The sequence below is a fragment of the Pantoea stewartii subsp. stewartii genome (assembly GCF_008801695.1).
In the GTDB taxonomy this organism is placed as follows: Bacteria; Pseudomonadota; Gammaproteobacteria; order Enterobacterales; family Enterobacteriaceae; genus Pantoea; species Pantoea stewartii.
The window spans coordinates 1-46,094 of sequence record NZ_VZPF01000037.1 but is presented as its reverse complement, the minus strand read 5'-3'; the positions used below and the strand labels follow the sequence as shown (position 1 = coordinate 46,094).

Annotated in this window: 43 protein-coding genes and 3 pseudogenes; 18 read left to right on the top strand and 28 right to left on the bottom strand. The window is 54.1% G+C overall.

The annotated features are described in order from the left end of the window. Positions 1 to 97: transposase domain-containing protein (locus F7Q90_RS12820; RefSeq protein WP_151160719.1), on the top strand; the 97-nt coding region annotated here is incomplete at its 5' end. Positions 98 to 310: 213 nt separating this feature from the next. Here the strand turns inward: F7Q90_RS12820 and F7Q90_RS12815 are convergent. The 4 genes from F7Q90_RS12815 to F7Q90_RS12800 form a co-directional block, all read right to left on the bottom strand. Beyond that, positions 311 to 790 carry a type III secretion system chaperone family protein gene (locus tag F7Q90_RS12815; RefSeq protein ID WP_033737663.1) on the bottom strand — a complete coding sequence of 160 codons (480 nt, stop codon included), beginning with the start codon at positions 788 to 790 and terminating at the stop codon, positions 311 to 313. Positions 791 to 876: 86 nt separating this feature from the next. Then, positions 877 to 1,779, bottom strand: a complete 903-nt coding sequence (gene rimK, locus F7Q90_RS12810; RefSeq protein ID WP_082999201.1) for a 30S ribosomal protein S6--L-glutamate ligase — start codon at positions 1,777 to 1,779, stop codon at positions 877 to 879. Between the two features lie 22 nt (positions 1,780 to 1,801). Continuing rightward, positions 1,802 to 2,524 carry an oxygen-insensitive NADPH nitroreductase gene (gene nfsA, locus F7Q90_RS12805; RefSeq protein WP_082999200.1) on the bottom strand — a complete coding sequence of 241 codons (723 nt, stop codon included), beginning with the start codon at positions 2,522 to 2,524 and terminating at the stop codon, positions 1,802 to 1,804. 16 nt (positions 2,525 to 2,540) lie between these two features. After that, a complete protein-coding gene (locus F7Q90_RS12800; RefSeq protein WP_082999199.1) occupies positions 2,541 to 2,795 on the bottom strand; it encodes a DUF1418 family protein in 255 nt (84 codons plus the stop codon). Positions 2,796 to 3,031: 236 nt separating this feature from the next. Here F7Q90_RS12800 and F7Q90_RS12795 point away from each other — a divergent pair, with 236 nt between their 5' ends. Next, positions 3,032 to 3,295, top strand: a complete 264-nt coding sequence (locus F7Q90_RS12795; RefSeq protein ID WP_033737667.1) for a GrxA family glutaredoxin — start codon at positions 3,032 to 3,034, stop codon at positions 3,293 to 3,295. 105 nt (positions 3,296 to 3,400) lie between these two features. Here F7Q90_RS12795 and ybjM read toward each other — a convergent pair whose 3' ends face one another. Continuing rightward, positions 3,401 to 3,766, bottom strand: coding sequence for an inner membrane protein YbjM (gene ybjM / locus F7Q90_RS12790; RefSeq protein ID WP_082999198.1), 366 nt, complete (start codon positions 3,764 to 3,766; stop codon positions 3,401 to 3,403). Positions 3,767 to 4,020: 254 nt separating this feature from the next. On the opposite strand from ybjM, the gene F7Q90_RS12785 reads away from it, so the two are divergent. Beyond that, positions 4,021 to 5,709 carry an aspartate:alanine antiporter gene (locus tag F7Q90_RS12785; protein WP_082999267.1) on the top strand — a complete coding sequence of 563 codons (1,689 nt, stop codon included), beginning with the start codon at positions 4,021 to 4,023 and terminating at the stop codon, positions 5,707 to 5,709. Between the two features lie 367 nt (positions 5,710 to 6,076). Next, positions 6,077 to 6,682: an undecaprenyl-diphosphate phosphatase gene (gene ybjG, locus F7Q90_RS12780; protein ID WP_033737669.1), complete on the top strand. Its 606-nt coding sequence runs from the start codon at positions 6,077 to 6,079 to the stop codon at positions 6,680 to 6,682. Between the two features lie 91 nt (positions 6,683 to 6,773). Here the strand turns inward: ybjG and F7Q90_RS12775 are convergent, their stop codons facing one another. Next, positions 6,774 to 7,976 carry a serine hydrolase gene (locus F7Q90_RS12775; protein WP_082999197.1) on the bottom strand — a complete coding sequence of 401 codons (1,203 nt, stop codon included), beginning with the start codon at positions 7,974 to 7,976 and terminating at the stop codon, positions 6,774 to 6,776. A gap of 273 nt (positions 7,977 to 8,249) precedes the next feature. On the opposite strand from F7Q90_RS12775, the gene F7Q90_RS12770 reads away from it, so the two are divergent. Then, positions 8,250 to 8,906 carry an HAD family hydrolase gene (locus F7Q90_RS12770; RefSeq protein WP_039341391.1) on the top strand — a complete coding sequence of 219 codons (657 nt, stop codon included), beginning with the start codon at positions 8,250 to 8,252 and terminating at the stop codon, positions 8,904 to 8,906. A gap of 1 nt (position 8,907) precedes the next feature. Here the strand turns inward: F7Q90_RS12770 and F7Q90_RS12765 are convergent, their stop codons facing one another. Both F7Q90_RS12765 and F7Q90_RS12760 read right to left on the bottom strand, forming a co-directional pair. After that, a complete protein-coding gene (locus F7Q90_RS12765; protein WP_058707616.1) occupies positions 8,908 to 10,044 on the bottom strand; it encodes a PQQ-dependent sugar dehydrogenase in 1,137 nt (378 codons plus the stop codon). Between the two features lie 159 nt (positions 10,045 to 10,203). Further along, positions 10,204 to 10,839 (bottom strand): carbonic anhydrase, encoded by a 636-nt coding sequence (locus tag F7Q90_RS12760; protein WP_033737671.1) that lies wholly within the window; start codon positions 10,837 to 10,839, stop codon positions 10,204 to 10,206. Positions 10,840 to 11,214: 375 nt separating this feature from the next. On the opposite strand from F7Q90_RS12760, the gene rimO reads away from it, so the two are divergent. After that, positions 11,215 to 12,543 carry a 30S ribosomal protein S12 methylthiotransferase RimO gene (gene rimO, locus F7Q90_RS12755; protein ID WP_039341398.1) on the top strand — a complete coding sequence of 443 codons (1,329 nt, stop codon included), beginning with the start codon at positions 11,215 to 11,217 and terminating at the stop codon, positions 12,541 to 12,543. Here the strand turns inward: rimO and F7Q90_RS12750 are convergent. The 6 genes from F7Q90_RS12750 to F7Q90_RS12725 all read right to left on the bottom strand — a co-directional run bounded on the left by F7Q90_RS12750 (position 12,540) and on the right by F7Q90_RS12725 (position 19,328). Further along, positions 12,540 to 12,989 (bottom strand): DUF4385 domain-containing protein, encoded by a 450-nt coding sequence (locus F7Q90_RS12750; RefSeq protein ID WP_033737673.1) that lies wholly within the window; start codon positions 12,987 to 12,989, stop codon positions 12,540 to 12,542. The two genes, rimO and F7Q90_RS12750, sit on opposite strands and share 4 nt — an antisense overlap. Next, positions 12,986 to 13,891 carry a glutathione ABC transporter permease GsiD gene (gene gsiD / locus F7Q90_RS12745; protein WP_039341402.1) on the bottom strand — a complete coding sequence of 302 codons (906 nt, stop codon included), beginning with the start codon at positions 13,889 to 13,891 and terminating at the stop codon, positions 12,986 to 12,988. Before gsiD ends, F7Q90_RS12750 begins: the two co-directional genes overlap by 4 nt. Beyond that, positions 13,891 to 14,817, bottom strand: a complete 927-nt coding sequence (gene gsiC / locus F7Q90_RS12740) for a glutathione ABC transporter permease GsiC (protein ID WP_082999196.1) — start codon at positions 14,815 to 14,817, stop codon at positions 13,891 to 13,893. The genes gsiD and gsiC overlap by 1 nt, the downstream gene beginning before the upstream one ends. 109 nt (positions 14,818 to 14,926) lie before the next feature. Then, complete coding sequence (gene gsiB, locus F7Q90_RS12735; RefSeq protein ID WP_082999195.1) at positions 14,927 to 16,462, bottom strand: glutathione ABC transporter substrate-binding protein GsiB; 1,536 nt, start codon at positions 16,460 to 16,462, stop codon at positions 14,927 to 14,929. Positions 16,463 to 16,516: 54 nt separating this feature from the next. Further along, positions 16,517 to 18,406 (bottom strand): dipeptide ABC transporter ATP-binding protein, encoded by a 1,890-nt coding sequence (locus F7Q90_RS12730; RefSeq protein WP_082999194.1) that lies wholly within the window; start codon positions 18,404 to 18,406, stop codon positions 16,517 to 16,519. After that, complete coding sequence (locus F7Q90_RS12725; protein ID WP_082999193.1) at positions 18,369 to 19,328, bottom strand: isoaspartyl peptidase/L-asparaginase family protein; 960 nt, start codon at positions 19,326 to 19,328, stop codon at positions 18,369 to 18,371. Before F7Q90_RS12725 ends, F7Q90_RS12730 begins: the two co-directional genes overlap by 38 nt. 218 nt (positions 19,329 to 19,546) lie before the next feature. Between F7Q90_RS12725 and moeA the strand changes: the two genes are divergently transcribed. Further along, the gene (moeA, locus tag F7Q90_RS12720; protein ID WP_082999192.1) at positions 19,547 to 20,782 is read left to right on the top strand and encodes a molybdopterin molybdotransferase MoeA; all 1,236 of its coding nucleotides are present in this window, start codon (positions 19,547 to 19,549) and stop codon (positions 20,780 to 20,782) included. Next, positions 20,783 to 21,550 (top strand): molybdopterin-synthase adenylyltransferase MoeB, encoded by a 768-nt coding sequence (moeB, locus tag F7Q90_RS12715; protein WP_082999191.1) that lies wholly within the window; start codon positions 20,783 to 20,785, stop codon positions 21,548 to 21,550. It abuts the gene before it with no gap. Positions 21,551 to 21,643: 93 nt separating this feature from the next. Here moeB and F7Q90_RS12710 read toward each other — a convergent pair whose 3' ends face one another. From F7Q90_RS12710 to mntR, 7 genes are all read right to left on the bottom strand, one after another. Continuing rightward, entirely contained in the window at positions 21,644 to 23,236 is a 1,593-nt protein-coding gene (locus F7Q90_RS12710) for an ABC-F family ATPase (protein WP_082999190.1), read from the bottom strand. A gap of 321 nt (positions 23,237 to 23,557) precedes the next feature. Further along, the gene (locus F7Q90_RS12705; protein ID WP_014606234.1) at positions 23,558 to 23,959 is read right to left on the bottom strand and encodes an H-NS family histone-like protein; all 402 of its coding nucleotides are present in this window, start codon (positions 23,957 to 23,959) and stop codon (positions 23,558 to 23,560) included. A 1,066-nt stretch (positions 23,960 to 25,025) separates the two neighbouring features. Next, positions 25,026 to 26,555, bottom strand: a complete 1,530-nt coding sequence (locus tag F7Q90_RS12700; protein WP_058707620.1) for an efflux transporter outer membrane subunit — start codon at positions 26,553 to 26,555, stop codon at positions 25,026 to 25,028. A 1-nt stretch (position 26,556) separates the two neighbouring features. Next, the gene (locus F7Q90_RS12695) at positions 26,557 to 28,125 is read right to left on the bottom strand and encodes a DHA2 family efflux MFS transporter permease subunit (protein WP_082999189.1); all 1,569 of its coding nucleotides are present in this window, start codon (positions 28,123 to 28,125) and stop codon (positions 26,557 to 26,559) included. After that, a complete protein-coding gene (locus F7Q90_RS12690; RefSeq protein WP_033737680.1) occupies positions 28,122 to 29,270 on the bottom strand; it encodes an HlyD family secretion protein in 1,149 nt (382 codons plus the stop codon). Before F7Q90_RS12690 ends, F7Q90_RS12695 begins: the two co-directional genes overlap by 4 nt. 143 nt (positions 29,271 to 29,413) lie before the next feature. Further along, entirely contained in the window at positions 29,414 to 30,523 is a 1,110-nt protein-coding gene (locus F7Q90_RS12685; RefSeq protein WP_054634256.1) for an SLC13 family permease, read from the bottom strand. Positions 30,524 to 30,547: 24 nt separating this feature from the next. Then, positions 30,548 to 31,006 carry a manganese-binding transcriptional regulator MntR gene (gene mntR / locus F7Q90_RS12680; protein WP_033737682.1) on the bottom strand — a complete coding sequence of 153 codons (459 nt, stop codon included), beginning with the start codon at positions 31,004 to 31,006 and terminating at the stop codon, positions 30,548 to 30,550. 212 nt (positions 31,007 to 31,218) lie between these two features. Here mntR and F7Q90_RS12675 point away from each other — a divergent pair, with 212 nt between their 5' ends. Then, positions 31,219 to 31,404, top strand: coding sequence for a hypothetical protein (locus F7Q90_RS12675; RefSeq protein ID WP_082999188.1), 186 nt, complete (start codon positions 31,219 to 31,221; stop codon positions 31,402 to 31,404). Between the two features lie 396 nt (positions 31,405 to 31,800). Here the strand turns inward: F7Q90_RS12675 and ompX are convergent, their stop codons facing one another. After that, complete coding sequence (ompX, locus tag F7Q90_RS12670) at positions 31,801 to 32,313, bottom strand: outer membrane protein OmpX (RefSeq protein WP_033737684.1); 513 nt, start codon at positions 32,311 to 32,313, stop codon at positions 31,801 to 31,803. 369 nt (positions 32,314 to 32,682) lie between these two features. Between ompX and rhtA the strand changes: the two genes are divergently transcribed. From rhtA to glnQ, 5 genes are all read left to right on the top strand, one after another. Then, a complete protein-coding gene (gene rhtA / locus F7Q90_RS12665; protein ID WP_082999187.1) occupies positions 32,683 to 33,594 on the top strand; it encodes a threonine/homoserine exporter RhtA in 912 nt (303 codons plus the stop codon). Positions 33,595 to 33,915: 321 nt separating this feature from the next. Then, positions 33,916 to 34,419: a DNA starvation/stationary phase protection protein Dps gene (gene dps, locus F7Q90_RS12660; protein WP_033737686.1), complete on the top strand. Its 504-nt coding sequence runs from the start codon at positions 33,916 to 33,918 to the stop codon at positions 34,417 to 34,419. A 331-nt stretch (positions 34,420 to 34,750) separates the two neighbouring features. Next, positions 34,751 to 35,497, top strand: coding sequence for a glutamine ABC transporter substrate-binding protein GlnH (gene glnH / locus F7Q90_RS12655; RefSeq protein WP_082999186.1), 747 nt, complete (start codon positions 34,751 to 34,753; stop codon positions 35,495 to 35,497). Positions 35,498 to 35,576: 79 nt separating this feature from the next. Continuing rightward, a complete protein-coding gene (gene glnP / locus F7Q90_RS12650; protein WP_082999185.1) occupies positions 35,577 to 36,236 on the top strand; it encodes a glutamine ABC transporter permease GlnP in 660 nt (219 codons plus the stop codon). Then, on the top strand, positions 36,233 to 36,955 hold the full coding sequence (gene glnQ / locus F7Q90_RS12645) for a glutamine ABC transporter ATP-binding protein GlnQ (RefSeq protein ID WP_082999184.1): 723 nt from the start codon (positions 36,233 to 36,235) through the stop codon (positions 36,953 to 36,955). The genes glnP and glnQ overlap by 4 nt, the downstream gene beginning before the upstream one ends. A gap of 80 nt (positions 36,956 to 37,035) precedes the next feature. Here glnQ and rlmF read toward each other — a convergent pair whose 3' ends face one another. Both rlmF and F7Q90_RS12635 read right to left on the bottom strand, forming a co-directional pair. Further along, positions 37,036 to 37,959 (bottom strand): 23S rRNA (adenine(1618)-N(6))-methyltransferase RlmF, encoded by a 924-nt coding sequence (gene rlmF / locus F7Q90_RS12640; RefSeq protein WP_167387057.1) that lies wholly within the window; start codon positions 37,957 to 37,959, stop codon positions 37,036 to 37,038. A gap of 206 nt (positions 37,960 to 38,165) precedes the next feature. Continuing rightward, complete coding sequence (locus F7Q90_RS12635; RefSeq protein ID WP_151161013.1) at positions 38,166 to 39,272, bottom strand: SDR family oxidoreductase; 1,107 nt, start codon at positions 39,270 to 39,272, stop codon at positions 38,166 to 38,168. A 325-nt stretch (positions 39,273 to 39,597) separates the two neighbouring features. Between F7Q90_RS12635 and F7Q90_RS12630 the strand changes: the two genes are divergently transcribed. Beyond that, positions 39,598 to 40,227, top strand: a complete 630-nt coding sequence (locus F7Q90_RS12630; RefSeq protein ID WP_375096534.1) for a flavin reductase family protein — start codon at positions 39,598 to 39,600, stop codon at positions 40,225 to 40,227. A 191-nt stretch (positions 40,228 to 40,418) separates the two neighbouring features. Here F7Q90_RS12630 and hutG read toward each other — a convergent pair whose 3' ends face one another. Then, positions 40,419 to 41,207, bottom strand: a complete 789-nt coding sequence (gene hutG / locus F7Q90_RS12625) for an N-formylglutamate deformylase (protein WP_082999181.1) — start codon at positions 41,205 to 41,207, stop codon at positions 40,419 to 40,421. Then, positions 41,204 to 42,421 carry an imidazolonepropionase gene (gene hutI, locus F7Q90_RS12620; protein WP_054634266.1) on the bottom strand — a complete coding sequence of 406 codons (1,218 nt, stop codon included), beginning with the start codon at positions 42,419 to 42,421 and terminating at the stop codon, positions 41,204 to 41,206. Before hutI ends, hutG begins: the two co-directional genes overlap by 4 nt. 78 nt (positions 42,422 to 42,499) lie before the next feature. Between hutI and F7Q90_RS12615 the strand changes: the two are divergent. Together F7Q90_RS12615 and F7Q90_RS12610 are read left to right on the top strand one after the other, a co-directional pair. Beyond that, positions 42,500 to 43,855: pseudogene (locus tag F7Q90_RS12615) on the top strand (formimidoylglutamate deiminase). Then, positions 43,852 to 44,397 carry a HutD/Ves family protein gene (locus F7Q90_RS12610; RefSeq protein WP_082999180.1) on the top strand — a complete coding sequence of 182 codons (546 nt, stop codon included), beginning with the start codon at positions 43,852 to 43,854 and terminating at the stop codon, positions 44,395 to 44,397. The pseudogene F7Q90_RS12615 and the gene F7Q90_RS12610 overlap by 4 nt, the downstream one beginning before the upstream one ends. On the opposite strand, the gene hutC is transcribed toward F7Q90_RS12610, so the two are convergent. After that, on the bottom strand, positions 44,381 to 45,136 hold the full coding sequence (hutC, locus tag F7Q90_RS12605) for a histidine utilization repressor (RefSeq protein WP_082999178.1): 756 nt from the start codon (positions 45,134 to 45,136) through the stop codon (positions 44,381 to 44,383). The two genes, F7Q90_RS12610 and hutC, sit on opposite strands and share 17 nt — an antisense overlap. A gap of 303 nt (positions 45,137 to 45,439) precedes the next feature. On the opposite strand from hutC, the pseudogene F7Q90_RS12600 reads away from it, so the two are divergent. Further along, positions 45,440 to 45,925 (top strand): annotated as a pseudogene (locus F7Q90_RS12600) (aromatic amino acid lyase); the annotation flags it as partial. A gap of 20 nt (positions 45,926 to 45,945) precedes the next feature. Here the strand turns inward: F7Q90_RS12600 and F7Q90_RS12595 are convergent. After that, positions 45,946 to 46,094: pseudogene (locus F7Q90_RS12595) on the bottom strand (IS630 family transposase); the annotation flags it as partial.

The window sequence follows — 46,094 nt, the reverse complement described above, 5'->3', positions numbered from 1 at the left end:
GACGTGGTTGCGTTACGTCATCGGTCATATACAGGACTGGCCGGTGAACCGGGTCCGCGATCTGCTGCCATGGAAGGTCGAGCTTCCCTCTGCCTGAACGTCAATACGGTCTGAATGCGACGCTTACGCTTAATGCAGAATAAAACATTATGGTTACAAAATAATCTACCTCCTTCACAATTGATAACATTGAGAATATTTGACGCTGAAGGGAAAAAACGATTGCATGACGTGTGCGGCAGGAAAGCCTGTGCCAGTGACAGGCATAAAAAAGCCGTCCTGGCAGACGGCTTAATCACGGCGGTGAGGATCAGTGAAGAACGGAATGCATGCTGCTGGTGGCAACATGCTCTTCATCTTCACCCATCATCAGCAGGTTGTTGGCGAAGGCTTCCATGATGACCATGGAAATTTCTTCTTCGCTCTGCTTCATGAAATGCGAAAACTGGCCGAAGGTTAATCCGGCTGTGATCATCATCGACTGGCACACAATCAGCTTCGGCAGATTGTCATCCTGAATATCGATAAACGCTTTCACCGTTAACGAACTGGCGTTAATTTGCGACAGGTCACCCACCAGCGGAATTAACGCCGTCGGCTTCACTTCCGCCAGTGCTGAAAACAGAATGACGTTGTCTACCAGGTCGATTTTAGCGTCAAACACCCCGTCGAAGTTTTGCATATGCGGCAAATGCAGCGCCTGACAAGCATCACATTCAAACCAAGTGATATTTTGCTGATCCAGCCAACGACGCAGCAGGTCGATATCCGGAACGACAAGAGAATCCATTGTAAAATCCCATGGGGTGATAAATAAGCGACTTAGCTTACGGAAAAATGTGGTGAGTTTCCACGAAAACCACTGAAAAGCGCGGGTCAACCTGCGGTTTTAGGACGGTGCCCGGGGGTAGCGTACCGCTCAATATGATCGATCATCATACCTGCAATGTTAAGACCACTTGTAGTTTCAATACCTTCCAGACCGGGCGAGGCATTCACTTCCATCACCAGTGGACCGCGATTTGAACGCAGAATATCTACACCCGCGACATCCAGCCCCAACACCGCCGCCGCTTTAACGGCCATCAGACGTTCCTGCTCACTGATGTCAACGATGCGGGCTTTGCCGCCCCGGTGCAAATTCGAACGAAAATCGCCCTCTTTTGCCTGACGCTCAATAGCCGCCACGACCCGGTCGCCAATCACCAGACAGCGTACATCGCATCCGCGCGCTTCCTGAATAAACTCCTGCACCAAAATATGCGCATTCAGTCCACGAAACGCATCGATGACACTTTCAGCCGCCTGGCGGGTTTCCGCCAGAACCACGCCGATGCCCTGCGTGCCCTCGACGAGCTTTACCACCAGCGGCGCACCGCCCACCATGGCGATCAGGTCCTGTGTATCATCGGGCGACGAGGCGAACCCGGTCACCGGCATGTCGATGCCATCACGGGCGAGCAGTTGCAGGGAACGCAGTTTGTCCCGGGCACGCGTGACCGCAGCGGACTCATTGAGTGGATAGCTGCCGCACATCTCAAACTGGCGCAGCACCGCCGTGCCATAGAAGGTGATTCCGGTACCGATACGGGGAATCACGGCATCGAAGTGACCCAGCAACTCGCCACGATAATGGATACCGGGCGAGGCAGAATTGATGTTTATGTAGCAGGAAAGAGAATCAATGATTTGTACAAAATGACCACGCTGTTCGGCGACTTCACGTAAACGGCGGCAGGAATAGAGCGATCCATCGCGCGACAGAATAGCAATTTTCATCAATTAAAATCCTTGGGTTGTATTAGCGTGTTGCCCAGCCCTGCTGATGCAGGTAGTCCAGCATAAACGGGCGCGTTTCTTTAATAATCAGGCGCTGAATCAACTGACTCCAGGTTTCGCTGCGCTGGTTGCTGTCGCGTTGTTCGTAATAGAGCGCCGTCCGGTTATCGTAATCAGCCAGCACGGCCGGATCCACTGGTTGATAGCGATTTTCATGCACTAACATGGCCTGGGGAATACGCGGCTTCACATCCGGCACCGATTCGGGATAGCCCAGACAAAAACCAAACAGCGGCAGGACAAATTTTGGCAGCCCCAGCAGTTCTGTTACCTGAGCGATATTGTTACGGATGCCACCAATAAAAACGCCGCCCAGCCCCAGCGACTCTGCTGCAACCATGGCATTTTGCGCCATCAGCGCCGTATCGACACAGCCCAGCAGCAGTTGTTCTGCGCGGCCCAGCTGCGCATCAGGACAAATTTGCAGATGACGATTAAAGTCAGCACAAAATACCCAAAACTCAGCGGCTTCCCCTACCCATGTCTGTCCGCCTGTTAATGTCACCAGCTGCTCACGCATGGCCGGATCGGTGATACGGATGATGGATGAGCACTGCAAAAAGCTGGACGTGGACGCCGATTGCGCCGCAGCAATAATCGCTTCGCGCTGTTCAGCGCTTACCGGCTGGTCAGTGAACGCGCGAATTGAACGGTGGCTGCACAGTAAATCGATTGTCGGTGTCATAAAGTCTCCAGCTGATTTATCTTTTTTTGTCGGAAAGGTTGAACAACTGCGGCGCAAGCGCTTTCGCACTGCGCCACATCAGGAGCCAGGCGGCAGGCAACATTAGCAGAATGCCGATGATAAACAGCGCGGTAGCCAGCCCGGGTGTAGCCAGGCGGCCCGGCAGGCCAGGGAACCTGTGATTCACAACCAGCAATGCACTGGCAATCAGTAACCCACCCAGCGCTTCCATCACCAGCAGTGCTTTCGGCAATTTAGCGACGTTTTGCATGCGTTTCTCCTGCCTCAAGGCCAATCGCCCCCCAATTATGGTTAACATCCGCAAATTTGCACATCAGAGGTGTCGGGATTGTTCCGCTCTGCCGACGTGCGACGGATTCATCGGGGACGGGCATTAGACTAACAGGTAATTCCTGCTTTCTTTAAGCGCAACGAGCGGGCATCATAAGCGGCTTTTCTGACGTGATTCCGTGTCACTCACACGACGTCCCTTGCAAGGAGTTTTCGATGATTGCTGTTATTTTTGGTCGTCCCGGCTGCCCGTACTGCGTTCGCGCAAAAGAACTGGCTGATAAACTGCAAGCTGAGCGTGATGATTTCAACTATCAATACGTAGATATTCAGGCGGAAGGCATTACTAAAGCGGATTTAGAGGCCAGTGCGGGGAAACCGGTCAGCACCGTGCCGCAAATTTTCCTGGATGAGCAGCATATTGGTGGTTATACCGAGTTTGCCGCATGGACGAAAGAGAATCTGGGCTTCGTGGCCTGATTTCGCTCACCCGGTCAGCGCGCTGACCTCACGGGTGAGTTCTTCGTTGCCTGTATCAGATACCGTTCGCAGAGTGCCGGGTCTCTGATGCAGGCCGTTCCGGCCTTACTGTCTGATTGCCACAATCAGCTTCATCAGTCTGACCAGCAATGCGCCGCATCCTGCCCAGAACATCCCGCTCAGGCTCCAGCCCATAATATAGTCCCAGCGTGCCGGCACAGCGAAAATACCGTGCAGCAACAGCGCCGCCAGCAAGGTGCCAACAGAGGCCATGATCAACGTACTTTTCAGCGGTGCCGAGTGCTGCATAAACGCCATCAATCCACCCGGCAGTAAAAAAAGCAATAATGCAGGCTGACTGTGCAACGCATGTTTATCCAGGGCACAAAAATCCTGGGCAAAAATAAACACCAGACAATAAAGCAGACCTCCTGACAGACAGGTCGCCCAAAAATAATAACGCTGCGGCATAACTCCCCACTCATTTAAAACACGCCAAAACATCGCTTTTGACCTTGATGAGCCTGGTGGAAATAAAAATAAACAGTCGTTTTGTGTAAGAATGAAAGTCGCCAATGGCTGAGAAAGTATTTTCTGATTAGAATATTACCCGCGTTATCCGCTCAGTCATTATGGATGACGTAACGGCACGCTTACGGTCTGGACAAGATAGCGAAAAACAGACCACTCTTCAATACGTTACACGTAAACAAGAAGTTAAAATGTTGAATGTTAACATCGCAGAATTGTTAAGAAGTAATGACATTTTGTTATTATTTTTCGTACTGGCGTTGGGACTTTGCTTAGGAAAATTACGTTTTGGCTCCGTCCAGCTCGGAAATTCCATTGGCGTATTAGTCGTTTCGTTATTATTAGGCCAGCAACACTTCTCGATGAATACCGATGCCCTGAGCCTGGGCTTTATGCTGTTTATTTTTTGTGTCGGCATTGAAGCCGGCCCTAACTTTTTCTCAATTTTCTTTCGGGACGGGAAAAATTATTTCATGCTGGCCATCGTCATGGTCGCCAGTGCTCTGCTGCTGGCGCTGGGCTTTGGCAAGCTTTTCGGCTGGGACATCGGTCTCACCGCCGGTGTTCTGGCGGGTTCGATGACGTCGACGCCAGTCCTGGTGGGCGCGGGCGATACGCTGCGTCAGAGCATTAGCGACCCCAGGCAGTTAGGCATCATGCAGGATCAACTCAGTCTGGGCTATGCGGTTACCTATCTGGTGGGGCTGGTCAGCCTGATTTTCGGTGCACGTTATCTGCCACGTCTGCAGCATCAGGATCTGTCCACCTGTGCTCAACAGATTGCGCGTGAGCGCGGTCTTGATGCCGACAGTCAGCGTAAGGTTTTTCTGCCCGTTATTCGCGCCTATCGCGTGGGCCCGGAGCTGGTGGAATGGAGCGGCGGTAAAAATCTGCGCGAGCTGGGCATCTATCGCCAGACGGGCTGCTATATCGAACGTATCCGACGCAACGGTATTCTCGCCAGCCCCGATGGCGATGCTGTGCTCCAGCTGGGCGATGACATTTCGCTGGTGGGCTACCCGGATGCGCACGCGCGCCTGGATCCCAGTTTCCGCAACGGGAAAGAAGTCTTTGATCGCGATTTGCTCGACATGCGAATCGTGACCGAGGAGATTGTGGTGAAAAATCACAATGCCGTGAACAAGCGGCTGAGCAAACTCAACCTGACCGATCACGGCTGCTTTTTAAACCGCGTCATTCGCAGTCAGATAGAAATGCCTATTGACGACAATATTATGCTGAACCAAGGCGATGTGTTGCAGGTCAGCGGGGAAGCCCGCCGGGTGAAAAGCGTCGCCGATCGCATCGGCTTTATTGCTATTCACAGCCAGATGACCGACTTACTGGCTTTCTGCGCCTTTTTTATCATCGGCCTGATGACAGGACTGATCACGTTCCAGTTCAGCAACTTCAGTTTTGGCATCGGTAACGCGGCCGGGCTGTTATTTGCCGGTATCATGCTGGGCTTCCTGCGGGCTAACCATCCTACCTTTGGCTATATTCCACAGGGTGCGCTGACGATGGTCAAAGAGTTTGGTCTGATGGTGTTTATGGCAGGGGTTGGCCTGAGTGCAGGCAGTGGAATCGATCACGGTATTTCCAGTAACGGGGCGCTGATGCTGTTGTGCGGCCTGCTGGTCAGCCTGCTGCCGGTGGTGATTTGCTACCTGTTTGGTGCCTATATACTGCGCATGAACCGTGCACTGCTGTTTGGGGCGATTATGGGTGCCCGCACCTGCGCGCCAGCCATGGAAATTATCAGTGATACCGCGCGCAGCAATATTCCGGCTTTAGGCTATGCCGGCACCTATGCTATTGCCAACGTCCTGCTGACGCTGGCCGGCACGCTAATCGTCATTATCTGGCCGTTATTGCCCTTATAAAATTTTTTTACTGACGTCCAGAACTTTTTATTTTGATCACAGTCTGAATAAGTGCCACTGCTTTTCTTTGAAATCCCCAAATTGTGGAGCCCGCTGGTCTTTTTCCCGGCGGGTTTTTTTATGCCTGCTTTTCTCCCGTCCTATTTAACACAAAAAAGTCATAAAAGTTAAACCGCGTTGCAACCTCTGTGCAGATTAAGAACCTTGTGATGGACTCGCCGGGCATCTGGATTCAGGATAGCTGACTTAATTTGTTAGCAATGTGTGCTGGCAGATGCGACAGACTCCATCCGGTTTGACCTGCTTGTCAGGCTTTTTTTGGATCGAGAAAATCTGAACATCAGTAAAACGAGGAACCGTTCACGTAATGGAAGAATTAAACCGTACCCTGTTCACGGCGATTAACGCGACGCCCGACTCACCTCACTGGTTACTGCAGCTTGCCACGTTTATTGCCAGAGACGTCATTGCCATCGTGCCACTTTTGATTGTGGCGTTGTGGTTATGGGGCCCGCGCGATCAGGTTGCGTCACAGCGTGTGCTGGTGCTGAAAACCGGCATCGCGCTGCTTTACGCACTGGCGATATCCTGGTGCGTTGGTCAACTGTTACCGCATCCGCGGCCTTTCGCCATTGGTTTCGGTTATCAGTTTCTTCATCACGCACCTGACGACTCGTATCCGAGCGATCATGGCACCACCATTTTTACTTTTGCGCTGGCCTTTCTCTTCTGGCACCGCCTCTGGTCAGGCGTCATCCTGATGGTCGTAGGTACCGCAATCGCCTGGTCACGTATTTATTTGGGCGTGCACTGGCCAATGGATATGCTGGGCGGCTTGCTGGTAGGTATGCTGGGTTGTCTGGCGTCGCATCTTGCCTGGCAGCTTTATGGTGAACGCCTGTTGAATGTTCTTAACCCCGCTTACCGACTGCTGTTTGCGCTACCGATTCGTAAAGGCTGGACGCAGAGTTAATCTTTTGCTGATGTCGGCGTAAACGTACGTGGATTTCAGGGCCGAACGGGCCGCCTGCCGTAAAAAAGGGACGCCATCGCGTCCCTGATTGTTAGCTGAACCACTTCCCGAACCAGCCGTTGAACTTCATCATCACAAAATCGATCATCCGGCTGAAGAAGCCGCCCTCCGGCACATCCTGCAGCACGACCAGTGGCCGTTGTTCAATGGTTTTGCCATCCAGTTGGAAATTAATGGTGCCGACGACCTGATTTTTCTTCAGCGGCGCTTCTAACTGGGGCGATGACAGCGTATAGCTGGCTTTCAGGTTTTTCATCTGACCTTTTGGAATGGTCAGCGCGGCATCCTTCGCCACGCCCAGACTGACCTGACTCTGATCACCAAACCAGACGCGCTGCTGGGCGAACGGGGCATCCGCTTTTACTGGCGTAACCGTTTCGAAGAAGCGGAAACCCCACGTCAGCAGCTTTTCGCTTTCGCGGAAGCGAATGGCATCGCTGGCGGTGCCCAGCACCACCGAAATCAGTCGCATATCGCCCTCGGTTGCCGAGGCGACCAGATTATTACCTGCGCCTGACGTATGGCCCGTCTTGATGCCGTCAACGTTAAGGTTTGTGCTCCAGAGCAGACGGTTGCGGTTCATCTGGCGAATATGATTGAAGGTGAACTCTTTCTCTTTATTCAGTGCGTACTCTTCCGGCACGTCGCGGATCAACGCCTGACCAAGCAGCGCCATATCCCGTGCGGTACTGTACTGCCCTTCCGCATCCAGACCGTGTACCGTCATGAAATGTGTATTGGTCAGCCCCAGCGCTTTAACGTAGTTATTCATCAGCCCGATAAACGCGTCCTGACTGCCTGCCACATAGTCGGCCAGCGCGATACAGGCATCATTGCCTGACTGGATCACAATGCCTTTATTCAGCTCATGCACCGGAATACGATCGCCCGGTTTAAGAAACATCAGCGACGATCCGCGCAGTTTGGGGTTGCCGGTCGCCCAGGCATCCTGTCCTACGGTCACCATGTCATCAGGCTTAATTTTGCCGGCTTTAATTGCCTGCCCAACCACATAGCTGGTCATCATTTTCGTCAGGCTGGCTGGATCAAGCCGCTGGTCAGCATTGGACTCGGTCAGGACCTTGCCGCTGGCATAGTCGATTAAGATCCAGGCTTTGGCATCAATTTGAGGGGCATCCGGTGCCTGTACTGCCAATACAGTCATCGGTGCAATCAGTAGCAAAGAGGTGGCAGCGACGCGCCGCAGGTGAGATGAGAAGCTAGTTTTTGTCATGAGCTTGACCGGATTGTCCTTGTTAAAACGGAAAGTCAAAGGCGTGAAACCCTCTGTCAGAACGCTACCCGCTGGCGTGACTGAAAAAAACCGCTTAATCGTAAAGTTTTATAGATTTTAGTAGATTAACCCTGGCATGACCGCCGCGCGCGTGCCATTTTCCGGCAACAGTGTCGTCCATAAAAATGCGTTAAATTCCGAAATTTTCATCAGAAAGTTAAGGCCGTCACAAAACTGGGTTAACCTGACGCTATTCACTCGAGGAGAACCCGTATGGACCTGGCACTGTTTGATCTGGATGAAACGCTGATTAGTGAAGACAGCACCGGCCTGTGGCTGCGCTGGCTGGTTTCACAAGGCTTTGCGTCCAGTGAGCTGATTGAGGAAGAGCAGGCGCTTATGCGTCAGTATTACGCCGGGACGCTGTCCATTGAAGACTATATGCATAAAACGCTGTCCCCGTTAAGCGGCATGGCGACCCTGACGGTTGAGGGCTGGATCCGCCGCTTTATTCATCGCGACATTATGCCGCGCGTCTATCCTGAAGCCCGGGAACGTCTCAAATGGCATCAGTCACGTGGCGACAGAATCATTGTTATCTCCGCCAGCGGTGAACATCTGGTGACGCCGATTGCCCGCCAGTTAGGGGCCTGCGGTGCCCTCGCCATCGGTGTGGAAGTGGTGGATGAGCGCTACAGCGGCAACACCTACGGAACGATGACCTTTCAGCAGGGCAAAGTGACGCGGGTGGAAGAATGGAAAGCCCAGCGGCCGGATGAACACTACTCACATACCTGGGCTTACAGTGATTCTCTGAACGACCTGCCGATGCTGGTGCAGGCCGATTATGCTCACGTGATTAACCCTGCGGAACCGTTACGCCAGGAAGCCGAAAAACGCGGCTGGCCGGTTTACCACTGGGCGCGTTAAGTTAACCGCGGGAGGCGCTGGCGTCCTGCGCCAGCCCTACCTTCAGGAGCTTGCCGTTAGCTTCATCCGTCAACACATACAGATACCCATCCGGCCCCTGGCGAACATCGCGAATGCGTTCGTTTCGCTCACCCAGCAAGCGTTGCGCCTCAACGACTTTTTCACCGTTGACACGCAGTCGAATCAGTTGCTTCTCTTTCAGCGCCCCGATAAAGAGTGAATTTTTCCATTGGGGGAAACGGGCACTGTTATAAAAGGCCATGCCGCTTAGCGCTGGTGAAACTTTCCAGTAAAATACCGGCTGTTCCGTGCCCGCCACGTGCGTGCCTTTCGATTCAGGAACCTTGCTGCCGTTGTAATCAATGCCGTAGGTCGCCAGCGGCCAACCATAATTTTTCCCTTTTTCGATCACGTTGACCTCATCGCCACCGCGTGGGCCGTGCTCGCTTTCCCACATGACCTGTGTCCAGGGATTAAGCGCCAGGCCTTGTGGGTTACGTAAACCGTAGGCCCAGATTTCAGGCCGGGCACCCTGCCTGCCCACGAAAGGATTATCCCTGGGAACGCTACCGTCGCCGTTCAGGCGCAGCAGTTTTCCCTGGAGCTTGTCGAGATCCTGGGCGGCGCTGCTGACAAAATTATCCCCGAAGGCAATCCACACAAACCCCTGACGGTCAAAGGCCAGCCGGGTTCCAATATTGTTGCCGCTTGAGAGCCGGGGCGTTTGGCTGATGACTTCATGAAAATCGGTCAGCTGGCGATGATCGTCGCTGAGTGTGCCATAACCCACGACGGCCCCCGCCTTGCCGTCGCTGTCCGCTTTGGTATAGCTGAGCCACACCCGACGGCTCTGGGCAAAATCCGGGGCCAGCACCACATCCAGCAGGCCGCTCTGTCGCTGCGCCCACACCGCGGGCACGCCCTTAATCGGCTCAGATAAACCGGTATCAGGTCGCCAGCTACGCAACTGGCCGGCACGTTCGGTGATGAGTAACGTCTGGTTATCCGGTAAAAAGGCCACCGACCAGGGATGGTCCAGCTTATCCTGAAGCACCTTCACCGTCAGATCATCCGCCCATAACGGGCTGGAAACGAGTAACGCGCCATTCAGTAACAGTAGGGTGGAAACACGGGTCATAGCATTCTCCAGACAGAGGCAGTGTGTTTAAGCGTAGTCAGCCTGTCCGGCATGATGTTGAGGATTTACAAAAGATTAAACAGCGTGGACGTGATAAAGACGGGATGAAAAAACAGGCGGTAAGGGGCCCGCGACCTGAACGGCGCGGGCAAACGGAACTTACTCGAAAAAGGTCTCGGGATTATCCGCCAGTGAGATGAACTCTTTACCGCCCGGCGTGAGCGCCAGAATGGTGCCCGACTCAATGTCGTAAACCCAGCCATGCAGACGCAGCTTGCCCTGACGTAACCCTACCGACACCGAAGGATGGGTTTTCATGTTGTTTAGCTGCGCAATCACGTTCTCCTGCACCATAGCGTTGAGCTTTTTCTCGGGTGATTCATAGTCACGCTGCTCCACCACCGCTTTGGCCGCATCGGCAAAGCGCAGCCAGTGCTCGACGGCTGGCATGCTGTCCATGCAGGCACAGGACGAAATCGCGTTCATCGCACCGCAGTTAGAGTGACCACAGATGATGATGTCAGAAACGCCCAGCACCATCACCGCATACTCAATGGTGGCTGACACGCCACCCGGCTCCGGCCCAAAAGACGGCACAATGTTGCCCGCATTACGGATAACGAATAGCTGCCCGGGTTCCTGCTGCGTGACCAGCTCCGGCACCAGACGGCTGTCTGAGCAAGAGATAAACAGGGCTTTCGGGTTCTGATTTGAGGCCAGACTTTTAAACAGCGCCTCTCTTTCAGGAAAGACAGTCTGCTGAAAACTCAGAAACCCGTTAATGATCTCTTTCATTATTTTGCTCTCACATTATCCACGTCATTGTCTGAAAGGCCAGGCTCTCAGCACTTGTTAAGTGAATCATTATTAATGAAAACAAGCAAATATCAACCAACAATATGACCGTCAAATGGCGTTATCACCTGCGTTGATAAGAAAATTAACGAATTAATTTTTAGCTATTTATTAGAAATCCTTTTGCAAAACGGCGGGTTACTGCGGTTTTCTTCCTTTCCGATCATCGGCTTAAACGCCTGTCACTCTCGGGAACCCTTTACGGTTTTTTGCGTGACTTTACACTGTTATGCCTGAGGTCAGATAACGCTACAATTTTCATCGCAACACAGGTAAAATCGCGCGCCATTGCTGTGCTGAACCGGAAACCACCTTATGTCCACTACTACTACACTGCCGCCGCGCGTGGGATTTGTCTCGCTTGGCTGCCCCAAAAACCTTGTCGACTCTGAGCGCATTCTGACGGAACTGCGCACCGAGGGCTATGAGGTGGTCCCACGCTATGACGATGCGGAAATCGTTATCGTCAACACCTGCGGATTCATCGACAGCGCCGTCCAGGAATCGCTGGAAGCGATCGGTGAAGCCCTGAACGAAAACGGCAAGGTGATTGTGACCGGCTGCCTGGGGGCGAAAGTCGACCAGATTCGCGAAGTGCACCCGAAGGTACTGGAAATCACCGGTCCGCACAGCTATGAACAAGTGCTGTCGCACGTGCACCGCTACGTGCCGAAGCCCCAACATAATCCGTTCCTGAGTCTGGTGCCGCAACAGGGCGTGAAGCTGACGCCGCGTCATTACGCTTACCTGAAAATTTCTGAAGGCTGCAACCATCGCTGCACCTTCTGTATCATCCCGTCTATGCGCGGCGATCTCGACAGTCGTGCCATTGGCGAAGTGCTGGACGAAGCAAAACGGCTGGTTGAAGCGGGCGTGAAAGAGTTGCTGGTCATTTCGCAGGATACCTCGGCTTACGGCGTGGACGTGAAACACCGCACAGGGTTCTGGAACGGCGCGCCGGTGAAAACCAGCATGGTGAGCCTGTGCGAGCAGTTAGCGAAACTCGGCGTGTGGGTTCGCCTGCATTATGTTTATCCTTATCCTCACGTGGACGACGTGATTCCACTGATGGCAGAAGGCAAGATTCTGCCGTATCTGGATATCCCGCTTCAGCACGCCAGCCCACGCATTCTGAAGCTGATGAAGCGTCCGGGTGCCGTGGAACGCACGCTGGAGCGCATTAAGCGCTGGCGTGAGATCTGCCCGACGCTGACGCTGCGCTCAACGTTTATTGTAGGCTTCCCCGGCGAAACCGAAGAAGACTTCCAGATGCTGCTCGACTTTATTAAAGAAGCGCGTCTGGATCGTGTGGGTTGCTTCCAGTACAGCCCGGTTGAAGGCGCAACGGCAAACCAGTTACCCGATCCGGTCGATGACGCAGTGAAACAGGAACGTTATGACCGCTTTATGCAGTTGCAGCAGCAGATCTCTGCCGAGCGCCTGCAGGAAAAAATCGGCCGTGAAATTATGGTCATCATTGATGAAGTCGATGAAGAAGGCGCGATTGGTCGCAGCATGGCTGACGCGCCAGAGATCGATGGTGCCGTTTATCTGAATGGCGAGAGCAACGTTAAGCCGGGCGATGTTCTGCGTGTCAAAGTGGAACATGCTGACGAATACGATTTGTGGGCGAGCCGCGTCTAACCATACTTCTGCTGGTGCGCTTTTTTGCGCGCCAGATAGTCGTCATCTGCCCGTAGCTTATCCCAGTACGCTTTGAAAATGGCCGCCGCAGCGGCCTTTTCTTCGTCCCTGCCCCGGGGCAACTCCTTGCCCTCCGCATCGTATTTCCGTCCGCCCTTATGGTTGCTGTAGCGGCGCGCACGGGTGTAGCCCATTTGAATAAATTTGCGCGCCATGTCCATGCCCACAAAGTCATCCTGCTGACGATAGGCTTCGAACAGCCGCATGATTTCTTCTGCCGAGGCTTTCGCAACCTCAACGGTACGAAAACGCCAGTGCGGCAGGATTTCGCCTTTATAGGGCTGGACCATCAGCACGCCCTGCTCACCGCGCCCGACCTGATAACGTTCAGGATGTTTGCGGAAGTCGATAGTGCTGAAGTCTTGTTCATAGTCAAAAGGTTTCATGTCTTCAGTTTAGGATCAAGTGCGTCACGTAGCCCGTCGCCAAGCAAATTAAAGGCTAAAACCGTGAAAAAAATAGCCAGTGCCGGAAAAATCGCCACGTGCGGCGCGATAACCATATCCGCGCGCGCTTCGTTGAGCATCGCGCCCCACTCTGGCGTCGGTGGCTGCGCGCCCAGCCCCAGAAATGACAGGCTTGCGGCGGTGATAATCGAGGTCCCGATGCGCATGGTGAAGTACACCACAATAGAGGATACCGTGCCGGGCAGCAGGTGACGTATCATGATCGTCCAGTCTGACGCTCCGATACTGCGGGCTGATTCGATGTAGGTTTGCCGTTTCAGTACCAGCGTATTGCCGCGCACCAGGCGGGCAAAGGCGGGAATACTGAATATCGCCACGGCGATAATGACGTTACTGATGCCACTGCCCATGATGGCCACGACGGCAATGGCCAGCAAAATGCCGGGAAACGCAAACAGCACGTCGCAGATGCGCATGGTGATCCTGTCCCACCAGCCTTCATAGTAGCCCGCCAGCAGTCCTGCCAGCGTCCCCACTATCGCCCCTATCGCGACGGAAACGAAGCCGGCGAGAAGCGAAATTCGGGTTCCCACCAGCACGCGGCTAAAGATATCGCGTCCCAGTGAATCCACGCCAAACCAGTGCACCAGTGAGGGGCCGTCGTTGAGTCGGTCGTAATCAAAGTAATTTTCTGCATCGAATGGCGCAACATACGGTGCCGTAAACGCCAGTACGATCAGCACCAGGACAAACAGGCCCGCCAGCAGAGCGACCGGCTGACGACGAAAGCGTCGCCAGAATTCCCGCCAGGGCGTTCTTACCCGGTTGCTGTCCAGCAGTGGCATGTGTTTGAGTGCCGCTTCCCGTCGCCAGTTTTTCATCAGGTGTCCTTAAAGCGAATCGCCGGGTTAATGACGGCATACAGCATATCGACAATCAGATTGATCAAAATAAACTCCAGCGAAAACAGCAATACCTCTGCCTGAATCACCGGATAGTCACGCATCTGTACCGAATCCACCAGCAGGCGTCCCAGCCCCGGCCAGTTGAACACGACCTCAACCACAATCGAGCCACCCAGCAGGAAACCAAACTGCAGGCCCATCATGGTGACCACCGGTATCATGGCATTCCGCAGACCGTGCTTAATCACCACGCGGTACTCACTGACGCCTTTGGCACGCGCGGTGCGTATGTAATCTTCCTGCATCACCTCCACAAAGGATGCCCGGGTGAAACGGGCCATCACAGCCGCTACCGCCGCGCCCAGCGTGAGAGAGGGCAAAATATAGTGCTGCCAGCTGTCTGCGCCCACCGTAGGCAACCAGCCCAACTGGACGGAAAACACGTCCATCAGTAACATGCCCAGGGCAAAAGCCGGAAAAGAGATACCCGAAACCGCGAGCGTCATGCCGAGGCGATCCGGCCAGCGATTGCGCCATACGGCCGAAACAATGCCGATCGCCATGCCCAGGATCACCGCCCACACCATGCTGGTGAGCGTCAGCCACAGGGTTGGCATAAAACGCGTAGCGATTTCCGCCGAAACCGGACGCCGGGAAACCAGCGACTGACCAAAATCCCCCTGCAGCGCATTGACGATAAAGTGCACGAACTGCACCGGCAGGGGTTTATCCAGGCTCAGCTCCTGACGGACCAATGCCACCACAGACGCATCGGCTTCCTGTCCGGCAATCAGCCGCGCCGGATCGCCCGGCAGCAGATGGACAAACAGAAACACCAGCACTGCCACGATAAACAGCGTGGGAATCAGGCCCAGCAGGCGTTTAAGAAAATAGTTAACCATGTGACATCCCACACAACAGTCAGCAGCGCAGCTGACCTGCCCGGTGCCTCATTGCTGACGAGGCACCGGGCATCACACATCCTGTTCAGGACAGAACAGGTCCGGCGACTTACTTCATCTCGGCGTCATCAAAACTGAATGACGTGTCCGGCATCATGTAAAAACCGCTCAGGTTTTTGCTGTGTGCGGACACCAGTTGCTCCACCACCAGCGGGATCCACGGATGATCGTTCCAGATGGTGTCCTGCGCATCTTTATACAGTTTGGCTTTTTCCGCCTGATCGGTCGTTTTCAGCGCGTCGGCCAGGTCTTTATCCACCTTCGGATTGCTGTAAAACGCCGTGTTGAAGATCGCCGGTGGCCAGGCTGCGGTTGCGAACAACGGCGTCAGCGCCCAGTCGGCTTCACCCGTTGAGGCTGACCAGCCAGTGTAGAACATTCGCACGCCGCTCTCTTTCTGGCCCTTGCCTTCCACTTCCGCTGCGCGCTGTCCCGCATCCATCGCGGTAACTTTCACCTTCACGCCGACCTGTGCCAGTTGCTGCTGAACAAACTGCAACACTTTCTGTGCCGTGCTGTGGTTATGCGACGACCAGAGCGTGGTGTCGAAACCGTTCGGATAACCCGCTTCTTTCAGCAACGCTTTTGCTTTAGCGGGATCGTAAGGAATGGGCGGATACGTTTGCGCATAGGCAATAGAGGGAGGCACTATGCCGGTAGCAGGTGTGGCATAACCGGCGAACGCAACTTTAACCAGTGCCTGGCGGTTGATCGCGTACTCCAGCGCCTCACGCACTTTCGGATTATCAAACGGTTTTTGTGTCACATTCAGGCTGATGTAGCGCTGCATGATGGAGGGCGATACCACCACGTCCAGCTTGCTGTCCTTCTCCAGCAATTTGGCCTGCTCATAAGGCACCGGGAAGGCAAAGTTCGCTTCACCGGTCTGCAGCATGGCCGCACGCGTATTGTTATCCACGACCGGGCGCCACGTAATGCTGTCGAGTTTGGGATAGCCTTTTTTCCAGTAGCCGTCCCATTTCTTCACCTTCACAAAATCGGTCTGATTCCAGGTCACAAATTCGAACGGCCCGGTGCCCACCGGATGAAAACCGATGTCCTTACCGTATTTTTTCAGGGCGGCAGGGGAAATCATCACCGCCGCAGGGTGCGCCAGAATATTAATAAAGGCCGAGAACGGCTGCTTCAGCGTAATCTTCACCGTCGTGGGATCGACCGCTTCCGTGCTGGCGATGTATTTAAACAGGTTATAACGTTTGAGATGGTTGTCGGGATTACTGGCCCGATCCAGGTTGACCTTGACCGCCTCGGCATTAAAGTCGGTGCCATCCTGAAACTTCACGCCTGAGTGCAGCTTGATGGTATAGGTCAGGCCATCGCCGCTCACCGTGTAACTGTCCGCCAGCACATTGGTCAGCTTCATATCTTTATCAAAGCCAAACAGCCCCTGATAAAATGATTTCGCGACCGCCTGGGACAAGGTGTCGTTAGCGTCATAGGGATCAAGCGTGGTGAAATTGGAGGCGACGGCGATCACCGCATCACCCGCGGCCCAGGCGGGCAGCGTCATGACGCTACTTAATATCCCTGCTGCCAGTAAGCTTCTACGCATCGTTATCTGCATTGTTTTCTCCTGTAATCCCTGTCTGATTTATCGCCGTGGCGATAGCGTATTATTTCAGATCGCGCTGGTGGCAGAGCGAGCCACAAAATGACCGGGGGCCACTTCCATCAGCGAAACCCGTTCGGGTTCATCGCCCAGTGCACGAATCGGGCTGGGGATCTCATCGACCAGCAGACTGCGCTCGCGTTGCCGACGTGTCGGGTCGGCAACCGGCACGGCGGCCATTAATTTTTGGGTATACGGATGATGTGGCTGCCCGAATACCGACTGACGTGGGCCGATTTCCACAATCTGTCCAAGATACATCACCGCTACGCGGTGGCTGATGCGCTCAACCACCGCCATATCATGGGAAATAAACAAAAAGGCGATACCAAATTCACGCTGAAGGTCGAGCATCAGGTTGATGATTTGTGCCTGAATGGAGACATCAAGCGCGGACACCGACTCATCGGCAATCACCACTTTGGGGTTCAGCGCCAGTGCCCGCGCGATGCAGATACGCTGACGCTGGCCACCCGAAAACTCATGCGGATAACGCTTTGCGTGTTCCGGCAGTAAGCCAACCTTTTCCAGTAACCAGGCCACGCGCTGTTCCGCTTCGCGTCGTGGCATCACCTTGTGAACCAGCAGCGGCTCCATAATCGAAAATCCCACCGTCAGGCGCGGATCGAGCGATGCATAAGGGTCCTGGAAGATAAACTGAATATCGCGCCGCAGATGCGCCAGCGCCGCTCCAGAAAGATCGTTAATACGCTGCCCGTCAAAGGTAATGCTGCCTCCCTGACTGGTGACCAGTTTTAGCAGTGAACGTCCGGTGGTCGATTTACCGCACCCGGATTCCCCCACCAGCACCAGCGTTTCGCCTGCATACAGATCAAAGCTGATGTTCTCGACCGCGTGCACCCGGCTCGTTACGCGATTCAGTAATCCTGAGCGAATATCGAAGCGCGTGACCAGATTGCGTACCTGCAGGATGGGCGGGCGATCGTGACGTACGGTGTTTTGCGGTACGTCGGGTGCCGCATCGTTGAGCAGGAGAGGAAATTTCGCGGGCAGCGGCTGGTCCTGCATCGCACCCAGGGTCGGGACAGCGGCCAGCAACGCCCGGGTGTAAGGCTGCTGCGGTGCGCTGAACAGCTCGGCGGTAGGGGCGTTTTCCAGCACCTCACCGCGATACATCACCTGGACGCGGTCCGCCATTTCCGCCACCACGCCCATATCGTGAGTGATAAAAATCACGCCCATCTGCATCTCTTTCTGCAGCTCGCGGATCAGTTGCAGGATCTGGGCCTGAATCGTGACGTCCAGGGCAGTGGTCGGCTCGTCGGCAATCAGCAGCGCAGGCTTGCACGACAGGGCCATCGCAATCATCACGCGCTGCCGCATACCGCCGGAAAGCTGGTGCGGATAACGGCGCAGCATACTTTGTGCGTCAGGAATGCGTACCCGATCCAGCATACGACGCGCTTCCGTCAGGGCTTCGGACTGGCTTTTACCCTGATGCAGTCGAATGGATTCTGCGATCTGATTGCCTACCGTAAACACCGGATTCAGCGAGGTCATCGGTTCCTGGAAAATCATGGCCATATCCGCGCCGCGCACCCTGCGCATCTGACCACGCGGCATCCGCATCAGATCCAGTGCCTCACCACTGCGTCGACGCAGCCGTATCTCGCCACTGACCTCTGCGCTGTCCTGCGCCAACAGGCGCATGATCGCCAGTGAGGTGACGGATTTGCCCGAGCCGGACTCGCCCACTAAAGCCAGCGTTTCGCCGCGAAACACATCAAGTGAAAGATGACGCACGGCTTCGGTCACCTGGCCGTCATGGTGAAAACGTACGTTCAGGTCGCGCACCGCCAACACCTGTTCGGGAGACAGAGGGAGCCTGTCAGGCTGGCTGTTAGCTTTCACGGTAAATTGCGACCTCTGCGACGTCATCCACCCGGGCAACAGCCCGGTACATGCCTTCGCTGTTGAACGGCAGTGCCACATTGCCCTCCCGATCAACCGCAATCAGCCCACCGCTGCCGCCCAGCTCCAGCACGCTGTCATGAATCACATTGACGCTGGCCTGTTGTAATGTCCGCCCGGCGTAACGCATTTGTGCCGCCACATCGTAGGCCGCCAGGGTGCGGATAAACACTTCGCCAGTGCCGGTGCAGGACACCGCCGCGCTGTCGTTACTGGCATAGCAGCCTGCGCCAGGCAACGGTGAGTCGCCTACGCGCCCCTGCTGTTTATTGGTCATGCCGCCGGTCGACGTCGCCGCCGCCAGGTTTCCCGCCAAATCCAGCGCCACGGCACCGACCGTGCCAAACTTACGATCCGGGTCAAGAGGATCGCCGCCCTGGGCGGCGCCATCGTGGTCAAGCACAGCGGCATCGCTGCGCAGCGCCCGTTGCAGTTGCTCCAGGCGTTCAGGCGTGGAAAAGAAATCCGGTTCAACCTGCTCAAGCCCCTGCGCAAACGCAAAGGCTTCGGCCCCTTCCCCGATCAACAGGACATGCGGGCTGTGGTCTAACAGCGCACGCGCTGCCAGTACCGGGTTGCGCAGCCGGGAGACGCCCGCCACTGCCCCAGCCTGCAGCGTTCTGCCATCCATGATGCTGGCATCCAGCTCATGCGTGCCCTGATGGGTAAACACAGCACCTTTACCCGCATTAAACAGCGGGCACTCTTCCAGCCTGCGCACCGCTTCAGTCACCACATCCAGCGCGGATGTGCCCTGCGCCAGCAGGGTTTGGCCATGTGTCACAATATCGTGAAGCGCCTGACGATAAGCCTGTTCTTTCTCTGCGCTCATGGCAGCACGCGTAATTGCGCCTGCGCCGCCATGAATGGCGATCACTGCTTTAGCCATACTGCGTTACCCTGTGGTTGCATCAGAAGGAAAAACACTGATTTTGAATGGTTTTACGTCTTGTTAGCGTATTTTTGAATATAGAAAGCCCGCCATAGCTTGTAAAGCGGAAACTGGTCCCGCGCTAATAACCTTTCGTTGTGGCTTATACCGATGTGACTCTGAGGATAAAAGCCACCATAATAGTCAGCAATTGCAACAGACAGACTGAGACAATAATGGAAAGCTTTACTGCCGGGCTGATTTCCCTTGAAGACGCGCAACAGAAGATGCTGGCGCAACTGACGCCCATCACCGAATCCCTGGATGTGCCCCTGACCGACGCGGCCGGGCGCATCACCGCCTGCAGCGTGACCTCCCCCATTGATGTACCGCCTTTTAACAACTCAGCCATGGACGGTTATGCCGTCAGGCTTGCTGATGTGCAAGAGGGTCAGCCCTTAACGGTTGCCGGTAAAGCCTTTGCCGGTGCGCCGTTTTCGGGTGACTGGCCTGCGGGCAGCGTCATCAGAATCATGACGGGCGCGCCGGTACCGGACGGCTGTGATGCCGTCGTCATGCAGGAGCAAACCCATCTGCAGAGCGAACAGATTGTTATTGATGCGCCCGTAAAAGCCGGACAAAACATCCGCCTGATCGGCGATGATATCCGGGCAGGCCATCAGGTCCTTGCGCCTGGCGTGCGCTTGGGTGCTGCGGAACTGCCGTTGCTGGCCTCATTAGGCATCGCCACGGTGAAGGTGCTGCGCAAACTGCGCGTGGCAATTTTCTCCACCGGGGATGAGCTGCAACCCGTGGGCCAGCCGCTGTCTGACGGGCAAATCTATGACACCAACCGGTTTGCCATCTCCCTCATGCTGCATAAGCTGGGCTGCGAGGTAATCGATCTTGGCATTGTTCGCGACGATCCGGTCGTCCTGCGGGCTGCCTTTATGGACGCCGATCGCCAGGCCGATGTGGTCATCAGCACCGGCGGTGTCTCTGTCGGTGAAGCCGACTTTACTAAGGCGATGCTGGAGGAACTGGGCAGTATTCGCTTCTGGAAGCTGGCCATTAAACCGGGCAAACCTTTCGCCTTTGGCCGCCTGGCAAACAGCTGGTTCTGCGGCCTGCCCGGCAATCCGGTCTCGGCCGTCGTGACCTTTTATCAACTGGTGCAGCCCCTGCTGGCCCGTCTGACCGGACAGTCAGCTTCGGCTTTACCGCCACGTCAGCGCGTGCGTACAGCAAGCGCACTGAAAAAATCGCCAGGCCGTCTGGATTTTCAGCGCGGTGTGCTGCGGCGAAATGCTGAGGGTGAAACAGAAGTCATCAGCACGGGTGCCCAGGGTTCGCATGTGTACAGCTCGTTTTCACAGGCTAACTGCTTTATCATACTGGAGCGTGAGCGCGGCTATGTCGAGGCGGGAGAATGGGTAGATGTTGAGCCCTTCAACGCCCTGCTGGAGGGATAAATGCTGCCCGAACTCAGCCACGAGGAAATGCTGCGTTATAACCGGCAAATTGTCCTGCGGGGGTTTGACTTTGACGGACAGGAAGCCCTGAAGGCCAGCCATGTGTTGGTCGTGGGCCTGGGCGGTTTAGGCTGTGCAGCCGCCCCTTATCTGGCGGCAGCGGGCGTCGGTCACCTGTCTCTGCTGGATTTTGATACGGTTTCGCTCTCAAACCTGCAGCGACAGATTCTGCATCATGATGCGGATATTGGTCGGGCCAAGGTCGAATCCGCCCGGGCACGCCTGGCGGAGATCAATCCCCACTGTCAGTTATATCCTGTCCACGGCCAGTTGGACGATAACGCGCTGCGGGCGATCATCGCCAGGCAGCAGGTCGTGGTCGACTGCACGGATAATGTCAGCGTGCGTGAACAGCTTAACCGGCTTTGTTATGAACTGAAGGTGCGTCTGGTTTCGGGCGCGGCGATTCGCATGGAAGGTCAGTTGAGTGTGTTTGACTGGCAGCCTGGTGCGCCCTGCTACCGCTGTATCAGCCGTTTGTTTGGCGCTCAGGTGCTCAGTTGCGTGGAAGCCGGTGTAATGGCGCCGCTGGTGGGCGTTGTCGGTGCCATGCAGGCGATGGAAGCAATAAAGCTGCTGACCCGGTTTGGCACGCCCGCGCGCTCACGTTTGCTCATGTATGATGCCATGCGCGCAGAGTTTCGCACGATGCATGTCGCACAGGATCCGAATTGTGAAGTCTGTGGCCATTCTGAGTGCACAGGCTAAAGGCCGGTCTGATTGAACGCTGAGCGTGAGCGATTACAAAAGGCGGGTCAATGCACGAAAGAAAACGGGGTAGTCAGCGCTACCCCGCAGGTCTTAAACGATGCCCTGACTGCGCAGGTAGTCTTCGTAATTCCCGGTGAAATCGACGATGCGATCCGCCTTGATTTCCATAACACGCGTCGCCAGTGAGCTGACGAATTCACGGTCATGGGAAACGAAAATCAGCGTGCCTTCATACATTTCCAGCGCCATGTTTAATGACTCGATGGATTCCATATCCAGGTGGTTGGTGGGTTCATCCATAATCAGAATGTTAGGCTTCTGCATCATCAGCTTGCCGAACAGCAAGCGCCCTTTCTCACCACCCGACAGCACCTTGGCGGGCTTTTTAATGTCGTCCTGAGAAAACAACAGGCGGCCAAGAATACCGCGTACGGCCTGCTCATCATCGCCCGGCTGCTTCCACTGACTCATCCAGTCAAAAACCGTCAGATCGTCAGCAAAATCGTCTGCGTGGTCCTGCGCGTAATAGCCAATTTTGGCATTCTCGGACCATTTAACGCTGCCGCTTTCTGGCGTCAGTTCGCCGACCAGGGTTTTTAACAGCGTGGATTTACCGATACCGTTAGCCCCTAATATCGCCAGTTTTTCACCGACTTCCAGCAGCAGATTAAGATTTTTGAACAGAGGACCGTTATCAAAGCCTTTCGTCAGGCCTTCCACTTCCAGCGCATTACGGAACAGTTTCTTATCCTGTTCAAAACGGATATATGGATTCTGACGGCTGGAGGCTTTCACTTCTTCCAGTTTTATTTTATCCATTTGTTTAGCGCGCGAGGTGGCCTGACGCGATTTAGAAGCGTTGGCACTAAAGCGGCTGACAAACGACTGCAGATCGGCAATTTGCGCTTTTTTCTTGGCGTTATCCGCTAACAGACGTTCACGCGCCTGGGTGGCCGCGGTCATATATTCATCATAATTACCGGAATAAACGCGCAGCTCGCCATAGTCCAGATCGGCCATGTGCGTGCAGACCATATTGAGGAAGTGACGGTCGTGCGAAATGATAATCATGGTGCTGTCGCGTTCGTTTAACACCTGCTCCAGCCAACGGATGGTATCGATATCCAGGTTGTTGGTCGGTTCGTCCAGCAGCAAAATATCCGGATTAGAAAACAAGGCCTGGGCTAAAAGAACGCGTAATTTAAAGCCTGGCGCAATTTCGCTCATCGGCCCGTAATGCTGTTCAACCGGGATGCCCACGCCAAGTAATAATTCACCGGCGCGCGATTCCGCGCTGTAACCATCCATTTCGCCATACTGTACTTCCAGGTCTGCGACTTTGTAGCCTTCCTCTTCGCTCATTTCGGGCAGGGAATAAATACGGTCACGTTCCTGTTTCACTTCCCATAATTCATGGTGCCCCATGATTACCGTATCAATCACACTATATTGTTCAAAGGCGAACTGGTCCTGGCGTAATTTACCAATACGTTCATTGGGATCGTAGGAAACATTGCCGCCCGACGGCACCAAATCGCCACCCAAAATCTTCATGAAGGTGGATTTTCCGCTGCCGTTCGCACCGATTAAACCGTACCGATTACCGCCGCCAAATTTAACGGAGATATTTTCGAACAGTGGCTTGGTGCCAAACTGCATGGTGATATTGCTGCTAACTAACACGGCATTGACCTTAGTGAAGAGAGTGGATGGAAAACGGCGGCTATTATGCCAGATGTGACGTAGCGCACGCCAGTCTCCGGCTACCCTTGCATGAGTGTCTGTTGAAAACGCATGACTTTTTATTTTCACTGCCCGTACGTTTGCCGCTTAACCCAGCCGCTGGCTAAACGTACCGGACGCTGCGCAGAGGGGAAGCCCTACCTGCGCACGCCACACCGGGTGCATGACAGCGAGAGTAATAAAGCAAAGAGCAGGGTTTTTTAAATAAAAAAAGCCGGCGACATAAATGTCGCCGGCTACCACTTACAAGGATTGTGTCGATTAATCGATCAGGAAGCTGTCCAGGCTTTTACCTTCGTCCAGCGCTTTTTTAATTGCTGCTGGCGTGCGGCCCTGGCCGGTCCATGATTTTTTCTCGCCATTTTCGTCGGTGTAAGAATATTTAGCCGGACGTGGCGCACGCTTAGTGCGTTTTTTACCCTGCTCCAGCGCACCTAATAATTCATTAGGATCGATGCCATCAGCCAACAGCATTTCGCGATATTTCGATAACTTCTCTTCTTTTTCACGATTCTGTTGTTCTTCAGCGTGCGCTTCTTCACGACGTTCCGTTACTACAACGGTCAATTTCTCAAGAATTTCTTCCAGATCGCTCAGTGGCAGTTCACGAGCCTGGGCACGTAATGTGCGAATGTTGTTTAGAACTTTAAATGCGTCACTCATCACAATATCCTTGATTAAGGGGTTTAATTAAACTGTAGCGTCAAGATTACCTAATTCAAATAAAAAAATAAATTAATTTATTACTACAGATAATTCCGATAGGTTTTTTAAATGTCAGTGAAGTATTCAGAATGCTTATGTGGAGAGATAATTAACCTCAAATTAACACTAAATGCCTGCTATCCTTGCACAATGTAAACGATTTCATTGATTACACTTACTGTATGAATTCGCTATGCGCTTTTAAATTTTAACGCTGTATATTTTTTAACACCGGTGAAGAATTTGGATTAATTTGCCTGTCCTGAGTCAGACGTTCTCCGCCCGGAACACGCGGTCTGTGAACAAAATAGCTGACGTCGGGTACGAGGTTTATCGCGCTTCGCCACAATAATATCGGCTTTATGGCGAATAAAATGTGGGGATATTGCCTTTGTCCCCCTTCACTCCCCGACAAAAATGCTGCATCGGCACAGGGCTTTGTTGAATAAATGGATTTTATGCTGTGGTACTATGAAAACGGTTGTTTCAGATAACATAAAATCAATGCGTTACATGCTTGCGTATGACGGTGTTCTGTCTGGCATCAGCGTTTTCTACCAAAACAGTGCAGACAAAACAGAATGATTACCTATTATTCAACAAAGCCTCGGCACAGGCAAGGCGACGGCGTTTCACAGCCGTTATAAGGTTGAATACATTTACAGACAATTTATGCTTCACAGTAAGTGCGCCGGCTAAATAGCCAGCAACCCTTTTAAACCACCAGCGGCTTTGTTGAATAAATGGATTTTATGCTGTGGTACTATGAAAACGGTTATTTCAGATAACATAAAATCAATGCATTACATGCTTGCGTATGACGGTGTTCTGTCTGGCATCAGCGTTTTCTACCAAAACAGTGCAGACAAAACAGAATGATTACCTATTATTCAACAAAGCCACCACCAGCTTCAAGGGTGATTAAATGAGTTTACTGAACGATATAACAGATAAATAATAAAGCGCAGGTATTACACTGTCTGATAACAGGCCGTGGTCTGCCGAAAGGCCACGGCCTGAAGGATTAATTTACCTGGGTCGCAGGTCCAAACACGTCATACTGAGGGAGCTGAACGTTTTGATAGGTTTCCCAGCCGCCGCCCAGCGCTTTGTAGAGCGCCACCAGATCCAGCCCGCTTTGCATGCGCGCCTGTGTTGCCTGCTCCTCGGCCTGGGCGAGCTGGCGCTGCGCATCAAGCACCTCAAGGAAGGTCGATAATCCCTGACGATAGCTGTCGCTCGCCAAATCAAAGGTCCGTTGCAGTGCACCGGTCGTTTCGTCCAGCGCCGTGACGCGCTGCTGATCGGCCCGGTAACTCACAAGGGCGTTTTCGACATCCTGCAAAGCCGTCAGCACCGTCTGGCGATAATCCAGCGCCGCGCTGGCCTGCTGAGCACGTGCAAGCTTCACGCTGGAAACCAGCCGGCCCCCCTGAAAAAGGGGAATCGACAGCGAAGGCCCCACGCTATAGAAGTGGCTGCTCCAGTCGTCCAGATAACTGGCATCGGTATTGCGCACGCCCAACTGTCCGGTAAGAGAGAGGCTGGGGAACAGCTGTGCGACAGAAACGCCGATCTCGGCGGTTTGCGCATGGAGTTTCGCCTCTGCCTGGCGAATATCCGGGCGTCGACGCGCTAAGGTTGAGGGAATGCCGACCGCGACCGCATTCGGCAAAGCTGGCAGCGCTTTCGGCGTCTGCAGTTCTGCATCCAGCGCGCCGGGGGTTTTACCGATAAGCACAGCCAGACCGTTCATAGCCTGACGCGTTTGCGCCTGATACTGCGGTAGCTGCGCCTGTAAACTGCTCAACTGCGCCCGAGCATTTTCAACATCGGTTAACGGCGCCAGGCCATTGCGCTGCTGGCTTTGTGTCAGTTGCCAGGTCTGATCCGCCACCGCGATTTGCTGTTGCAGCGTGTTGACGGTTGCCTGCGCCCCACGCAGTTGTAACCAGGCACGGACAACTTCCGCTTCCAGCGACACCAGCGCATCGTTACGTTGCTCAATGGCCGCCTGTTGCTGTGCATTGGCTGATTCGATCTGACGTCGTACCTTGCCCCACAGATCCAGTTCCCAACTGGCATCGAAGCTGCCCTGATATAAGGTGACGGGCTGCGTCAGCCCGTTCAACTGGCTGGCGACAGTGCTGTCCACCTGGTCATTGACCCCATTCGCTTTCAGCAAACCTTCCAGCCCCAGTTGCTGACGCGTGACTTTTGCCGAACCGTTCAGGCTGGGAAATAAGCCGCCCTGCGCCTGAGATAACTGCTCGCGCGCGCCCGCAATGCGCAGGACGGTCTGCTGCAACGACAGATTACCCGCGATTGCGCGGGCAATCAGGCTGTCTAGTTGGGGATCGTTGAAGTTACGCCACCAGCGCGTATCCACTGCCGACGTCTGCGGTTTCGAGCGCTCCTGAGAATCCAGCGCGTGGTAGCTGCCCGGCAGCTGAGGTTTTGGCGCCTGGTAGTCCGGGCCCACGCTGCAACCTGCCAGCGATAACGTCAGCAATAAGGTAAAGGGATTCAGGCGATACGTAGTCATAACCTTCATGTCAGTGTGCTCCTGCACTGCCTTCGCTTTTGACGGGCGACAGCAGCCAACAAAATGGAATCAAAATCAGGGCGACAATACTTAAGCCTGAAAAGACGTCGATATAAGCCAGAATGCGTGACTGGACAATCATCTCTTTATAGAGCTGGCCGGTTGCCAGCGTCACTGGATCGCCCACCGCCGACGTAAAGTCGCGAATCGCCTGCGCCCAGTGCTGAACGGTAATGTTCAATTGTTCATTTAACGGCGTCATGTTATGCACCATGTGGGCCGAACGCGCCTGCTCCCGCTCCGTAATTGCCGCCGTGGATAACGAGATGCCAATCGAACCCGCAACGTTACGGAACATCGTAAATAATGCTGATGCATCCGCGTTCAGGCGTTGTGGGATGGTAATGAAGGCAATGGTGGTCAGCGGCACAAACAGGAAGCCCAGGCCAATAGACTGCGCACTGCGCATCTTGACCAGCGGGGAGAAATCGACATTGGGCGTTAACGTGGACGAGTAGAAAAACGCCAGGGCCAGGCAGCTAAAACCAAATGCGATGATATAGCGGGTTTGCACGACCGGCATCAGCTTAAGCACCAGCGGAATCGTCAGCACAATCAGCACGGCTCCGGGTGAAAGCACCAGCCCTGACCAGGTCGCCGTATAACCCAGATCCTGCTGGGCCAGTTGAGGCAGCACGACGGAACTACCATACAGAATCATTGCCATCCCGGCCATGAGCAGGCCCGCAACCCAGAAGTTACGGTCTTTCATTACCAGAATGTCGACCACCGGTTTGCGAGCATACATTAGCCAGTAGACGGCTCCGACAATGCCGACCAGCGCCAGTACCGCGAATAACACAATAAAGTGCGACGCAAACCAGTCCTCATCTTCACCCCGATCCAGCATTACCTGCAGGCAGCCCAGGCCCAGCGTAATTAAACCGATACCGATGTAGTCAATTTTCAGTTTGCCCTTGGCCCACTTGCGCTCCCATGGCGGATCTTCCAGCAGCGGCAAAATGGCCATGATCGTCAGGATACCGACCGGGATATTGATAAAGAACACCCAGCGCCAGCTGTAGTTATCCGTAATCCAGCCGCCCAGCGTCGGGCCGATAACAGGCGCCACGATAATCGCAATCGAGGAAAGGCCAAACGCTTTGCCCCGATCCTCAGGTTTAAAGTAGTCGAGCAGCACCGACTGCTGCACAGGCTGCAGGCCGCCGCCGAAAAACCCTTGCAGGACGCGGAACAGAATGATCTGCCAGAGTTCGGTGGCAATACCACACAGGAATGAGCAGATCGTGAACATGACGATACAGATTAAGAAAAACTGTTTACGGCCAAATAAACGACTGAAGAAGGCAGAGATGGGCAGCACAATGCCGTTCGCCACGAGGTACGAGGTTAGCACCCAGGTGGATTCATCGTAACTGGATGAGAGCGAACCGGCGATATGTGGCAGGGCCACGTTCACGATGGTGGTATCCAGGATTTCCATAAATACCGCCAGCGTTACCGTAATGGCCACGAGCCACGGATTACTGGCGGGTTTCCAGCTCTGCGATTCACTCATTCCACGGTTACCTTCGGTTCAACCGATAAGCCCAGTGGCAGTGGACGGTTAGGATCCAGTCCTTTATCAATCACAATCTTGACCGGCACGCGCTGAACGATTTTCACGTAGTTGCCCGTGGCATTCTCCGCCGGGAAGGTCGAAAAGCGCGAACCGGTGCCCATCTGGATGCTGTCGACGTGGCCTTCAAGTTTCATGTCAGGCCAGGCATCCACGCTGATGGTTACCTTGTCGCCGGGATTCATTCGCTCCAGCTGTGACTCTTTAAAGTTGGCGGTGATCCAGATATCCGGGGAAACCAGTGAGAACAAGGCGCTGCCCGCCTGAACCAACGTTCCCAACTGGACATTTCGCTTAGTCACAAACCCGTCGTAAGGAGCACGAACCTGAGTGTAAGACAGATTCAGCTCGGCCACATTCAGTTGGGCTTTTGCCTGCTCGACCTGTTCCTGACGCGCTTCAACATTGGTTTCCTGCTGACGGATCTGCAGGGCCACCTGCGAGGCGACTTCCACCTGAGCTTTGGCGCTTTGCAGTTGTGCCTGCGCGGAGCGTAACTGCGCCGAGGCTGAATCAATGTTGCGTTGACTGGTGGCGCGGGGATCGACGCCGCGCTGACGACGGTAATCCGCCTGCGCATTCAGGTAGTTGGCCTCGGCTTTGGCCTGATCGGCCAGCGCCTGGTCGCGTTGCGCCGGGTACTGAACGCGCGACAGTGCCAGTTGCGCCTGAGCCTGGTGCAACTGTGCCATGGCCAGGCCAAGCTGTGCTTTTGCCTGCGCGCGCTGGGCTTCGTTATCGCTGGGATCGATTTCCACCAGCAGATCGCCCTTCTTCACGCGCTGGTTGTCTTTCACCAGCAATTTTACGACGTAACCCGAGGCTTTCGCTGCGATAGTCACTGCGTTGCCTTCGGTAAACGCATCGTCAGTCGTTTCTTCATTACGGGTGGTAAACCAGAAGAAGAACGCCACGATCAACATCACCACGACGACGACCGCCAAAATAATTAACGGCTTTTTGCCGGGACGCTTACGCGGTTTCTCGTCGTTATCGCTTTGGCTATCGTGTTCTGGGCTGTTTTTATCGGGCGCGTTTTCTGTGTCTTTCTGGTGTGGGTCGCGGTTGTTGTTGTTCTCGCTCATAGTGTCCGTCGCTGGCTAAGGCCCTCAGTCCTGGGCGTAGAAAGTCTACTAAACATTAGATCGAAAACTGACAAAATCCAGTACAACTTTACTTAACTTGAGAAAGTCCGCACGTCCTGCCACGAGGGCAGGACAGGTTCGCGTCAGGCAACCAGTTTAAGCAACAGCCAGCCGGTCAGCATCGACCATGCGAGTAAGGGAACGGAGAACAGATGGAAGCGCCACCAGATGGCACGATCTTTCGCCATGCGCAGCGCAATCAGGTTGGCAAGCGAACCCGGTAGCAGGCCAAACCCACCGATATTGACCGCCCAGGCAAGGACGTCTGAAGGCGGCACTTTCTGCAAAAGCAGGATCGTGGCAGGCACATTACTGATCACCTGTGACAAGCCAATCGCCAACAGGTAAAGCTCCCCTTTGGCAAGATGGGCAATCGCATCAAAATGGGCCTGCACAACAGGCAAGCGTGTCAGCAAGAACACGTCCAGGAACATGACGATGAAGACCACCAGCAGGCTCCAGTCGATATTCAGCAATACCTGGCGCGCCATAATAAAAAAGCAGACAAGAATCAGCAGTAGCGCCCAGCCGGTCAGGTGCCACTCCAGCGCGGCGATAAACAAGACGTAAAGCGCCAGACTGACGGCAAACAGTGGCTTCTGCCAGCTGTGCTGTTCTGCGTTCTCATGTTTTTCAATCGCGCGTTTGGCAAAACTAAACCAGGTGACGACCAGCAGGCTTAACAGCAGCCAGACGGCCAGCGGCGTCATTTGCCAGATAAAACCGACTACACTCAGCGAGCCGTGGCTCCACAGCAAAATATTCTGCGGATTGCCCACCGGCGTCAGCAACGAACCGGCATTTACGGCCAGCGCTTCGAAGATGATTAAGCGGGAAATCGGTAAATGGGAAAACTTGCGCAATGTCAGCGTCAGCGGCACCAGAATAAACAGGGCCACATCGTTGGTTAAGAAGGTCGAGAGCACCGCCGCCGCCAGCACCATAAACAGGGCCAGCGTGCGCTCATGCTTAAACCCCGCAATTAACCGACCGCCCAGAACATCAAAATACCCACTGGTTTCTAACCCCTTGGTGAGGATAAGCAGTCCACTCAGGGTGATGATGGTGTGCCAGTCCACTGCGGCAGGCAGATCCGCCCAGTGGTAATGAGCAAGAAACAGCAGAACAACCCCAACAACGACTAACAAGTGCAATATATGGTCATGCAGAAATGAGCGAAGCACAATGGGCATGATGTCCGGCGCCTTAACTGAGGATTAATTGTTTTGGTAAAATTTCTGGAATACGGCCAGGGTTTCATCACTGACGTGATGTTCGATGCCTTCAGAATCGCGGCGTGCCGTTTCCGGACTAATGCCAAGCGCTAACAGGAAGGTTTCAACGATGTGATGGCGGGCGCGGCTCTCTTCAGCCAGCTTTTCCCCTTCACGCGTCAAAAAGACGCCGCGATAAGGCACCTGCTCGACCAGGCCGGCAGTTCCTAACCGCTTTAACATTTTGGCGACGGTCGGTTGCGAAACCCCCAAACGCGCGGCCATGTCGACCTGGCGCGCCTCGCCAAACTCACCAATCAAATCAGAGATTAGCTCAACATAGTCATCAATCAGTTCACGACGATGCGCTTCGCGCACCTGCCGAAAACCTTCGACATGCTCTTCAATATCTTTTAGTGGTCCTTGCGGGGCAGAAACCACGCTTTTGGCACGACGACTCATTCAGCTTCCTCTTTATTTTTTCCACACCAGCCCTTCCGTGTGGATTTAGCTGCGCTCATTGTAAACCAGGCGCAAATAAGCTCAAATTTTTCGTCGTTAGCCTTGGCTAAACGGTATAGCCAGTGCTATATTTGTCGATAATGTAAACAGAGTGATGCACTAAAGCACGATCTCTGCTTACCGTTGCGTTAAATTTTATGGGAGGTGATGCTATGAGCACTCTGAAAAGCTGTATCGACTGCAGCAAATGCTTCCAGGCCGAAAAAACAACATCAGGAAAATCCTTGTGGTGCCTGCTGACGCGCTCCCCTTTTACGCTGCGCCTCATGCTTATTGAGCGTCTGCTGGGCCAGCAGCCGGAAACGCGCTACTGCCAAAAACTGATCTGGCGCGGCTGAATCCTTTTTCACATTCAGATTCATTACCCACGCGCGGCCTGTTTTCCTTTCCTCGCCGCGCGCCTGCATTGATCCACGCTTCTGATCTGGTCACCTGTGCCCTGCGCTTAGCGCTGTTCCTGTAAAGGTAAGCGTCAAAATACAGCCGCTGTGTAAGGCGCCCTTCTTTTGTTCTGTGCGGGCCTGGAAAAAAGGCTTCCTGCCAGGGAAGTCCGGGGCGCGGGTTAATGTCAGAACGTAAAGCGGCGCGGAGAAGACAGATACAGGGACAGTCGCGGTGGCAAAGACAAAGACAAAGACAAAGACAAAGACAAAGGCAGGTTATTAGCGCGGGTTTTTGTTACCAATAAAAACGGCCCTGAAGAGGGCCGTTTTTTTAGTCTCGACTAAGCTCGCTTAGAAGCTGTAGCCTACGCCAGCAATCCAGGTGCCAACGTCAACGCTACGGATGCGGCTCTGCTCATAGCCAACGTCCAGTGCAACGTTTTCCATTGGGTTGAACTGCATACCTGCGCCGTAAGAGAAACCGTAGTCGCTGGTGTCAGCTTTGTCGCGTGAAGTGGTGTCGTTAGCCTGGTATTTGCCGTAGCCAACACCAACCACACCATAGATGCTTGCCCAGTCATTCAGACGGAATGCTGGACCACCGGTGATACCGTAGTACTGGCCTTTATTATAAATGCCGTCTTCGGTACGATCTTTCTCGGTGTAAGTGAATGAGCCGATCCAACCCAGTGGGTTAGAACCGTCTTCATAGCGATATTTCAGGTTGAAGCCGTTTGCTTTGTTAGCAACGCCCTGGTAGTCGCTCTGTGCGTAGCCACCGGTTACGGTGCTCTGTGCCATGGCGGAACCTGTTGCGACTGCTAACACACAGGCTAATGCTGAAAGACATGCAATTTTTTTCATAACCACCTCAAATGTGAAAGTACTTCTCTCCTGACAACGCTAAAAATATAACAAAAAATAGCGAGAAACTCTGCCCGCATTTTGTTGTCTAACACAGTGTTTGGTGTAACAGAAAGTTAATGGAGTTTCCTATGTCATTCATTTTTCTTATAAAAACCGTCATATCCTTGCAATAATGACCCCAAACAAGTTTTCATTCTTTAAGTAAATTCCTAAAAAAACCTGACATTAATTTACTTTCCAGCCGGAAAAACTGCTTAAAAAGCAGGCAAACAGACAAAATTAAAATCAGTTTACGTCCCCTTTTTGACCAACATTTCCTTTACACTGGTCATCTTGTTAGCTCATTGATTGGGAAGTATCAACAGGATGTCAGTTTCGCCACTCAAATCGCTCACGCCAGCTTTACTCCCTGTCGTCGTGTTACTTATCTCGATGTTGTCGCTTAAGGGCGGCGCCTCACTGGCAAAAACACTTTTTCCCACCGTGGGTGCCACCGGCATCACCGCATTGCGCCTGGGCTTTGGCACCGTCATCCTTTGCCTCATCTTCAAGCCCTGGCGACTGCGTTTTCGTCCTGAACAGCGCATGCCGCTAACTATTTATGGCTTAGCATTGGGTACGATGAACTTTTTATTTTACCTGTCTATTCGGACGGTACCGCTTGGCATCGCGGTCGGGCTGGAGTTTGTTGGCCCGCTTACGCTTGCGCTGCTCGGCTCACGTCGGCCACTCGATTTTCTTTGGGTCATACTGGCGGTCATTGGGCTGTGGTTTTTACTGCCGTTCAGTACCGGTATTACCTCCGTCGATCCGATAGGTGCACTATTTGCGCTCGGTGCCGGTGTCTGTTGGGCAGTCTATATTCTGTCAGGGCAGCGCGCGGGCGCAGAGCACGGCGCGGCAACGGTCGCCATCGGCTCTCTGATCGCTTCGCTGATTTTTGTTCCCGTAGGGCTGACGTTTGCCGCAAGCGGCATCTGGCAATGGAGCGTCGTGCCGGTTGCCATTTTGGTGGCCTTTCTTTCAACGGCGCTTCCCTATTCACTGGAAATGATGGCACTGACCCATTTACCTGCGCGCATTTTTGGTACGCTGATGAGCCTTGAGCCTGCGGTGGCGGCACTGTCTGGCATGCTTTATCTGAATGAGAGCCTTTCTGGCGTGCAGTGTCTGGCGCTGCTGGCGATTATCCTGGCCTCGTCCGGCGCTACTCTGACCATGCGTCCCAGAAAGAGCCAGTTAAATGCAATAGAATTATCTGATAATAAAAAGAAATAACAGGTTTCCGCCTGCTGAAAGGCAGGCTAAATAACAATAACTCTCATGCTGATAATTATTTCAGTTAATGTGTAATAGAAAGTTAATATTTAATACAGGTAAAAATCATTCGATTGAATTTTTATTTAACCTTATGTATTTAAAGTGCTTTATGAAATTTTAAGTTTAACAATTTATTAACTATTTCACCCGCGCACCCACGCACGCTAAGGTGAATGCTATTTCATCCATTGATTAAGCCAATCCTGCAAGGCGACAAATCGCTGCTATACTTAGTTTCGTACTTGATTAGGACAACCATTGAAAGAGAGGACTGAAACAATGAGTACCGCTAAACTGGTTAAAACAAAATCTTCTGATCTACTTTATACCCGTAATGACGTGGCAGATGACGAAAAGCGCGCCACCATTGAGGTGCTCAATCGCCTGGTCGTGGAGTTCATCGATCTGTCCCTGATCACTAAGCAAGCGCACTGGAACATGCGCGGCGCGAACTTCATCGGTGTGCACGAAATGCTGGACGGTTTCCGTACCACCATCACCGATCATCAGGACACTATCGCGGAACGCGTGGTGCAACTGGGTGGTGTAGCACTGGGTACCACTCAGGTCGTCAACGATAAAACGCCACTGAAAAGCTATCCGCTGAACATCCACAGCGTACAGGATCATCTGAAAGCGCTGGCCGACCGTTATGCTGTGGTGGCTAACGATACGCGCAAAGCGATTTCTGAAGTAAAAGATGAAGATACCGCCGATATCTTTACTGCGGCTTCTCGTGACCTGGATAAATTCCTGTGGTTCATTGAGTCTAATATCGAATAACGGTCTTACAGACTATTACCAGGCGGGGAAACCCGCCTTTTTTACGTCTGCGTTACTATAATTTATGACTTTGTTAACATTTCTGACACTGCGCCCTTCCCGTTTTCGCCTTCTGATGCACACTACTCCTGCACCACTTTAGCGCTTCGCACCATGATGGACCACCATAATGGTGCATCGGCGCGACAGGTTGCAGAATCGTGTCAGTGATGGTCTCCTGATCATTATATTTTTTACATTTTGAAAAGTTGGCATACTTTTTTCATATGATAGCCCGCAAATGATAGCTCGCAAGCCCGGGCCCTGCGCCTGGTCGCAATAAGGAAAAATGATGAAATCGCTATTTAACATCTCTGTGGCCGCGTTGGCGCTGGCCTTCTCTCTCTCCACTACCGCAGCAGAAAAGAAACTGATCGTCGCCACCGATACGGCTTTTGTCCCGTTTGAATTCAAACAAGGTGACAAATATGTCGGCTTTGACGTGGATTTATGGGATGCCATTGCGAAGGAACTGAAACTGGATTACACCCTGAAGCCGATGGACTTCAGCGGCATCATCCCTGCCCTTCAGACGCACAACGTCGATGTGGCACTGGCTGGCATTACCATTACTGACGAGCGCAAGAAAGCCATTGAGTTCTCTGATGGCTACTATAAAAGCGGTCTGCTGGTCATGGTGCGTAACAACGAGAAAGACATCAAAGGCATTGACGATCTGAACGGCAAAGTGGTGGCGGTGAAGAGCGGCACGGGTTCCGTAGATTATGCGAAGACGCACATCAAAACGAAAGATCTGCGTCAGTTCCCGAATATCGATAACGCTTACATGGAACTGGGCACCAACAGCGCTGACGCAGTGCTGCACGATACGCCCAATATCCTCTATTTCATCAACACCGCAGGTAAAGGCCGTTTCAAAGCTGTAGGTGATTCTATTGAAGCCCAGCAGTACGGCATTGCGTTCCCGAAAGGCAGTGATGAACTGCGTGAAAAAGTGAACGGCGCGCTGAAAACGCTCAAAGAGAACGGTACCTACAATCAACTCTATAAAAAGTGGTTCGGTACTGAACCGAAATAATCACTGAGTCCGTTTTTTTATTTTTCAGCAGGGACCCTGTCCCTGCTTTTTTCCATAGCAACAACAGCGGAGTTTCACCATGGATTTTGACTGGAGCGTCATCTGGCCAGCCATGCCCGCGCTACTCGAAGGCGCAAAACTGACCTTAATTATTTCCATTATTGGCCTGGTCGGTGGATTGATCATCGGCCTGGTCGCGGGTTTTGCCCGCGCATACGGTGGCTGGCTGAGCCATAATATCGCCCTGGTTTTTATTGAAATCATTCGCGGTACGCCCATCGTCGTGCAGGTTATGTTCATCTATTTTGCCCTGCCTATGGCGTTCCCGGATTTACGCATCGATCCGTTCACCGCCGCGGTGGTAACCATTATGATTAACTCGGGTGCCTATATTGCGGAAATTACCCGCGGTGCGGTCCTGTCCATTAACAAAGGCTTTCGCGAGGCCGGGCTGGCTTTGGGCCTGTCGGGCCGCGAAACCCTGCGCTACGTCATCATGCCGCTGGCGCTGCGTCGTATGCTGCCCCCGCTGGGCAATCAGTGGATTGTCAGCATTAAGGACACCTCGCTGTTTATTGTGATCGGTGTGGCCGAACTGACCCGCCAGGGACAGGAAATTATTGCCGGTAACTTCCGCGCGCTGGAAATCTGGAGCGCAGTGGCCGTTATTTATCTTGTGATTACGTTGGTGTTGAGCTTTGTGCTGCGCCGTATTGAGAAAAGGGTGAAAATCCTGTGATTGAATTTAAAAACGTCTCAAAGCATTTTGGCCAAACCCAGGTGCTGCACAATATCGACCTGAAAATTAATCAGGGCGAAGTCGTCGTGATTATCGGCCCCTCCGGTTCGGGTAAATCGACGCTGCTGCGTTGCATCAACAAGCTGGAAGAGATCACCAGCGGCGAACTGATCGTCGATGGCCTGAACGTTAACGATCCCAAAGTAGACGATCGCCTTATTCGTCAGGAAGCCGGCATGGTGTTTCAGCAGTTCCACCTTTTCCCGCAGATGAGTGCGCTGGATAACGTGGCTTTTGGCCCGATTCGCGTTCGCGGTGCCAGCAAAGAAGACGCACGAAAACTGGCCCATAGCCTGCTGGCGAAAGTGGGCCTGGCCGAGCGCGCCAACCATTTCCCTTCTGAGCTTTCGGGTGGGCAGCAACAGCGCGTGGCGATTGCCCGGGCACTGGCGGTGAAACCCAAAATGATGCTGTTTGATGAGCCCACCTCCGCGCTGGACCCAGAACTGCGTCACGAAGTGCTGAAAGTCATGCAGGATCTGGCTGAAGAAGGTATGACAATGGTTATTGTCACACACGAAGTGTGTTTTGCCCAGAAAGTGGCGTCGCGCCTGATCTTTATTGATAAAGGCCGTATTGCCGAAGACGGCGATCCGTACCGTCTGATCAGTGATCCGCCCAGCGAGCGTCTGCGCGAATTTTTACAGCACGTTTCCTGAGTGCGAACGGGCCGTCAGGCGGCCCGTTTTTCTCTGGCGACGCCACACGATGATGCGGCGAACTGACGTAAGCGCCTGCGTTAGCGGGACAATCGCTGCGCGCGTTGGGCGGCGGACATAAAGCTCCAAGCCAGGAACTGGCTCTGCTTCTGCCCCTGCGCCATATTGACCACACGTACCACCTGGGTATCCAGCGCCTTCAGCTGTTTCTCCAGCGCGGGTAAATGCTCTTTGCGCGATACCAGCGACGTAAACCAGACGACCTGCTGAGCCAGACTGGCGCTTTCAGCGATCATTTTCCCGACAAAGCCCTTTTCTCCCCCTTCGCACCACAATTCATTGTGCTGGCCGCCAAAGTTCAGCGGTGCAGCCGGTGCCAGTCCCACGTTGCGCGTTTTACGCTGTGAACCGGCCGCCGCCTCTGCCGCAGAAGCGTGAAAAGGCGGATTGCAGATGACCGCATGGAAGTTTTCATTCTTGTTCACCACGCCATTCAGCACCACGGCGGGATTTTTTTGCCGACGCAGGCGGATCAGGCGTTGCATGCCCGGGTTTGCCGCGACAATTTTTGTCGCCGTTTTTAGTGCCGCGTCATCAATATCCGTGCCGGTAAAACGCCAGCCATATTCCGCCGCGCCGATCAGGGGATAAATACAGTTCGCCCCGCAGCCAATATCCAGGATGTCCGCCGGCGGGATCCTGCCCTGGTTGTCCAGTGCCAGTAAATCGGCCAGGTAGTGAAGATAGTCAGCGCGCCCCGGCACGGGCGGGCACAACGAACCAGGCGCCAGTTGCCAGTCAAGGCCGTAGAACCGTTTAAGCAGCGCCTGATTCAACAGCATGACCGCTTCAGGATCGGCAAAGTCCACCGACATGACGCCATAGCCGTTGGGCCGGACTTTTTCTGCCAGCGGCGGGTGCGCTGCCGTCAGCGCGGCAAAATCATATTCACCCTGGTGGCGGTTACGGGCATGGAAAGGGGACGGGCTGGCAGACTTTTTCATACGTTCTCTCATATTTTCAGGCGCGCGTACAATACGCTGTGGCGGGCAGAAAATAAACCGCATTCTCGGACAGAGCGGCCAGCAGGCCGACGTTGCGGACGTGCGAAATCGCGAGGGTACGGCGTCGTTGCAGGAAAGCGAGGTGAGCAAAAAAGCAAAATGCGCCCCGCCAGCAACAATGCTGGCGGGGCGTTAAGTCTGCGGGATTATTTAAAATCGACGCGCATTAAATCCTGAATCGGCATGCCCCGGGTGGTTTCAACACAGCGGTCAATATAGCTGGTGAATCCTGGCGGTGAGCTCATGCCCAGACGCAGTAATTTGTCGTTAGAGAACACTACATTCAGACGGGCGAACTCGCCGTAAAGACGCATTGCGCGCAACATCAGACGTTCGTTGCAGGGTCCGTAGATCTTTTTAAAGTTCTTACGCTCTTTAACGATTTCGCTGAAATCAACCTGCAGATAATTCGGTGCCAACGGGGCACTTTTTTCTGCACTGGCAAAAGCCGAATCAATTTCAGAGAAGGTATTACTGCTGCGCTCGCCGGCAGAGATGTGATAAACCATCTCCTTGGTGCAGCCATGATCCATCAGGAACATCAGCGATTTGGCACAGTAGTCTACCGGGATGACATCAACACGGTCATCGAGTGAGCAGAGGAATTTCTCCAGCTTCATGACCATTTTAAACACCCAGAAGATGCTGCCTGACGGTGTGCACCCTTCCTGAGAGTGGCCCACCACAATGGACGGACGCACGATGACCAGTGGCAGATGCGGCAATTCCCGTTTGATCTTATTTTCGATATACGACTTGGAATAGGTGTAATCGACAATGTGATCTTCGCGTGAAGACAGCACCAGATCTTCTTTTACAATCTCACCGTGATCCGGGGCAGACGACATCGCCGTGCCGACGTGGACGAATTTAACAAATTCAGGCAAGGCTGCCATTCTGGCGGCCAGTTTAAACGTCCCTTCCACGTTGACGCGCCAGATATCGTTATTCTCACCAAATGACGCAATCGCTGCGCAGTTGATAACGTGGCTGATCTGATCGATGCGCGCATCATCCAGGAAAAGCTCCGGGGCCAGCAAATCGCCGACCAGAATTTGATCTGCTGTCAGGCGCGCAATCGCCTGCGCCGAACATGAAAACTTGGTTAAATTATCTTTAACCCTCTCCAGTCCCTGGTTAGCATCGCTGGCTCTGACGAGCAGCAATAACTCAACATCCTGGCGCATCAGCAATTCTGCCACGACTGCACCACCAACGAATCCAGAAGATCCTGTAACAAGAATTTTTTTCATATTCGACCACGAGAACAATTGATGAGATTGCATAATGCCTCAGTTTCGTTAAACAAATACGAAACTTTCATTAGCACAAAATGTATAAAATGATTCCGTTTAACTTTCGTTTACTTTTTAAACACATCTTTTCGCGGATTTCTCATCAAATAAACAATTAAAGTATTGATATTTAACGTTATTAACACTGTAGTACAGAACATTCCCTCCTGTCGCTGAACCAGACTAATCTGGTTAACAATGCGCAAAAAAGCGGTGCGGCTCTGACGGTTTAACGCATGGCGGACAGGCCAGGCTAGACTCTGTTTTTATCTAGGAGATGACGATGCATAAACGCTATTCCTATCAGCCCCGCGCCGGACACGGTTTGCCTCACGATCCACTGAATGCCATCATTGGCCCACGTCCAATAGGCTGGATCAGCAGCACCAGCGCCAAAGGCGTGCGCAACCTTGCGCCCTACAGTTTTTTTAACTGTTTCAATTACCAGCCGCCCATTATTGGCTTCGCCAGCAGCGGCTGGAAAGACAGTGTGCAAAACATCGCTGAAACAAAAGAATTTGTCTGGAATCTGGCGACCCGACCGCTGGCGGAGGCCATGAATGAAAGCTCAATTTCTGCCCCAGCCGATCAGGACGAGTTTGCCCTAGCAGGCTTGACCCCTCTGGCCGCCTCGCAGGTCAAGGTCTGTCTGGTACAGGAAAGTCCGGTGAATTTTGAATGCAGGCTGACACAACTGATTCAGTTACAGGATGCCGGCGGGCGCGCCATCGACAGCTGGCTGGTGCTGGGCGAAGCCGTTGCCATCCATATTGACGAAAGCCTGCTGGAAAACGGTATTTATCAGACGGCGAAAGCGGAACCGATTTTACGCGCCGGTGGGCCCAGCGCGTATTATGGCATCAGTGAAGCACAGCGCTTTGACCTGGTGCGGCCCGATGCGCGCCGCAGCTAAGTCAGAGCAGTTCTGCCGAATGCGTTCGTAATGTTTTGACCGCACGGGCGATCTCAGGTGCCAGCCAGCGATCGTCCTGCCAGCGGGTAACGACTTCGCGCCGTTGCCGCCAGGCGCGTCGCGGACCAGTGCGCTTTACTGTGGCATTCCTGCGTCTGACAGGCGGGCGCTACGCATCACGAACGTCGCCGTCAGCCCTTGCCCTGCGCCACAAAACTGTGTAACAGCGGCTTCAGGACTTTTTTCAGTTCTGCCGCGCGGGCTTCATGCCAGGTAAAGGGCGGTGTCTCGTCCATATAATTGATTTGCGACAGCTCCAGTTGCACCGCCTGGATCTGCCGATCGGGTTGACCGTAAGCGCGCGTAATGTAGCCGCCTTTGAAACGGCCATTGACGACCCAGCTATAGCGATCCTGCGCGCTGCATACCGATGTCAGCCCGTCGATGACGCGTTTGCTGCAACTGGCCCCGTCATTGGTACCAATATTGAGATCCGGCAGGCGACCGTCAAACAGTCGTGGAATTTCACTGGCAATCGAATGGGCGTCAAACAGCAGCGCATAGCCAAATTCCGCTTTCATCTGCGCCAGCGTCTGCTGGATCTGCTGATGATAAGGCTGCCAGATTGTCTGAATATATCCCTGTCGCTGTGCATCCGTGGGGGCTTTGCCCGCAACAAACGTCGGCGTGCCGTCAAACAGGGTTTCCGGAAACAGGCCGGTGGTGGCGGTCGTATAAAGCGGTTGATTGTCTGAGGGACGATTGAGATCGACAACAAAGCGTGAGTAGCGGCCAATAACCAGACTGGCTCCCATATCACGGACAAAATCATATAGTTGTGGAATGTGCCAGTCCGTATCCGGTAAGTCACGGGCGGCATCGCTGAGCCCGGCTTCAACTTCCGGTGTTAACATCGTGCCGGCATGGGGAATACTGACCAGCAGCGGGACAGTCCCTTGGGTAAAATGAAAAGGTGTCATTGTACTTCTCCGCGGTAGATAACGGTACAGGGCAGTTCACCGCCCAGCCAGTAAACCAGTTCCGCCGGGCGGGCCAGCGGCCAGTGAACAAAACTGGCCACTTTTCCCGCCTCCAGCGAACCGTGACTTGCCTCCAGCCCCAGCGCCTTTGCCCCCCACAGGGTCACGCCTGCCAGCGCTTCTTCCGGCGTCATGCCGAACAGGGTGCAGCCCATATTCAGCATCAGGCGCAGCGACAGCGCGGGCGATGTGCCGGGATTGGCATCACTCGCCAGTGCCATGGGCACACCATAGCGTCGGAACAACGCTACCGGCGGGCGCTGCGTTTCCCGCAGCAGATAAAACGCGCCGGGCAATAACACGGCTACCGTACCCTGTTCTGCCATTGCCTGAACATCCGTTTCCGTTGCATATTCCAGATGATCGGCGGACAGCGCGCCATAACGGGCGGCCAGCGCCGCTCCGCCCAAAGAGGAAAGCTGCTCGGCATGCAGTTTCACCGGCATGCCCAGCGCCGTTGCCCGGTCAAATACCCGGGCGACCTGCTGCGGGGTAAACGCCAGATGTTCGCAAAATGCATCCACCGCATCCGCCAGGCCTTCGGCGCTGATCTGAGGTAACAGGCGGTCACAGATGATCGTGATCCAGCCATCGGGATCCTGTTTAAATTCGGGCGGAACCGCATGAGCGGCCAGGCAGGTGGCCTGCACATCCGCAGCCACCTCCTGACTGAGCTGTCGAATGGCACGCAGCATACGTAATTCACTTTCTTCATCCAGACCGTAGCCGGATTTAATCTCGACGGTGGTCACGCCCTCGGCCAGCAAGCGATTCAACCGCCAGCGGGCTGTCGCCACTAACGTTTGTTCACTGGCATCACGGGTGGCCCGAACGGTAGAAAGGATGCCGCCGCCCTGGGCCGCAATATCGGCATAGCTCACGCCGTTGAGGCGCTGCTCAAACTCCTGACTGCGATCGCCACCAAAAACCAGATGCGTGTGGCAGTCCACTAAACCCGGCGTGATGATCCCGCCCGGCAGACGATGATGTTCACGCGCCTCAAAAGCCGGCATCGCGGCGGCGGGCCCAACCCATACCAGCCTGCCCGCCTTTACTGCCAGCGCACCCTGTTCGATAAGATGATAGTGGCCGCTTTGCATGGTTACCACATCTGCCCCGCTCCACACGCTGTCTACCTGGAGTTTTTCTGCCATTCCCGCCTCACAATGCGCTTGCCGTTTACAGCAAACTTTAAAGTATGTATATACAACCACATCCCTTGAGGATCAACCATGGCAACTTTTTTTGCGCCACGCGCATGGCTGGCCGGAGGCTGGCATAAACAGGTGCGTATCAGCGTCAACGCAGCGGGCATGATTGATGCGATTACGCCCGACGGTGATGACAGGGAAGCGACACGTTTAGCCGGTAACGTGATTCCCGCTATTGCGAATTTGCATTCACATGCTTTTCAACGTGCCATGGCCGGTCTGGCTGAAGTGGCGGGCGATCCGCAGGACAGCTTCTGGACCTGGCGCGATCGGATGTATCGCATGGTGCAGCGTCTGACGCCCGGGCAGGTAGGTGATATCGCCGCCCTGCTGTATATCGATATGCTAAAAGGCGGCTATTGCCAGGTCGCAGAATTTCATTATCTGCATCACGATATTGACGGTAAACCTTATGCGGACGATGCCATGCTGCGACAGCTTATTGCGGCGGCAGAGACGGCAGGCATAGGTCAGACGTTGCTACCGGTGCTTTACAGCTACAGCGGTTTTGGCGCTCAGCCGCCGGTGCCGGGACAAAAGCGCTTTATTCAGCAGACCGACAGCTATCTGCAACAGCAGGTACGTCTTCAGACATAGATAAAAGATAAACCCCTGCACAACGCAGGCCTCTGCTTTCACTCACTGCGCGCAGTCAGTGAAGCGCAAATGCATGCCGTGCTCAGCGCCAGCGAGACCACGTTACCCATCCATATTCACATCGCCGAGCAGGAGAAGGAGGTCAATGACAGTCTGGCCTGGAGCGGCGAGCGTCCGGTGAGCTGGCTGATGACGCGTTTCGATGTCGATGCACGCTGGTGCCTGATTCATGCAACGCATCTTGATGACAGCGAAGTGACGCGCCTTGCCGCCAGCGGAGCGGTTGCCGGGCTCTGCCCGACCACGGAAGCCAACCTCGGTGACGGTATTTTTCCCGCCGTGGACTATATCGCCCAAGGCGGACGCTGGGGCATTGGCTCTGACAGTCATGTCTCGCTCAGTGTTCAGGAGGAGTTGCGCTGGCTTGAATATGCCCAACGCCTGCGCGACCGTCGTCGCAATCGCATCACGCTGCCCGACCAGCCCTCAGTCGGCGATCTGCTGTGGCAACAGGCCGCGGCGGGCGGTGCCCAGGCCTGCGGAATAAAGAGTGGGGCGCTGGCCGTCGGGCAACGCGCCGACTGGCTGGTATTACGCGATGACGCCTGGCTGGGTAGTGTGGATGAGTCTGCCCTGCTCAATCGCTGGCTGTTTGCTGGCCAGCGCGAGCAGATTCGCGACGTGTATGTGGCGGGTAACCGGGTGATCAGCGATGGCCATCATGCAGAAGAAGAAGCCTGTGCAGCCCGTTTCGCGCAGGCAATGGCAGCGTTGCGATGAGAAGCGTTTTTTCTTTAGACAGCTTACCCGTCAGTCGCTGGCGCAACGGCGGTGGCGAAACACGTGAAATTATCGGCTATCCGCCCGGGGCAAACGACTTCGCCTGGCGCGCCAGTATTGCCACCATCGCCAGCAACGGCCCCTTCTCGGCGTTTACCGGTGTCGATCGCATTATCACTCTGCTAAACGGCAGCCCTGTTCTGCTGCGTGGCGAGAACGTCGCGCATCGCCTGTTGCCGGAAAAGCCCTGGGCTTTTGCGGGGGAGCAGGCACTTGAGGCTCAGTTGCAGGGTAAAGCGCCCAGTCAGGATTTTAACATCATGACACGACGAGGCGAATGGCGGGCACAGGCTGACGTCGTCACCGACGCCGTCAGCAGCGAGCACGGTGTGGCCTGGGTGCTGGCAGGAGAATGGCGCATCGTGAACGATGCGCCATTAGCGGAGCAGCAGGGCGTCTGGTGGGTCGATCATCCCACCCGACTGCAGCCGGACAGCCAGGATGCGAGGTTACTGTTTATTCGTCTTACCCGTGCCCTTTAAAGCGCCCCAGCAGCTTGTAACGCGAGCCGGGATAGAGTAAACGCGCATAGGTCACAATCTTGTTATCGCTCCAGGTCTGGCGACGGATAAGCAGGCAAGGCTCGTGCTCATCAATCGCCAGATATTTACGCTGTCGCGCATCCGGCATCACCGCCTCAACGATATGTTCACCCGCCGTCAACGGTGCCGCGCGCATCAGGTACGTATAAGGCGTGAGCGTGTGGTAATCCTGGGCCAGGTAATCCGGGGCCAGTTGTGGATTCACCAGCCGATCTTCCAGCTGCACCGGCATGTCATTTTCATAATGCACAATCAGAGAATGAAACAGCGTTTGTCCGGTTGTCAGGCCCAGAACGGAAGCCTGCTCCGGATCGGCTTCATTCTGACCAATCGTGAGAATTTTGCAGCTGTGCTGATGACCCCGCTGCGCAATTTCATCCGCGATGTTGTGCACCTCAAGCATGGCTGTGTAGCCTTTCATCTCCGCGACAAACGTACCAACGCCTTGCATACGTACCAGAAATCCTTCGCTGGTTAATTCCCGCAATGCCCGGTTAATCGTCATACGACTTACGCCAAGCTCATTCACCAGCTCGCTTTCTGAAGGCACCCGTTGGTTAGCTTTCCAGTGGCCTTCACGAATCTGGCTGATGATCGCCTGTTTAACCCGTTGATAGATGGGTGCGGGTTCGTCACTCATGGCCGCTGCCAGTTGTGCAATTGCCGTGTGCTCGGCCATATCGTATTCCTTAAGCTGATAATGCCCAAAGTTTACTGCCTGACGGGCTGGATGTATATACATTCCAGCCTGAGATCGGCACGTAAACCGTGCACCTGCTGCCTTACAGCGGTGCAGGAAACCCGCCTGCTGCCCACGTTAGCCCTCTGTTAATGCCTGATCAATTTTGTGATCGGTCTGGCATGCCGATTGCAGCTTGTATAGACAAGAATAGACAGTTATGTTTCACTCGCGTTATTCCGCTATTCGGGTCAACAGAACGGCCAGCGAATAAGCCAACCCTTGTATAGACAGGAGCAAAGTATGTCAGGTTCGTCTCAGGGATTACGTCTGGTGCCAGGCAAGGTCGATCTCGCGATGTTGCGCGCAATATATCAAGGTAACGTCACACTCAGCCTTGATGACGGCGCTCGCCGCGCCATCACTGAAGCGCAACAAACCGTTGAAGCAATTGTGGCCTCCGGTAGCGTGGTGTACGGCATCAATACCGGTTTCGGTAAACTGGCGCAGACTCAAATCCCCGCCAGCCGTCTTGCCGATCTACAGCGAAACCTGGTGCTGTCTCACAGCGTCGGCCTGGGGGAACTTCTGCCCGATAACGTGACGCGCCTGGTTGTCGCCAGCAAAATCATCAGCCTTTCCCGTGGTCATTCTGGCGTGCGGATTGAACTGGTGGAGGCGTTGCTGGCCCTGTTCAATGCGGGCGTGATGCCGTGCATTCCCGCCAAAGGATCGGTGGGGGCCTTTGGCGATCTGGCCCCACTGGCGCACATGTCGCTGATGCTGCTAAATAACTGATCCTAATACCGCTACACTTTAGCCAGCCCATGTTTTCCCCCGGGGAATGGGCTGACGGTATTCATAAAGTGATGGACCTTTTTCAACAGTTGCCACATTGAACTGCACTGGTGATTTCGGGTTATTGTCTCATGAAGCGCCTGCCACAACCGTTCGACAT

Coding starts and splice junctions, on each gene's coding strand:
- ybjG (WP_033737669.1), top strand. CDS start 6,077: ATGGAAGAATTAAACCGTACCCTGTTCACGGCGATTAACGCGACGCCC.
- rimO (WP_039341398.1), top strand. CDS start 11,215: ATGTCCACTACTACTACACTGCCGCCGCGCGTGGGATTTGTCTCGCTT.
- rlmF (WP_167387057.1), bottom strand. CDS start 37,959: ATGAAAAAGTCTGCCAGCCCGTCCCCTTTCCATGCCCGTAACCGCCAC.
- gsiD (WP_039341402.1), bottom strand. CDS start 13,891: ATGAAAAACTGGCGACGGGAAGCGGCACTCAAACACATGCCACTGCTG.
- F7Q90_RS12635 (WP_151161013.1), bottom strand. CDS start 39,272: ATGAAAAAAATTCTTGTTACAGGATCTTCTGGATTCGTTGGTGGTGCA.
- F7Q90_RS12730 (WP_082999194.1), bottom strand. CDS start 18,406: ATGACGTCGCAGAGGTCGCAATTTACCGTGAAAGCTAACAGCCAGCCT.
- F7Q90_RS12685 (WP_054634256.1), bottom strand. CDS start 30,523: ATGCCCATTGTGCTTCGCTCATTTCTGCATGACCATATATTGCACTTG.
- F7Q90_RS12815 (WP_033737663.1), bottom strand. CDS start 790: ATGGATTCTCTTGTCGTTCCGGATATCGACCTGCTGCGTCGTTGGCTG.
- glnP (WP_082999185.1), top strand. CDS start 35,577: ATGGATTTTGACTGGAGCGTCATCTGGCCAGCCATGCCCGCGCTACTC.
- F7Q90_RS12770 (WP_039341391.1), top strand. CDS start 8,250: ATGGACCTGGCACTGTTTGATCTGGATGAAACGCTGATTAGTGAAGAC.
- rimK (WP_082999201.1), bottom strand. CDS start 1,779: ATGAAAATTGCTATTCTGTCGCGCGATGGATCGCTCTATTCCTGCCGC.
- ompX (WP_033737684.1), bottom strand. CDS start 32,313: ATGAAAAAAATTGCATGTCTTTCAGCATTAGCCTGTGTGTTAGCAGTC.
- F7Q90_RS12750 (WP_033737673.1), bottom strand. CDS start 12,989: ATGAAACCTTTTGACTATGAACAAGACTTCAGCACTATCGACTTCCGC.
- hutI (WP_054634266.1), bottom strand. CDS start 42,421: ATGGCAGAAAAACTCCAGGTAGACAGCGTGTGGAGCGGGGCAGATGTG.
- gsiC (WP_082999196.1), bottom strand. CDS start 14,817: ATGGTTAACTATTTTCTTAAACGCCTGCTGGGCCTGATTCCCACGCTG.
- nfsA (WP_082999200.1), bottom strand. CDS start 2,524: ATGACACCGACAATCGATTTACTGTGCAGCCACCGTTCAATTCGCGCG.
- rhtA (WP_082999187.1), top strand. CDS start 32,683: ATGTCAGTTTCGCCACTCAAATCGCTCACGCCAGCTTTACTCCCTGTC.
- F7Q90_RS12795 (WP_033737667.1), top strand. CDS start 3,032: ATGATTGCTGTTATTTTTGGTCGTCCCGGCTGCCCGTACTGCGTTCGC.
- moeA (WP_082999192.1), top strand. CDS start 19,547: ATGGAAAGCTTTACTGCCGGGCTGATTTCCCTTGAAGACGCGCAACAG.
- hutG (WP_082999181.1), bottom strand. CDS start 41,207: ATGACACCTTTTCATTTTACCCAAGGGACTGTCCCGCTGCTGGTCAGT.
- F7Q90_RS12760 (WP_033737671.1), bottom strand. CDS start 10,839: ATGAAAGAGATCATTAACGGGTTTCTGAGTTTTCAGCAGACTGTCTTT.
- gsiB (WP_082999195.1), bottom strand. CDS start 16,462: ATGCAGATAACGATGCGTAGAAGCTTACTGGCAGCAGGGATATTAAGT.
- F7Q90_RS12800 (WP_082999199.1), bottom strand. CDS start 2,795: ATGCAAAACGTCGCTAAATTGCCGAAAGCACTGCTGGTGATGGAAGCG.
- F7Q90_RS12690 (WP_033737680.1), bottom strand. CDS start 29,270: ATGAGCGAGAACAACAACAACCGCGACCCACACCAGAAAGACACAGAA.
- F7Q90_RS12630 (WP_375096534.1), top strand. CDS start 39,598: ATGCATAAACGCTATTCCTATCAGCCCCGCGCCGGACACGGTTTGCCT.
- F7Q90_RS12695 (WP_082999189.1), bottom strand. CDS start 28,125: ATGAGTGAATCGCAGAGCTGGAAACCCGCCAGTAATCCGTGGCTCGTG.
- glnH (WP_082999186.1), top strand. CDS start 34,751: ATGAAATCGCTATTTAACATCTCTGTGGCCGCGTTGGCGCTGGCCTTC.
- F7Q90_RS12775 (WP_082999197.1), bottom strand. CDS start 7,976: ATGACAAAAACTAGCTTCTCATCTCACCTGCGGCGCGTCGCTGCCACC.
- ybjM (WP_082999198.1), bottom strand. CDS start 3,766: ATGCCGCAGCGTTATTATTTTTGGGCGACCTGTCTGTCAGGAGGTCTG.
- F7Q90_RS12725 (WP_082999193.1), bottom strand. CDS start 19,328: ATGGCTAAAGCAGTGATCGCCATTCATGGCGGCGCAGGCGCAATTACG.
- F7Q90_RS12700 (WP_058707620.1), bottom strand. CDS start 26,555: ATGAAGGTTATGACTACGTATCGCCTGAATCCCTTTACCTTATTGCTG.
- hutC (WP_082999178.1), bottom strand. CDS start 45,136: ATGGCCGAGCACACGGCAATTGCACAACTGGCAGCGGCCATGAGTGAC.
- F7Q90_RS12765 (WP_058707616.1), bottom strand. CDS start 10,044: ATGACCCGTGTTTCCACCCTACTGTTACTGAATGGCGCGTTACTCGTT.
- F7Q90_RS12675 (WP_082999188.1), top strand. CDS start 31,219: ATGAGCACTCTGAAAAGCTGTATCGACTGCAGCAAATGCTTCCAGGCC.
- moeB (WP_082999191.1), top strand. CDS start 20,783: ATGCTGCCCGAACTCAGCCACGAGGAAATGCTGCGTTATAACCGGCAA.
- F7Q90_RS12705 (WP_014606234.1), bottom strand. CDS start 23,959: ATGAGTGACGCATTTAAAGTTCTAAACAACATTCGCACATTACGTGCC.
- F7Q90_RS12610 (WP_082999180.1), top strand. CDS start 43,852: ATGAGAAGCGTTTTTTCTTTAGACAGCTTACCCGTCAGTCGCTGGCGC.
- dps (WP_033737686.1), top strand. CDS start 33,916: ATGAGTACCGCTAAACTGGTTAAAACAAAATCTTCTGATCTACTTTAT.
- mntR (WP_033737682.1), bottom strand. CDS start 31,006: ATGAGTCGTCGTGCCAAAAGCGTGGTTTCTGCCCCGCAAGGACCACTA.